At 65.1% G+C, this 55,063-nt stretch carries 56 protein-coding genes (2 of these 56 only partly in view); 33 read left to right on the forward strand and 23 right to left on the reverse strand.

Translation table 11 applies throughout. The features are described from left to right. On the reverse strand, window positions 1–88 hold the 5' end (the start) of the coding sequence (locus ACYVH8_RS10235; RefSeq protein WP_460488754.1) for an HD-GYP domain-containing protein. Its footprint begins 1,214 nt before the window's first position; only the first 88 of its 1,302 coding nucleotides appear in the window; it begins with the start codon at window positions 86–88; its stop codon lies beyond the left edge, outside the window. Between the two features lie 78 nt (window positions 89–166). Between ACYVH8_RS10235 and rlmD the strand changes: the two genes are divergently transcribed. Further along, entirely contained in the window at window positions 167–1,603 is a 1,437-nt protein-coding gene (gene rlmD, locus ACYVH8_RS10240; protein WP_460488755.1) for a 23S rRNA (uracil(1939)-C(5))-methyltransferase RlmD, read from the forward strand. 10 nt (window positions 1,604–1,613) lie between these two features. Here the strand turns inward: rlmD and ACYVH8_RS10245 are convergent, their stop codons facing one another. After that, entirely contained in the window at window positions 1,614–1,991 is a 378-nt protein-coding gene (locus tag ACYVH8_RS10245; RefSeq protein ID WP_460488756.1) for a hypothetical protein, read from the reverse strand. A 117-nt stretch (window positions 1,992–2,108) separates the two neighbouring features. After that, window positions 2,109–2,807 (reverse strand): Bax inhibitor-1/YccA family protein, encoded by a 699-nt coding sequence (locus ACYVH8_RS10250; RefSeq protein ID WP_460488757.1) that lies wholly within the window; start codon window positions 2,805–2,807, stop codon window positions 2,109–2,111. Window positions 2,808–2,996: 189 nt separating this feature from the next. Here ACYVH8_RS10250 and ACYVH8_RS10255 point away from each other — a divergent pair, with 189 nt between their 5' ends. Then, window positions 2,997–3,404: a GlcG/HbpS family heme-binding protein gene (locus ACYVH8_RS10255; RefSeq protein ID WP_460488758.1), complete on the forward strand. Its 408-nt coding sequence runs from the start codon at window positions 2,997–2,999 to the stop codon at window positions 3,402–3,404. A 43-nt stretch (window positions 3,405–3,447) separates the two neighbouring features. Here ACYVH8_RS10255 and hemP read toward each other — a convergent pair whose 3' ends face one another. The 12 genes from hemP to ppsR form a co-directional block, all read right to left on the reverse strand. Next, on the reverse strand, window positions 3,448–3,660 hold the full coding sequence (gene hemP / locus ACYVH8_RS10260) for a hemin uptake protein HemP (RefSeq protein ID WP_460488759.1): 213 nt from the start codon (window positions 3,658–3,660) through the stop codon (window positions 3,448–3,450). 14 nt (window positions 3,661–3,674) lie between these two features. Then, window positions 3,675–4,085 carry an ExbD/TolR family protein gene (locus ACYVH8_RS10265; RefSeq protein ID WP_460488760.1) on the reverse strand — a complete coding sequence of 137 codons (411 nt, stop codon included), beginning with the start codon at window positions 4,083–4,085 and terminating at the stop codon, window positions 3,675–3,677. A 4-nt stretch (window positions 4,086–4,089) separates the two neighbouring features. Further along, a complete protein-coding gene (locus ACYVH8_RS10270) occupies window positions 4,090–4,800 on the reverse strand; it encodes a MotA/TolQ/ExbB proton channel family protein (protein ID WP_460488761.1) in 711 nt (236 codons plus the stop codon). A 20-nt stretch (window positions 4,801–4,820) separates the two neighbouring features. Next, entirely contained in the window at window positions 4,821–5,492 is a 672-nt protein-coding gene (locus ACYVH8_RS10275; RefSeq protein ID WP_460488762.1) for an energy transducer TonB, read from the reverse strand. Between the two features lie 155 nt (window positions 5,493–5,647). Next, the gene (locus ACYVH8_RS10280; protein ID WP_460488763.1) at window positions 5,648–6,808 is read right to left on the reverse strand and encodes an alpha-hydroxy acid oxidase; all 1,161 of its coding nucleotides are present in this window, start codon (window positions 6,806–6,808) and stop codon (window positions 5,648–5,650) included. Next, a complete protein-coding gene (locus ACYVH8_RS10285) occupies window positions 6,805–7,488 on the reverse strand; it encodes a Fe2+-dependent dioxygenase (protein WP_460488764.1) in 684 nt (227 codons plus the stop codon). Before ACYVH8_RS10285 ends, ACYVH8_RS10280 begins: the two co-directional genes overlap by 4 nt. A 69-nt stretch (window positions 7,489–7,557) precedes the next feature. Beyond that, window positions 7,558–7,995 (reverse strand): TonB-dependent receptor domain-containing protein, encoded by a 438-nt coding sequence (locus ACYVH8_RS10290; protein ID WP_460488765.1) that lies wholly within the window; start codon window positions 7,993–7,995, stop codon window positions 7,558–7,560. After that, window positions 7,910–9,268, reverse strand: coding sequence for a TonB-dependent receptor (locus ACYVH8_RS10295; protein WP_460488766.1), 1,359 nt, complete (start codon window positions 9,266–9,268; stop codon window positions 7,910–7,912). The genes ACYVH8_RS10290 and ACYVH8_RS10295 overlap by 86 nt, the downstream gene beginning before the upstream one ends. A gap of 415 nt (window positions 9,269–9,683) precedes the next feature. Then, complete coding sequence (locus ACYVH8_RS10300; protein WP_460488767.1) at window positions 9,684–10,373, reverse strand: PepSY-associated TM helix domain-containing protein; 690 nt, start codon at window positions 10,371–10,373, stop codon at window positions 9,684–9,686. Between the two features lie 3 nt (window positions 10,374–10,376). Then, on the reverse strand, window positions 10,377–11,093 hold the full coding sequence (locus ACYVH8_RS10305) for a hypothetical protein (RefSeq protein ID WP_460488768.1): 717 nt from the start codon (window positions 11,091–11,093) through the stop codon (window positions 10,377–10,379). A gap of 10 nt (window positions 11,094–11,103) precedes the next feature. Further along, entirely contained in the window at window positions 11,104–13,224 is a 2,121-nt protein-coding gene (locus tag ACYVH8_RS10310; RefSeq protein ID WP_460488769.1) for a TonB-dependent receptor, read from the reverse strand. 281 nt (window positions 13,225–13,505) lie between these two features. Then, the gene (gene ppsR / locus ACYVH8_RS10315; RefSeq protein ID WP_460488770.1) at window positions 13,506–14,327 is read right to left on the reverse strand and encodes a posphoenolpyruvate synthetase regulatory kinase/phosphorylase PpsR; all 822 of its coding nucleotides are present in this window, start codon (window positions 14,325–14,327) and stop codon (window positions 13,506–13,508) included. A 214-nt stretch (window positions 14,328–14,541) separates the two neighbouring features. Between ppsR and ppsA the strand changes: the two genes are divergently transcribed. The 7 genes from ppsA to dnaB all read left to right on the forward strand — a co-directional run bounded on the left by ppsA (window position 14,542) and on the right by dnaB (window position 22,412). Continuing rightward, complete coding sequence (gene ppsA, locus ACYVH8_RS10320) at window positions 14,542–16,935, forward strand: phosphoenolpyruvate synthase (protein ID WP_460488771.1); 2,394 nt, start codon at window positions 14,542–14,544, stop codon at window positions 16,933–16,935. Between the two features lie 43 nt (window positions 16,936–16,978). Continuing rightward, entirely contained in the window at window positions 16,979–19,312 is a 2,334-nt protein-coding gene (locus tag ACYVH8_RS10325) for a VC_2705 family sodium/solute symporter (RefSeq protein WP_460488772.1), read from the forward strand. A gap of 67 nt (window positions 19,313–19,379) precedes the next feature. Continuing rightward, a complete protein-coding gene (rpsF, locus tag ACYVH8_RS10330; RefSeq protein ID WP_057675696.1) occupies window positions 19,380–19,745 on the forward strand; it encodes a 30S ribosomal protein S6 in 366 nt (121 codons plus the stop codon). Between the two features lie 12 nt (window positions 19,746–19,757). After that, on the forward strand, window positions 19,758–20,057 hold the full coding sequence (gene priB, locus ACYVH8_RS10335) for a primosomal replication protein N (protein WP_460488773.1): 300 nt from the start codon (window positions 19,758–19,760) through the stop codon (window positions 20,055–20,057). Between the two features lie 12 nt (window positions 20,058–20,069). Then, entirely contained in the window at window positions 20,070–20,351 is a 282-nt protein-coding gene (gene rpsR, locus ACYVH8_RS10340) for a 30S ribosomal protein S18 (RefSeq protein ID WP_298420805.1), read from the forward strand. Between the two features lie 11 nt (window positions 20,352–20,362). Then, on the forward strand, window positions 20,363–20,815 hold the full coding sequence (gene rplI, locus ACYVH8_RS10345; RefSeq protein WP_460488774.1) for a 50S ribosomal protein L9: 453 nt from the start codon (window positions 20,363–20,365) through the stop codon (window positions 20,813–20,815). A 184-nt stretch (window positions 20,816–20,999) separates the two neighbouring features. Further along, a complete protein-coding gene (gene dnaB / locus ACYVH8_RS10350; RefSeq protein WP_460488775.1) occupies window positions 21,000–22,412 on the forward strand; it encodes a replicative DNA helicase in 1,413 nt (470 codons plus the stop codon). A 64-nt stretch (window positions 22,413–22,476) separates the two neighbouring features. Here dnaB and ACYVH8_RS10355 read toward each other — a convergent pair whose 3' ends face one another. The 3 genes from ACYVH8_RS10355 to ACYVH8_RS10365 form a co-directional block, all read right to left on the reverse strand. Continuing rightward, a complete protein-coding gene (locus ACYVH8_RS10355; RefSeq protein ID WP_460488776.1) occupies window positions 22,477–24,159 on the reverse strand; it encodes a PhoH family protein in 1,683 nt (560 codons plus the stop codon). 183 nt (window positions 24,160–24,342) lie between these two features. Further along, a complete protein-coding gene (locus tag ACYVH8_RS10360) occupies window positions 24,343–24,834 on the reverse strand; it encodes a peroxiredoxin (protein WP_460488777.1) in 492 nt (163 codons plus the stop codon). A 128-nt stretch (window positions 24,835–24,962) separates the two neighbouring features. Further along, window positions 24,963–25,337 carry an Mth938-like domain-containing protein gene (locus tag ACYVH8_RS10365; RefSeq protein ID WP_460488778.1) on the reverse strand — a complete coding sequence of 125 codons (375 nt, stop codon included), beginning with the start codon at window positions 25,335–25,337 and terminating at the stop codon, window positions 24,963–24,965. A 114-nt stretch (window positions 25,338–25,451) separates the two neighbouring features. On the opposite strand from ACYVH8_RS10365, the gene ACYVH8_RS10370 reads away from it, so the two are divergent. From ACYVH8_RS10370 to ACYVH8_RS10430, 13 genes are all read left to right on the forward strand, one after another. Next, window positions 25,452–26,681 carry a pyridoxal phosphate-dependent aminotransferase gene (locus ACYVH8_RS10370; protein ID WP_460488779.1) on the forward strand — a complete coding sequence of 410 codons (1,230 nt, stop codon included), beginning with the start codon at window positions 25,452–25,454 and terminating at the stop codon, window positions 26,679–26,681. A 45-nt stretch (window positions 26,682–26,726) separates the two neighbouring features. Continuing rightward, window positions 26,727–28,052 carry a homoserine dehydrogenase gene (locus ACYVH8_RS10375; RefSeq protein ID WP_460488780.1) on the forward strand — a complete coding sequence of 442 codons (1,326 nt, stop codon included), beginning with the start codon at window positions 26,727–26,729 and terminating at the stop codon, window positions 28,050–28,052. Further along, window positions 28,049–29,551 carry a threonine synthase gene (locus ACYVH8_RS10380; protein WP_460488781.1) on the forward strand — a complete coding sequence of 501 codons (1,503 nt, stop codon included), beginning with the start codon at window positions 28,049–28,051 and terminating at the stop codon, window positions 29,549–29,551. The genes ACYVH8_RS10375 and ACYVH8_RS10380 overlap by 4 nt, the downstream gene beginning before the upstream one ends. A 147-nt stretch (window positions 29,552–29,698) precedes the next feature. Continuing rightward, a complete protein-coding gene (mobB, locus tag ACYVH8_RS10385; RefSeq protein WP_460488782.1) occupies window positions 29,699–30,235 on the forward strand; it encodes a molybdopterin-guanine dinucleotide biosynthesis protein B in 537 nt (178 codons plus the stop codon). Continuing rightward, a complete protein-coding gene (locus ACYVH8_RS10390; RefSeq protein ID WP_460488783.1) occupies window positions 30,232–31,479 on the forward strand; it encodes a molybdopterin molybdotransferase MoeA in 1,248 nt (415 codons plus the stop codon). The genes mobB and ACYVH8_RS10390 overlap by 4 nt, the downstream gene beginning before the upstream one ends. Beyond that, window positions 31,476–31,727 (forward strand): MoaD/ThiS family protein, encoded by a 252-nt coding sequence (locus tag ACYVH8_RS10395; RefSeq protein WP_460488784.1) that lies wholly within the window; start codon window positions 31,476–31,478, stop codon window positions 31,725–31,727. The genes ACYVH8_RS10390 and ACYVH8_RS10395 overlap by 4 nt, the downstream gene beginning before the upstream one ends. 1 nt (window position 31,728) lies before the next feature. Next, window positions 31,729–32,208 carry a molybdopterin synthase catalytic subunit MoaE gene (gene moaE, locus ACYVH8_RS10400; RefSeq protein WP_460488785.1) on the forward strand — a complete coding sequence of 160 codons (480 nt, stop codon included), beginning with the start codon at window positions 31,729–31,731 and terminating at the stop codon, window positions 32,206–32,208. Between the two features lie 114 nt (window positions 32,209–32,322). After that, window positions 32,323–33,396 (forward strand): amidohydrolase family protein, encoded by a 1,074-nt coding sequence (locus ACYVH8_RS10405; RefSeq protein ID WP_460488786.1) that lies wholly within the window; start codon window positions 32,323–32,325, stop codon window positions 33,394–33,396. A 33-nt stretch (window positions 33,397–33,429) separates the two neighbouring features. Beyond that, the gene (locus tag ACYVH8_RS10410; RefSeq protein WP_460488787.1) at window positions 33,430–34,389 is read left to right on the forward strand and encodes a tripartite tricarboxylate transporter substrate binding protein; all 960 of its coding nucleotides are present in this window, start codon (window positions 33,430–33,432) and stop codon (window positions 34,387–34,389) included. A 4-nt stretch (window positions 34,390–34,393) separates the two neighbouring features. After that, entirely contained in the window at window positions 34,394–35,647 is a 1,254-nt protein-coding gene (locus tag ACYVH8_RS10415; protein ID WP_460488788.1) for a flavin-dependent oxidoreductase, read from the forward strand. 129 nt (window positions 35,648–35,776) lie between these two features. Then, a complete protein-coding gene (clpB, locus tag ACYVH8_RS10420; protein WP_460488789.1) occupies window positions 35,777–38,371 on the forward strand; it encodes an ATP-dependent chaperone ClpB in 2,595 nt (864 codons plus the stop codon). A 184-nt stretch (window positions 38,372–38,555) separates the two neighbouring features. Beyond that, window positions 38,556–38,912, forward strand: a complete 357-nt coding sequence (locus ACYVH8_RS10425) for a hypothetical protein (protein WP_460488790.1) — start codon at window positions 38,556–38,558, stop codon at window positions 38,910–38,912. 47 nt (window positions 38,913–38,959) lie between these two features. Next, window positions 38,960–40,027, forward strand: a complete 1,068-nt coding sequence (locus ACYVH8_RS10430) for a flavodoxin family protein (protein WP_460488791.1) — start codon at window positions 38,960–38,962, stop codon at window positions 40,025–40,027. Between the two features lie 41 nt (window positions 40,028–40,068). On the opposite strand, the gene ACYVH8_RS10435 is transcribed toward ACYVH8_RS10430, so the two are convergent. Next, on the reverse strand, window positions 40,069–40,887 hold the full coding sequence (locus ACYVH8_RS10435; protein WP_460488792.1) for a response regulator: 819 nt from the start codon (window positions 40,885–40,887) through the stop codon (window positions 40,069–40,071). Further along, a complete protein-coding gene (locus ACYVH8_RS10440; protein ID WP_460488793.1) occupies window positions 40,884–42,593 on the reverse strand; it encodes a hybrid sensor histidine kinase/response regulator in 1,710 nt (569 codons plus the stop codon). The genes ACYVH8_RS10435 and ACYVH8_RS10440 overlap by 4 nt, the downstream gene beginning before the upstream one ends. 246 nt (window positions 42,594–42,839) lie before the next feature. Between ACYVH8_RS10440 and ACYVH8_RS10445 the strand changes: the two genes are divergently transcribed. The 3 genes from ACYVH8_RS10445 (at window position 42,840) to ACYVH8_RS10455 (ending at window position 44,742) form a co-directional block, all read left to right on the forward strand. Then, on the forward strand, window positions 42,840–43,064 hold the full coding sequence (locus ACYVH8_RS10445; protein ID WP_460488794.1) for a hypothetical protein: 225 nt from the start codon (window positions 42,840–42,842) through the stop codon (window positions 43,062–43,064). Window positions 43,065–43,411: 347 nt separating this feature from the next. Then, window positions 43,412–43,636 (forward strand): hypothetical protein, encoded by a 225-nt coding sequence (locus ACYVH8_RS10450; protein WP_460488795.1) that lies wholly within the window; start codon window positions 43,412–43,414, stop codon window positions 43,634–43,636. Between the two features lie 173 nt (window positions 43,637–43,809). Next, window positions 43,810–44,742: a histone deacetylase family protein gene (locus ACYVH8_RS10455; RefSeq protein ID WP_460488796.1), complete on the forward strand. Its 933-nt coding sequence runs from the start codon at window positions 43,810–43,812 to the stop codon at window positions 44,740–44,742. 172 nt (window positions 44,743–44,914) lie between these two features. Here ACYVH8_RS10455 and ACYVH8_RS10460 read toward each other — a convergent pair whose 3' ends face one another. The 3 genes from ACYVH8_RS10460 to ACYVH8_RS10470 form a co-directional block, all read right to left on the reverse strand. Further along, on the reverse strand, window positions 44,915–45,223 hold the full coding sequence (locus ACYVH8_RS10460; protein WP_460488812.1) for a TusE/DsrC/DsvC family sulfur relay protein: 309 nt from the start codon (window positions 45,221–45,223) through the stop codon (window positions 44,915–44,917). Window positions 45,224–45,394: 171 nt separating this feature from the next. Next, on the reverse strand, window positions 45,395–46,099 hold the full coding sequence (locus ACYVH8_RS10465; RefSeq protein WP_460488797.1) for a glutathione binding-like protein: 705 nt from the start codon (window positions 46,097–46,099) through the stop codon (window positions 45,395–45,397). Window positions 46,100–46,202: 103 nt separating this feature from the next. Continuing rightward, the gene (locus tag ACYVH8_RS10470) at window positions 46,203–46,880 is read right to left on the reverse strand and encodes a hypothetical protein (protein ID WP_460488798.1); all 678 of its coding nucleotides are present in this window, start codon (window positions 46,878–46,880) and stop codon (window positions 46,203–46,205) included. Window positions 46,881–47,137: 257 nt separating this feature from the next. Between ACYVH8_RS10470 and ACYVH8_RS10475 the strand changes: the two genes are divergently transcribed. The 8 genes from ACYVH8_RS10475 to ACYVH8_RS10510 all read left to right on the forward strand — a co-directional run. Continuing rightward, window positions 47,138–47,923, forward strand: coding sequence for a LytTR family DNA-binding domain-containing protein (locus ACYVH8_RS10475; RefSeq protein ID WP_460488799.1), 786 nt, complete (start codon window positions 47,138–47,140; stop codon window positions 47,921–47,923). Window positions 47,924–48,119: 196 nt separating this feature from the next. Then, entirely contained in the window at window positions 48,120–48,989 is an 870-nt protein-coding gene (locus ACYVH8_RS10480) for an FAD binding domain-containing protein (RefSeq protein WP_460488800.1), read from the forward strand. Between the two features lie 57 nt (window positions 48,990–49,046). Beyond that, complete coding sequence (locus tag ACYVH8_RS10485; RefSeq protein ID WP_460488801.1) at window positions 49,047–49,535, forward strand: (2Fe-2S)-binding protein; 489 nt, start codon at window positions 49,047–49,049, stop codon at window positions 49,533–49,535. Window positions 49,536–49,591: 56 nt separating this feature from the next. Beyond that, complete coding sequence (locus ACYVH8_RS10490; RefSeq protein ID WP_460488802.1) at window positions 49,592–52,006, forward strand: aerobic carbon-monoxide dehydrogenase large subunit; 2,415 nt, start codon at window positions 49,592–49,594, stop codon at window positions 52,004–52,006. A 158-nt stretch (window positions 52,007–52,164) separates the two neighbouring features. Further along, window positions 52,165–52,776: an SRPBCC family protein gene (locus tag ACYVH8_RS10495; RefSeq protein WP_460488803.1), complete on the forward strand. Its 612-nt coding sequence runs from the start codon at window positions 52,165–52,167 to the stop codon at window positions 52,774–52,776. After that, entirely contained in the window at window positions 52,773–53,666 is an 894-nt protein-coding gene (locus tag ACYVH8_RS10500; protein ID WP_460488804.1) for an AAA family ATPase, read from the forward strand. Before ACYVH8_RS10495 ends, ACYVH8_RS10500 begins: the two co-directional genes overlap by 4 nt. Beyond that, window positions 53,660–54,799, forward strand: coding sequence for a vWA domain-containing protein (locus ACYVH8_RS10505; RefSeq protein ID WP_460488805.1), 1,140 nt, complete (start codon window positions 53,660–53,662; stop codon window positions 54,797–54,799). The genes ACYVH8_RS10500 and ACYVH8_RS10505 overlap by 7 nt, the downstream gene beginning before the upstream one ends. Before the next feature lie 38 nt (window positions 54,800–54,837). Then, window positions 54,838–55,063: the start of a nucleotidyltransferase family protein gene (locus tag ACYVH8_RS10510; RefSeq protein WP_460488806.1), read on the forward strand. 476 nt of this gene lie beyond the right edge of the window; only the first 226 of its 702 coding nucleotides appear in the window; its start codon is at window positions 54,838–54,840; the stop codon falls past the right edge of the window.

Below are 55,063 nucleotides of genomic sequence, written 5' to 3' on the forward strand. Positions count from 1 at the left end.
AGATGGGTTGCGTGGTCAAGACTTGCCGCACGCTGCCGAATTCGGTGACAGCCTGGGTGAAGTACTGGGTGTCGGTAGCAGTCTGCACGAGGGATTTCCGGGAGATGTATGTACATGGTAGCGCCGGAACGGGGGAGCTTCTGCCGGGCTCGTGGACAATACGCACATGCCTGATGAAATCGCGAAAAATTCACCACTTCCCCCGGACCACCTGCTGATCGAGTCCCTCGACATCGAAGCCCAGGGCATCGCCCACCGGGCCGACGGCAAGGTCGTGTTCGTCGAGGGCGCGCTGCCCTTCGAGGTCGTCAGCGCCAGCGTCAACCGCAAGAAGAACAATTGGGAACAGGCCACCGTCACGGCCATCCATCAGGAGTCCTCGCAGCGTGTGCGTCCGGGCTGCCCGCATTTCGGTCTGCACGCCGGGGCCTGCGGCGGCTGCAAGATGCAGCACCTGCACCCCGCGGCTCAGGTGGCCGTCAAGCAGCGCGTGCTGGAGGACAACCTCTGGCACCTGGGCAAGGTGCGGGCCGAGACCGTGCTGCGTCCCATCGAAGGCCCGGCCTGGGGCTACCGCTACCGCGCCCGCCTGTCGGTGCGCCACGTGCGCAAAAAGGGCACGGTGCTGGTGGGTTTTCACGAGCGCAAGAGCCGCTACGTGGCCGACATGGCGGTGTGCCCCGTGCTGCCCCCGCACGTGAGCGCCATGCTGATGCCGCTGCGCGCCCTGGTCGGCTCGCTCGATGCCATCGAGACCTGTCCGCAGATCGAACTGGCCTGCGGCGATGCGGTCACGGCCCTGGTGCTGCGGCACCTGGAGCCCCTGAGTGCAGGGGATCTCGAAAAATTACGCGCTTTTGCGACCCTGAACCCGGGTGTGCAATGGTGGCTGCAGCCCAAGGGGCCGGACACCGTGCACCTCCTGGACGACACGCCGGATGCTCTGCCGCTGAGCTACGCCCTGCCCGAATTCGGCATCACCATGCCCTTCAAACCCACCGATTTCACCCAGGTCAATCCGCACATCAACCGCGTGCTGGTCGCGCGCGCGCTGCGCCTGCTGGAGGTGCAGAAAAACGAGCGGGTGATCGACTGGTTCTGCGGCCTGGGCAACTTCACCCTGCCCATTGCCACGCAGGCGCGTGAGGTGCTGGGCATCGAGGGCAGCGAGACCCTGGTGGCGCGCTCGCGTGAGAACTTGCGGCTGAATCAGACGACTCGTCCCGAGGGTCAGGCCCTGGCGGCGACGGATTTCGTGGCGCGCAACCTCTTCGAGATGACACCCGAGCTGCTGATCCAGGATGGTGTGGCCGAGAAGTGGCTGGTGGATCCGCCGCGCGAGGGGGCCTTTGCCCTGGCCAAGACGCTGGCCGACCTGCACCAGCAGCAGGTGGATCCCGCCAACCATCCGGCCACGCCTGGGGCGCAGGGCTGGACGCCGCCGCGGCGCATCGTCTACGTGAGCTGCAACCCGGCCACGTTGGCGCGCGATGCCGGCCTGCTGGTGCACCAGGCGGGTTACCGCTGCACGGCGGCGGGGGTGGTGAATATGTTCCCGCACACCGCGCACGTCGAGAGCATGGCGGTGTTCGAGCTGGCCTGATCGGTCGGGATCAGGAGGGTTTCTTGTCCGCCACGGCGGGCTTGACGGTCGTGGCCGGCTTTTCCGGCCTCTTCTCGGCGCTGGCAGCGGGCTTCTGCTCTTCGGCCGCTTCCTTGCTTTCGGCGGTGGGGGTGAGCTGGCCTTCGATCTTGTTGTCCCGCATGTACTGGTCCATCTCGCGCCAGCCGTCGAAGACAGCCGTCTTCAGGGCCTTGGGATTGAGCAGGTAGCACTCCTCGATACCGCGCAGGGCGTAGCGGCAAGCGCCGCCGATGGCCTTGGCCTCGGCTTCGCGCATGGCGATGCGCGGGTCCGGGCCCATGCCGGGGATGTCGCATGCGGCCAGTAGCAGGGCCAGGGCGGTGATGAGCAGGAGGCGCGGCGTCATGGGTTTGCGGGAGGGTGTTACTGAGCTTATCGGCAGTTGGGGCTGTGAGTTGAGTGTGGCATACCCCGGGGCATGAAAAAAAGGCCCCGCAGGGCCTTTTTTGTCAGGGCAGGTGGCTTATTCGCGCTCACCGCCGAAGATGCCCAGCAGGGCCAGCAGGCTCTGGAACACGTTGACGATGTCCAGGTACAGGGCCAGGGTGGCGCTGATGTAGTTGGTCTCGCCGCCGTCGATGATCTGCTTGATGTCGTACAGCATGTACGCGCTGAAGATGCCGATGGCCAGCATGGAGATCACGATCATGCCGGTGCTGGAGCCGACAAAGACGTTGATGATGCCGCCCACCATCAGCACGATGGCGCCGACGAAGAGCCACTTGCCCATGCCCGAGAGGTCACGCTTGATGACCGTGGCCAGGCTGGCCATGACGAAGAACACGCCGGCCGTGCCCGCGAAGGCGGTCATGACCAGGTCGGCGCCGTTCTTGAAACCCAGCACCATGGCGATCAGGCGCGAGAGCATCAGGCCCATGAAGAAGGTGAAGCCCAGCAGCACCGGCACGCCGGCAGCCGAGTTCTTGGTCTTCTCGATGGCGTAGATGAAGCCGAAGGCGCCGCCCAGGAAGACGATCAGGCCGAGGAAGCCGGTCAGGGAGGCGGTGATGCCTGTGGCCACGCCGAGCCAGGCACCGGCGACGGTGGGCAGCAGGCTCAGGGCCAGCAGCCAGTAGGTGTTGCGCAGCACCTTGTTGCGTTCCGTGGCGGAGAGCACCTGGCCGTAGCCGGTCTGTCCGTAGGTTTGAACTTGTTCGCTCATGTCGTCTCTCCTTGTAAGCCTCGCAAGAGGCATTGCACAGTTGCGGCCATTCTAGGCGGATTCAAGGCGCCGGCCGTAATCCACCACGTACCCTGTGTATTTGTCAGGGCTGTTTTGCGACACGGTGCTGCCGAAACCCCGGCATCTGGGGCTATGCTTGCAGCTGTCATTCTTTTGCCCTTTTCCGCCATGCAAACCAAATCCATCCTCCAGCTCGCCGACATCAAGGCCATCGCCGCCGCCGCCGAGGCCGAGGCGCTCAAGAACAACTGGGCTGTCAGCATTTCCATCGTTGACGATGGGGGTCACCTGCTGTGGCTGCAACGTCTGGACGGCGCCGCCCCGATTTCCTCGCAGATCGCGCCGGCCAAGGCGCGCACTTCGGCCCTGGGCCGGCGCGAGAGCCGCATCTACGAAGAGATGATCAACGGCGGTCGTGTTTCTTTTCTCAGCGCCCCGGGCCTGGACGGGCTGCTCGAGGGCGGCGTGCCCATCATGAAGGACGGCCAGTGCCTGGGCGCCGTGGGTGTCAGTGGCGTGAAGTCGGTGGAAGACGCGCAGATCGCGCGCGCCGGTATCGCTGCCATCGGCCTGTAAGTTGCCGCCTTGGCCATGAACAAGGGGCCCGTCAGGCCCCCCTTCATTTGGTCAGGATCAGCTTGCCTTGGCGTGTGGCCTGCAGGCGGTAGACCTCGCCGTTGTGGCGGATCGTGACCGCCTTGCCACCTTGCAGCAGGGCGGCGCTGTCCAGCGGCGGGGCGGCCGGTGCCCGTGCAGCGGCGGCCGTGCAGCCGGGCTGCGCCGCGGCGGTGAGCGCCGGGCTGTGCGGGGAGGCGTTCATCGCTGTCGTCATGCTGCCACCCGTCTTCAGCGCCTGGGCTCGGACACAAAGCCGATCTTGCGCAAACCGGCCTGGTGGGCCATGGCCATGGCCTGGGCCACGCGCTCGTAGCGCACGGCCTTGTCGCCGTTGATGTGCAGGTCGGGCTGGGGCGTGCGCGCGCCTTCGGCCTGCAGCAGGCCCGGTAGGTCGGTATCACTGACCTGGTTGCCGTTGAGGTAGTAGGTGCCGGCGGCGTCGATCGACAGGCGCAGCGTCTCAGGCCTGATCTCCTCGCGCTGGCTCGTGGCCTGGGGCAGGTCCACGTTGACGGCGTGTTTCATCACCGGCACGGTGATGATGAAGATGATGAGCAGCACCAGCATGACATCGACCAGCGGCGTCATGTTGATCTCGTTCATCACCTCGTCGGTGTCGTCCTGGGTTCCGAAGGCCATGGCATCAGGCTTTCTTCATGGGCACGACCTTGGCGTCGCCGCCGCCGACGCGCGCGCCGGTGACGAAGTAGGCGTGCAGGTCATGGGCGAAGCTGTTGAGCTTGCCCAGGATGGACTTGTTGCCCCGCACCAGGGCGTTGTAACCCAGCACGGCGGGGATGGCCACGGCCAGGCCGAGGGCCGTCATGATCAGCGCCTCGCCGATCGGGCCGGCCACCTTGTCGATGGTGGCCTGGCCGGCCACGCCGATGCTCAGCAGGGCGTGGTAGATGCCCCAGACCGTGCCGAACAGGCCGACGAAGGGGGCGGTGGAGCCCACCGAGGCCAGCACGGCCAGGCCGGACTGCAGGCGGGCCGTGGCGTTGTCGATGCTGTTGCGCAGGCAGCGCGTGACCCAGTCGCTGATGTCCAGGCTGTCGTGCAGATGGGCCTTGGTGTTGCGGTGGTGCGCCGCGGCCTCGCGGCCTTCTTCGGCGAGGTTGCGGAAGGGGTTGTCCTCCTGCGAGCCGAGCTTGGCCAGGCCCTCGGCGAAATCGGCGCTGTGCCAGAAGCCCTCGGCCTGGTCGGCCAGCTTCTTGTAACGCACGATGTCGATGGCCTTCAGGAGGATCACCATCCACGACGCCAGCGACATGCCCAGCAGCAGCAGGGCGACACCGCGCGTGACCCAGTCACCCTGGGCCCAGACGTTGAACAGACCGAATTGCGATTCCATAAAAAACTCCGGATAAGAAATTATTCGAGCAGGTAGATGATGGGCACCTCGAACCACATGGCCTCGGGGATGCCGTTGCGTTTGCCCGGTATGTAGCGCCAGCTGCGCACGGTGGCCAGGGCGGACTGGTCCAGCCGGTCATAACCGCTGGAGCGACGGATCTCGACCTGTTCGGCCTTGCCGTCGATGCCGATCAGCACGCGCACCACGACCTTGCCCTGTTCGCCCAGACGGCGGCTCAGGGCCGGGTAGGCCGGTCTGGGATTGTTCAAGTAGGCCGCGTCGCTGGAGGGCAGCTCGATGCGCGCCGGCGCCGGCGGTGCGGCGGGCGTGGCGGCCACGGTGCTGGCCTCGATGGCGGCCGGCGCAGCGGCGGCCGGCGCCGCCGGCGCCACGAGGGGGGAGGGCTCCGGGGGGGCGGTCTGCTGCGCTTGTACCGGCTGCGCCTGCGGCTTGGGCGGCTGCGGCTCGAGCTTGCGCGGCGGGGTCGGCGCCTGTGACTGACGGGTCTGCTGCGGCGCAGGCGGGCTGATGATGTCGCTCAGGATTTCACCCGGGATGATGACCTCCACCGCGCGGCGCATCAGTCCGGACTGCAAGGCCCACAGCACGAATACGTGCAGCACCACCACGCTGGCGGCGATGAGCATGCGACGGTTCATGAGGGGTGGTTTGGCTGCGGTGAGTTTCATATTGTCGGGTGTCGGCCGCTGAGGCCGCAGGATGTCGCTATTTCCTGAAGATCCAGCAGGAGGCCAGCGCAACAAGCGCCAGACTGCCGAGGAGGATCAGGGCCGACATGATGTGAGAATTATAAATGAGAATTATTCTTATTTATTGAGTCGTCTCAAACTTCTTGCCCGGGTGTTGCGCCATTCACGGCCTTGAGGCCTGGTGTGGCGAGCAGGGCCGGTGTCACTTCCTGCAGCGTGCGGCAGCCACACAGAGCCATGGCAATTTCAAGTTCATCACGCAGCAGGCGCAGCACATGCGCCACGCCTACCGCACCGGCATTGGCCAGGCCGTAGACGTAGGGCCGGCCCAGCAGCACGGCGCTGGCGCCCAGGGCCATGGCCTTGAGCACGTCGGTGCCGCGGCGTATGCCGCCATCGACCAGCAGGGGCAGGGCGCCGCCCAGCGCGTCGGCGATGCGCGGCAGCACGGTGGCCGTGGCCGGCACGGTGTCCAGCGTGCGTCCGCCGTGGTTGGAGACCACCAGGCCGGCGATCTTCAAGGCCGTCGCCTGGCGCGCATCATCGGGATGCAACACGCCCTTGAGCAGCACCGGCAGGCGGGTCTGGGCCTGCAGCCAGGCCACGTCGTCCCAGGTGGGTGCATGGCGCAGCAGGCCGTCGAAAAGCGCACTCTGGCCGGCGTCGAGTCTGGGCGGCGGCGGCAATGGCATGCCGTCCAGGTTGACGGCCCTGATGCCTGATGGAAGATGAAAGCCGGCCCGGCGTTCGCGGTCACGCGCACCGCTTGTGGGCGCGTCCACGGTCAGCACCAGGGCCTCATAACCGGCGGCCTCGGCACGTTGCACCAGTTCGCGGGTGTAGCCCCGGTCCGGCTGGAGATAAAGCTGGAACCAGAGGGGGCCGCGATCCGGCTCGTTCAGCAGGGCACGGGCGACTTCTTCCAATGAAACACTGGCCTGGGTGCTGAGCACCAGGCCAGCGCCCAGGACGGCGGCGGCGTGGGCCGTGGCCAGTTCGCCATCGGGGTGGGCCAGCTTCTGGTAGGCCACGGGGGCCAGCAGGATGGGGTGGGCCAGGGTATGGCCCAGCAGCTCTACGCGGGTGTGGCCACCGGCCAGGGGTTGCAGCACGCGTGGCAGCAATGTCAGCTGGTCCCAGGCGCTGCGGTTGGCGCGCAGGGTGAGTTCGTCGGCGGCGCCGCCGCTGAAATAGGCCCAGGCGTTCGCGTCGAGCCGCGTGCGCGCCTGGCTTTCGTGGTCGGCCAGCGTGACCACGCCCTCGGGCACGCGTGCCAGCACGGGGGGCGTGCTCATGTGTCGGCCCACATGCGCAGCAGGTTGTGGTACGTGCCGGTGAGCGCCGTGGTCTCGGCGTTTTCGCCGTGTTGCTGACGCAGCTTGAGCAGGTTCATGTCCAGCTCGTAGAGCAGACGGCGCTGTTCGTCGCTGCGCACCATGCTTTCGACCCAGAAAAAACTGGCCAATCGGTGGCCTCGGGTCACGGGCAGCACTTCATGCAGGCTGGAGCTCGGGTAGAGCACCATGTCTCCCGCCGGGAGCTTGACCTTCTGGGCGCCAAATGTATCGTGGATGGTGATCTCACCGCCTTCGTATTCTTCCGGATCCGCCAGAAAGAGTGTGCAGCTCACATCGGAACGCACGCACTGGCTGGGGGTGCGCGAGTGCATGACCGCTGCATCAACGTGCTGGCCGTAATACCCCGTTTTCCCGCCGTAACGGTTGAAGAGCGGATTGAAGATCTTCTTCGGGAGCGTGGCCGAGAAGAAAGTGGGGTGCCGCTTGAGGGCCTGCCGTACCAGCGTCTGCAAACGCTGCGATTCGGGACTGTCCTGAGGAAGCTGTTCGTTGTTCTTGACCTGCAGGGCTTGGGAGCCCGCAGTCGCTCGACCATCCCGCCAGGACGCACGCGCAAGCTCTGCGCGAGCCTGCTGGAGCTCATCGGCCGTCAGGACATTGGGGACATGTATCAGCATGGCGGGGTTTGAAAAAAGACCTGGGACCTTGCGGGTCCCAGGTCTGGAGCTCGTTTCCTTCGATCCAGTTTATTCGAATTGCAGCTTGAGGGTCAGCTGCGCCGAGCGGGCGGCGCCAGGGGTGTAGAAGCTGCTGTACAGACCATCGGCATAACGCTCATCGGTGGCGTTGTTGATGTTCAGCCGTACCGAGGTCGATCCGTCGATGGTGTATTCCGCCATCAAGTCCAGCGTGGTGAACTCCTTGGCGTTCAGGTTCTTGTTCGTCAAGGGTGTCTGACGACCGCGGTAGTTCACACCCGCGCCCAGACGGAATTGCGAGCTGATCTTGTAGGTGTTCCAGAGGCTGCCGCTGTGCACGGGGGTCAGACCCGGGCGATCCCCGGCCTGTGGCGTGTTCACGTTGGTGGTGTAGACGGCCTCATCGACCTCGGCATTCGGGATCCAGGTCCAGGACAGGAAGGTTGCCCGGGCCGAGGTGATTCGACCGGCGACATTCAGATCCACCGCCCGCGGCGTGGCGTTTGCCGGAGAGCAGTTCCTGGGTGGCGGCAGTGTCCGGATCGGTGTTGCGCTCATTGTATTTCTCGGAGTAGAAAAGCGAGGTCGACAGCATGAGCTTTTTCTCGAACAGATCGAACTTGCTGCCGAATTCGATATTCCGACTTTGCTCGGGCGCGGTGTTGGCCACGCGAGACGTGGGCGAGCCGACGGCGTATTGGTAGGTGTCGCCGGACACGTTGTAGGACGTGCCGTAGGAGGTGTAGTAGGACGACCAGTCGTTGGGTTGGTACATCGCCCCCAGACGCGGGCTCCACAAGGAATCGGCGCGGTTGTTGCTGTCGCCGGTGGCGGTGTAGTAGCTTGCCGTGAACTGGTCGTTGCGCAGACCCCCGATCAGTTTGAGGGTCGGCGTCAACTCCAGCGTGTCTTGCGCATAGACACCGATGTTGCGGGCATTGAACTTGTTCATCGGCGCATCGCCGTGCGGGTCGGTACGGAATTCGCCGTCATTCGGGGTGCCGACGGCAGTGGTCAGTGCGGCGCCCGTTGCATTGCCTCCGGGGTAGTTGTTGTTGCGCAGGGCGTTTTCGTTCGACAGGTCGATGCCGGTGATGATCTGGTGCTTCAAGCCCCACACCTTGAGGGTGTCGCTGTAGTCGCTTTGCAGGTTGCTGATCGTGCTGTAGCCGATGCGGCCTTTTTGCCCGCGGGTGATGGAGGTGCTGTCGTCGACGGCACTGGGCGAGGTGGGCGCCGTGGTGAATCGGAGGGCGCTGGCCCAGAGGTCGCGGTAGTACTGGCCGTGGCGCAGGGTGGTTTTCAGTTCGCTGCGATCGTCAAAGCGATGGGTGTGGCTCAGCGTGCCGTAGGTGGCCGAACCGCGGTTGTAGTCGCTGGCCAGTCCGTAATAGTTTTTGGAGTCCAGAACCGTCTGGATTTCGCCGCCGCTGGCCAGCCAAGGCAGGCCATAGACAGCACGGTTGTTGTATGCCAAGTGATAGAGACTGACCAGGAATTCATCCCGGGCGCCGATGCCCCAGCGGTAGCCCGGAGCAATGCCTGTTTTGCTGATTTTGGCGCCGTAGTTTTCGGCTTCGTGGGTCATCACATTGAGGCGGAAAGCGGCATCGTCGTCGGTCTTGAAATTGAAATCGCCGGTCATCCGGCGCTCATGGCCCGTACCGATGGTCGTGTTCACCTCGTGCGAGGTCATCAGGAAAGGGACTTTGTTGACCTGGTTGACCACCCCCCCGGTGGAGCCGCGGCCGAACAGCATCGATGCCGAGCCCTTGAGCACTTCGACGCGGTCGTAACCACGGGGCCCAGTGTTTTTTCCCTTGTTTCGTCGGGGCTCTGGGCCAGCGCGCTCATGGAGCCGGCCAGCAGCATGGCGCCCAGGGGTAGCAGCGCGGTCGATGCGCGGGGCTGGGTGGCCGTGGTCTGTTTGATGTCGGAGGGGGTGGATTTCTTCCTGTTGTGTTGCCGTTTTGACATGATTGGTTGTAGTGCCTGGATTTGAAATGACGATGGCCGGCTACAACCGTCGTGAGCCCGTGGGATTCAGCGGCGTGGCTTGCTGTTGCGGATGGGGCCGGACGCGCGTCGGCGTACAGTGGAAAAACGACGTCAGTACATTGGATGAGAACGGTTTTTTTCTGAGTGGGCGCTTTGTCTGGACTCGGACGCAAGGCTCATACCAACGAGGACAGGGCGGTCAACAGCCCGATCATCAGCGCGCCCAGGCTGGTGAAGATGGCCAGCGTGCGCACCGTGTGCAACTGGGTCCAGAGCAGCAGGCCGGTGATCGAGAGCAGGATCAAGGCGCCCGCTATGGTGTCGGTCAGCAGCACCCAGAAGGTGTTAACGCCCACTGACATGTGCAGGCGGGTCAGCGTGCCGATGAAGGTGGCGTCGATGTGATCCAGGCGCACAAAGCTGTTGCCGACGAAGTATTCGGCGTTGACGCCGCGCTGCGGACTGTGCAGGCTCACGTTCCAGCGCTCGGGCTGGGAGAGTTCGCGATCGCCCCAGACTACCGTGCGGGTCGGCTGGGATTTGACCTGGGTGATCTGCGCGGGCTGGAAGCGCAGTTCCTGCTGCAGCCAGGCCGCCAGTTCCTGCGCAGAGCCGGGGCGCTGCGTGGGCAGCGTGAGTTGTACGCTCGTCAACACGGATTTTTGCACCGGAATCGCCAGAATGGCGCGGTGGTTCATCAGAAAGCCGGTGGCACCGAAGAACAAGCCCAGCAGCGCGCCCCACAGCCCGAGGTAGAGGTGGGTTTTGCGCAGCCAGGTCAGGGCGATGGCGCGTCGGCTGCGCCGCTGCGGTGCCGCCGCCGCCGGCGTATCGGTCTCGGTGCGCGATGATGCGTCGGTGTACATCGCTCAGTCCTTTTTTTGCTGCGCAGGAATGGCCGGACCCGCATCGGGGCCAGCCGTCCGGACGAAGCTGTAGGTGTAGTGCTGGCGCAGATTGTCGTAGCGTTGGCCCGCGAATTCGCCCGGGGTCTTGTCGACGTGCAGCACATGCAGCACGTACAGGCCGCGCCAGGGAGTGTTGATGCGCACGCGTCCCCGGGCGTCGGTCTGGTGTTCCTGCACCCAGGTGTTGGGCGCGATCACCTCGAGTTTGGCGTGCGCCAGGGGCCGGCCGCGGTAGACCACGGTCCATGTGTCGGGTGTTTGGCCCTGCACATCCAGCGTCAGCTGGGACGCTCCGGTGGCGGGCGCGCCATGGCGCGCGTAGTAGTTGATCTTGACCTGCCCCAGGCCGTTGGCGGCGAGGTCGCGCACGGGCAGTGATTCTTCCTGGACCAGCAGGCTCGCGGCCTGGACCGGCGCGGCCAGCGCGAGGTGTCCGGGTGTGCGGCGCAGCGCGACGGCGCGGGTGGCCGCGTCGCTGGCAGACATCGCAAAAGCCCGCACGCCCTGGATGCTGTCGAGCCGGCCGGGGCTGCCTTCCTTCAGCGCGGCCTCGGCCTCGCCGTAGAAGAGCCGCGCGCCGTCCTCGGCGGGCTCGATCCAGAGGTAATGGGCCTGCGCGATGCCGGCTGCGAGCAGAAGACCGGATGCGACGAGGCGCGACAGCAGGCGCGAAGGCATGCGGGTCTCCTCAGAAGGAATAGCGGGTGGTCAGCTGCCATGCGCGCGGCGCGCCGGGCAGGTTCAGGTTGCCGTTGCTGCCATGGCCGGCGATGATGTAGGCGCGGTCGAACAGATTGGTCAGGTTCAACTGCACGTCGAATCGCTTGACCCGATAGTAGGCCATGAGGTCTGCCGTGGTGTAGCCCGGCAGGGTGATGGTGTTGCCCGCGTTGGCGTAGCGGTTTCCGACTGCGTTCACGCCGCCGCCGGCACCGAAGCCGCCGCCCAGGGTCTTGGTCAGCCACAGATTGGCGCTGTGCATGGGCGTGAGCGTGGCGCGCTTGCCCTCCACGGGCTGGCCCGAATCGACCGCGGCCGAGGACGTCATGCGCGAGTCCAGGTAGGCGTAGCCGGACCAGACCTGCCAGCCCTTCGGCAGATCGCCGCTGAAGGTCAGTTCCAGGCCGTTGGTGGCTTGCACGCCGATCGGCACGAGCTGGTTGGTGGCCGGATCGGTGGTCTTGATATTGGTCCGCTCGATCTGGAAGACCGCTATGCCGGCGTTGGCCGCGCCTTCGAAGAAGCCGATCTTGGAGCCGACTTCACGGATGGTGGTCTGCTCCGGCTCCATGGCCGCGTTGTTGGCGGCCAGCGGGAAGGCTTCGGCCGAGGGCTGGAAGGAACGGCTGACCGAGACGTAGTAGGAGGTGTTCAGCGTGGGCTGGTAGACCAGGCCGGCGCGCGGGCTCCAGGCGCGGTCAGTGCGGCTGAGGTTGGGCTGGCCCGCGCGCCGTTCTTCGGTCGACTGTTCGAAGATGTCGTAGCGTATGCCGGCCAGTGCCCTCCAACGGTCTGACAGGGTGATCATGTCCTGCGTGTAGGCGCTGGCGACCGTGAGGATTCCAAGGTTGTCGGTCGAGGGGGCGGCCGTGACGTTGAGGGGCAGGACGGGCAGCACGGGATTGAACAGCGAGACGGTGGCGACGTTGGTCTGGGTGCGGAACACCTGGTCCTTGTTCTGCCGACCGATCTCCACTCCGTAGAGCAACTGATGCGACATGCCCGCCAGCGCGGTCTTCTGGGTCAGTTCGGTCTGGTTGAAGAAACCGTTTTCCTGCCGGCGCACGTTGCTGCGGTTCAGCGAGACCGTTTGCGCCGCCTCGTTGACCGAGCCCACCAGAGTGTTGTTGCGGTCGAGCGAGTAGGTGTACTGCCGGAAGGCGTTGCGCGCGGACCATGCGCCGTCGATGCGGTGGTCGAGCGTGAAGCCCGTGGAGGTGACGGTGGACTGCGAGTAGTCGACGTCGCGCGCGTTGGCCGCGCCGTAATAGGTGCCGGCGGGCACGTTGACCGGTGCGCCCTGGTAGGCGGGGATGCCGAAGTCGGTCACTCGGCGGTCCGACAGCGTCTCGGCCTGGATCAGCAGGCGTGTGTCGGGGCTGAGCTTGAGCAGGAGCGAAGGCGCCACGGCCTGGCGCTTGAGGAACTGCTGGCTGCGGTAGCTGTCGGCGTTTTCGGCCGCGCCCGTGATGCGGAACGCCATCCCGCTGTCATCGTCCTTGCGGGCCAGGTCGAATTCGCCGCGCACCTGGTTCCAGCTGCCGATCTGCAGGCCGACCTCGCTCTTGTCGATGCCGGGCTTCTTGGTGATGCGGTTGATCAGCCCGCCCGAGGAACCCCGGCCGTAGAGCACCGAGGCAGGGCCCTTGATGACTTCGACCTGCTCGATGTTGGAGAGGTCGCGGAAGTACAGCGCGTCGTCGCGCAGGCCGTCGACGAACTGGTCGGCGATGGCGGTGAAGCCGCGAATCGTGACCTGGTCGCGCTGACCGTCGCCTGTGGACAGACCGACGCCCGGAACGCTCTTGAGCACGTCCTGCATGGAGTGGGCGGCCTGGTCGCGCAGGATGGCCTGGGGCACCACGTTCACAGTCTGCGGGATGTCGCGCAGGGGGGCTTCGATTTTGGTGGCGCTGACAGCGGTCAGGGGGTTGTACGTGGGCGCCGATTCGCGGCTGTCGCTGATCCGGATTTCGCCCAGGCTGCCGACCGAGGCGGCAGGGGTTTCGCTTTGCGCCTGCGCGGAGTGGAAGGATTGCTGAAGGCCCAGCGCGATCAGCAGCGCGAGCCGGCTCTTGTTCATGGCCATGGTGTCACCTGAAAGTTTGAAAACGGTGGCTGGCTTAAGTCGGTCGCAAGCGGGGCGCCCAGAATTTGGCTGGCTGAAGGAGGAGGAAATCAGGCATTACTTTATCATAATAGTAATCATTATTATTATCATTAATATTAAAATAGATGCTGACCCTCTCCGGTCCGATTGGGTCGGAGAGGGGTTCTGTTCTGTATAGGAGAGGCGGGCTATCGAGGTCCGGGCCACGTTGGGCCCGGGACGAGCCCGACCGGAGAGAGGGCGGCGATGCCGTGAGGACTTCAGTAACTCAGCCGCTCGGGCCGGATCTCCTGCAGGATGGTGGTGGCGATCTCCTCGATCGATTTGGTCGTCGTCGAGAGCCAACGGATGCCGGCGCGCCGCATCATGGACTCGGCCGCTGCCACTTCCATGCGGCAGTTCTCCAGTGAAGCGTATTTCGAGTTGGGGCGCCGTTCGTTGCGTATTTCGCTCAGGCGATCCGGGTTGATGGTCAGGCCGAAGATCTTGGCCTTGTGGGGTGCCAGGGCCGGCGGCAGGTGCTGGCGCTCGAAGTCTTCGGGGATGAGTGGGTAGTTGGACGCCTTCAGGCCGTACTGCATGGCCAGGTAGAGCGAGGTGGGTGTCTTGCCGCTGCGGCTCACGCCCACCAGGATCACATCCGAACTTTCCAGATCCTTGTTGGACTGGCCGTCATCGTGCGCCAGCGAAAAATTGATGGCCTCGATGCGGTCATGGTAGGCCTGGCTCTTGCTCACGTCGCTGAAACGGCCGATGCGGTGATTGGACTTGATGCCCAGTTCGTCCTCCAGCGGGTTCACGAAGGTGCCGAACATGTCCAGCATCATGCCCTGGCAGCCCTCGTTGATGATCTGGTGCACCTCCTCGTTGGCCAGGGTGGTGAACACGATGGGCTTTTTACCCTCCACCTCGGCCGTGTGGTTGATCTGGCGCACCGCCTGATGTGCCTTGTCCATGGTGTCGATGAAAGGCAGGCGCACATGGCGGAACTGGACTTCGAACTGGGCCAGGATGGCGTTGCCGAAGGTCTCGGCCGTGATGCCGGTGCCATCGGATATGAAGAAAACGGTGCGGTTGGGCATGGTGGACGGGCTCGCGCCAGGAAATTGTTATCGAGTTACATGCAAAAACAGCATGGTTTCCGCTGGGGGGGAATAAAATTGCGGATTCACCCATAGATTCTTCCATGCCCCGCACCGCCCCACCAGAAAAAGAGCAAAGGCTGGCCGTCGGCATGGGCGCAAGCGGCATCGCGCCGGCTTGTGCACCCCGGTTTTTAAACTCTGGAGCTCTCCCATGTCTGCACTTTTCAGCCCGACCGCCCTGGTCGTACCGTTTGAAAACCTGAGGATGACCGACGTCGAGGCGGTAGGCGGCAAGAACGCCAGCCTCGGCGAAATGATCTCGCAGCTGCCCCAGGGCGTGCGCGTGCCCACGGGCTTCGCGACCACGGCCCACGCCTTCCGCGAGTTCCTGAAGCACGGCGGCCTGGCCGACCGTATCAACGCCAAGCTCGACGTCCTGGACACCGAGGACGTGCGCGCCCTGGCCACGGTGGGTGCCGAGATCCGCGCCATGGTCGAGGCTCAGCCCTTTCCGGCCGACCTGGAAAAGGCCATCCGCGAAGACTACGCCAAGCTGTCCGCCGGCAATCCCCAGGCCTCCTTTGCCGTGCGCTCCTCCGCCACCGCCGAAGACCTGCCCGACGCATCGTTCGCCGGCCAGCAGGAAACCTTCCTGAACGTGGTGGGCGCCGACGAGGTGCTGCACAAGATGAAGGAGGTCTTCGCCTCCCTCTACAACGACCGCGCCATCAGCTACCGCGTGCACAAGGGCTTCGCCCACGCCGATGTGGCCCTGTCGGCCGGCGTGCAGCGCATGGTGCGCTCGGACCTGGGCGCGGCCGGCGTGATGTTCACCATCGACACCGAGTCCGGCTTCGAGGACGTGGTCTTCATCACCTCCAGCTACGGCCTGGGCGAGACAGTGGTGCAGGGCGCGGTGAACCCCGACGAGTTCTACGTGCACAAGCCCATGCTCAAGGCCGGCAAGCGCGCCGTGGTGCGCCGTAACCTGGGCTCCAAGCTGATCCAGATGATCTTCTCCACCCCCGAGGAAAAGAAGGCCGGTGGCAAGCTGGTCAAGACCATCGATGTGCCGACCGAGCAGCGCAACCGTTATTCGCTGAGCGACGCCGACGTCGAGCAGCTGGCCAAATATGCCTTGGTGATCGAGCAGCACTACGGCCGCCCCATGGACATCGAGTGGGGCAAGGACGGCACCGACGGCCTGCTCTACATCCTGCAGGCCCGCCCCGAGACCGTGAAGAGCCAGGCCGCCGGCACCGCCGAGATGCGCTACAAGCTCAAGGGCCAGAGCGCCGTGCTGGCCGAAGGCCGTGCCATCGGCCAGAAGATCGGCACCGGCCCGGTGCGCCTGGTGCACAACATCAGCGAGATGGACAAGGTGCAGCCCGGTGATGTGCTGGTCACCGACATGACCGACCCGAACTGGGAACCCGTGATGAAGCGCGCCAGCGCCATCGTCACCAACCGCGGCGGCCGCACCTGCCACGCGGCCATCATCGCGCGCGAACTGGGCATCCCGGCCGTGGTCGGTTGCGGTGATGCCACCGAGAAGCTCAAGGACGGCACGCTGGTGACGGTGAGCTGCGCCGAAGGCGACACCGGTCACATCTACGACGGCCTGCTCGAGATGGAGGTGACCGAAGTCCAGCGCGGCGCCATGCCCGAGATCGACGTCAAGATCACGATGAACATCGGCAACCCGCAGCTGGCCTTCGACTTCGCCCAGCTGCCGAATGAAGGTGTGGGCCTGGCGCGCCTGGAGTTCATCATCAACAACAACATCGGCGTGCACCCCAAGGCCATCCTGGAGTACCCGAACATCGACGCCGACCTGAAGAAGGCGGTCGAGTCCGTGGCCCGCGGCCACGCCTCGCCGCGTGCCTTCTACGTGGACAAGGTGGCCGAGGGTGTGGCCACCATTGCCGCAGCCTTCTGGCCCAAGCCGGTCATCGTTCGCCTGTCGGACTTCAAGAGCAACGAGTACCGCAAGCTCATCGGCGGCAGCCGCTACGAGCCCGAGGAAGAGAACCCCATGCTGGGTTTCCGCGGCGCCGCGCGCTACCTGAGCGTCGACTTTGCCGGGGCCTTCGCCATGGAGTGCGAAGCCATGAAGCGTGTGCGCGAGGAGATGGGTTTGACCAACGTCGAGCTCATGGTGCCCTTTGTGCGAACCCTGGGCCAGGCCAGGAAGGTCATCGACCTGCTGGGCAAGCATGGCCTCAAGCGCGGCGAGAACGGACTGAAGATCATCATGATGTGCGAGGTGCCGAGCAACGCCATCCTGGCCGACGAGTTCCTCGAGTACTTCGACGGCTTCTCGATCGGCTCCAACGACCTGACCCAGCTCACCCTGGGCCTGGACCGCGATTCCGGCATGGAGCTGCTGGCGGCCGACTTCGACGAGCGCGACCCTGCCGTGGAAGCCATGGTGGCGCGCGCCATCGCGGCCTGCCGCAAGCAGAACAAGTACGTCGGCATCTGCGGCCAGGGCCCCAGCGACCACCCGGACTTCGCCAAATGGCTGGTGGAGCAGGGCATCACCTCGCTTTCGCTGAACCCGGACTCGGTGGTCGAGACCTGGCAGAAACTGGCCAGCAAGTGAGATTCGGCATGGCGGCTGGCATCAACGAACTGATGACGGCGCCATGCTGAACCGGGCGCCGGACGGGGTGGGAACAGGGCGGTCAGGATGGCCGTCCCTGCGCAGCGCGCTGTTGCTGCTCTGGTTCCTGACCTCCTTCGGCCTCCTCTTTTTTGCGCGCGACCTGCAGCAGGTCGTGTTCGGCTGGCCTCTGAGCTACTGGTTTGCGGCCCAGGGCGCGGTGATGGTCTTTGTCGTGATCACCGCTGTTTTTGCCCGGGTGACGAACCGCCGTGACCCCCAAGGCGTGGCGTCCATGGACGCGCAGGCCTACGCCGCCTACAAAAAGCGCCTGCACCGCCTGTTCGCGATCTACGTGCTGGGCCTGCTGCTTTTCCTGGGCCTGCTCTCCCTGGCGGAGTTCTGGGGATTGTCGCGAAACTGGATCGGCGCGGTCTTTCTGTTCGTGACGGTGGCGCTGTATGCCGCGATCGGCATCTACAGCCGCACCACCGTGGCCTCTGAATACTATGTCGCCGGGCGCCGGATTCCAGCGGTCTACAACGGCATGGCAACGGCGGCCGACTGGATGAGCGCAGCCTCTTTCATCAGCCTGGCCGGCGGGCTCTACCTGCAGGGCTTCTCGGGCACCGAATCGCAATCCGGCGGTCTGGCCTATGTGCTGGGCTGGACGGGCGGCTTCTGCCTGGTGGCCCTGCTGGTCGCCCCCCATTTGCGGGAACGGGGGCTTTACACGATTCCGGATTTCTTCGAGCAACGTTTCGGTGGGGCCTGGCCGCGCAGGATCGCCGCGCTGGCCGCTGTGCTGTGCTCCTTCACCTATGTCGTGGCGCAGATCTACGGGGTGGGTCTGATCACGTCGCGCCTGACCGGGGTGCACTTCGAGATCGGCATCATGCTGGGACTGGGCGGGGTGCTCGTGTGTTCCTTTCTGGGGGGCATGCGGGCCGTGACCTGGACCCAGGTCACCCAGTACGTGGTCCTGATCCTGGCCTTCCTGATCCCGGTGTCCTGGCTGGCCTACAAGCAGTTGGGCAATCCCCTGGCGCCACTGGTCTACCAGCAGCAGCTGGCGAAGATTGCCGCCATGGAGCAAAAGCTGATCGAATCGCCGGCCGAGCAGGAGGTCATCCAGGAGTACCTGCGCCGGGCGCGTGATTACGAGCGAAAGTTGCGCAATGTGGACGAGGCCTTGCAGGCCGAACGGGCCCAGCTCAAGGAGAAGCAGCGTCTGCTGAGCGAGTCGCGCGCCGACTACGATTCGATGGTGGCGCTGCGGCGCGAGCAGGCCCAGTTGCCCAAGGATGCCAACGCCGCGCGTGAATTGTGGACACGCGCCATGCAGGAGAACCTGAGCCGGGCCAAGCCGCTGGCGGGCATGCCGCCGCATGCGCGACCCTTTGCCGGTGATCCCGAGGGGACGGCCCAGGAGCGTGCGGCCTTTGACAGCTCACGCCTCAATTTCCTGGCGCTGATGTTCTGTCTCATGGTGGGAACGGCCGGCATGCCGCATCTGCTGACCCGCTACTACACCACGCCTTCGGTGGCCGAGACCCGCAGTTCGGTGGGCTGGTCCCTGTTCTTCATTTCGCTGCTGTACGTGGCGGCGCCGGCCCTGGCCGTGCTGGTCAAGTTCGAGGTCATGAGCCATCTGGTGGGGCAGAACTTCGATGCCTTGCCGACCTGGATCGTCCAGTGGGCCCGGGTCGACAGCTCCCTGCTGTCGATCAGCGACGTCAATCACGACAACCGGCTGCAATTCTCCGAACTCAAGCTGGGGGCGGACATCGTGATGCTGGCGACGCCGGAGATCGGTGGCCTGCCTTATGTGATTTCTGGTCTGGTCGCGGCCGGCGGCCTGGCGGCCGCCCTGTCCACGGCCGACGGACTGCTGCTGACCATAGGCAATGCCCTCTCTCACGATCTGTACCGCAAGATGGGCAAGGATGCCCAGGCGAGCGAGATGCGGCGCGTGATCATGTCCAAGTTCACCCTGCTGGTCGTGGCGCTGGTGGCGGCCTATGTCGCCGCGCTCAAGCCGGGCGATATCCTTTTTCTGGTGTCGGCCTCCTTTTCGCTGGCGGGCAGCGCCTTTGTGCCGGTCATGGTGCTGGGCATCTTCTGGCGCCGGACTTCCCGCCTGGCAGCCGTGGCGGGCATGCTGTCCGGGGTGGGGGTCACCGGCTACTACATGCTGATCAATTCCCCACCTGTCCAGGCGGCGCTGGGGCTGGCCGGCAACAGCCTGTGGTTCGGCATTCAGCCGATCTCCGCCGGTGTCTTTGGCATTGCGACAGGCGTGGTGGTGACCGTGCTGCTCAGCCTGCTGGCGCCCTCCGGCCGGCCGCTCACTGAATCGGGGGCAAATCAGCTATAATGCTCGGTTCCCACCTTGCTGCACCCCAGTCGACGCCGGGGGCGGCTTCCATCCACAAGGAGCATCAATGCGTCATTACGAAATCATCCTCATGATCCATCCGGATCAGAGCGAGCAGGTTCCCGCCATGCTCGAGCGCTACAAGGGCATGATCACCACCGGCGGTGGCAAGATCCACCGCGTTGAAGACTGGGGCCGTCGTCAGATGGTCTACATGATCAACAAGCTGGCCAAGGCCCATTACCTGTGTCTGAACATCGAGGCCGACCAGGCCGTGATGGCTGAACTGGAGCACGCCTTCAAGTTCAACGACGCCGTGCTGCGTCACCTGACGGTTCTGAAGAAGAAGGCCGACACCGGCCCGTCTTCCATGATGAAGACCGTCGAGCGTGAAGACGCCCGCAAGGCCCAGCAGGCTGAATTCCAGGCCTGATCGTTAAAAGGAGTGAACCCCGGCGCCAACCAGCTGGACCTGAATGCTTCGATCGCAGAGTTGAGTGCCATGCGATACACCCCGGCCGGCGTGCCGGCCTTGGACCTGAGGCTCGAACACGAGTCGATGCGCCAGGAAGCAGGACAGGAACGGCAGGTGAAAGCCAGCGCCAAGGCGGTTGCCTTTGGCGCCCTGGCCGAGCGGCTTGCGAAGCAGGCGGTCGGCAGCAGCTGGAGGTTCCAAGGCTTCGTCGCCACTCCCCGTAACGGCAAGAACCTGGTGTTCCACATCCAAGATTTCAGTCAAGATTAAACAGGAGGCCCCATGGCCACGTTCAAGAAGTTCAACAAAGACAAGCGTCCCAAGCGCAACACCCAGTCGCTGCTGTTCAAGCGTAAGCGCTTCTGCCGCTTCACCGTCGCTGGCGTCGAGGAAATCGACTACAAGGACATCGACACGCTGCGTGATTTCGTCGCCGAAAACGGCAAGATCATCCCGGCTCGCCTGACCGGCACCCGCGCGATCTACCAGCGCCAGCTCAACACCGCCATCAAGCGCGCGCGTTTCCTCGCGCTGCTGCCCTACAGCGACCAGCACAAGATCTAAGGAGTAGAACCATGCAAATCATTCTGCTCGACAAGGTCGTGAACCTCGGCAACCTCGGCGAAATCGTCAAGGTCAAGGACGGCTACGCCCGCAACTTCCTGATCCCCTCGGGCCGCGCCCGTCGCGCCACCGAAGCCGCCAAGAAGGACTTCGAAGCCCGCCGCGCCGAACTGGAAAAGGCCGCTGCCGCCAAGCTGGCTGAATCCCAGGCACTGGGCGAGAAGCTGGCCGGCACCACCCTCAAGCTGACCCAGAAGGCCGGCGTGGACGGTCGCCTGTTCGGCTCCGTCACCAACTTCGACATCGCCGAAGAACTGGTCAAGACCGGCTACCAGGTGAGCAAGGCCCAGGTGCGCATGCCCAACGGCCCGATCAAGATGGTCGGCGACAGCACCGTCAGCGTGGCCCTGCACACGGACGTGGTCGTCGAGATCAACGTCTCGGTGTACGGCGAAACCGCCTGATCCGGTTGATCCCCTGAAAGCCGCCGGGCCCTGGCCCAGGCGGCTTTTTTCATGGCGACGCGGAAAAACTTATCCTCGCAAGTACACAGCCTGCCCACAGTTATTCGGAGGGTTGTCCACAGCATTTCACTCGACGCTTGGCGCGCTGCGTCGTAGGATAGAAAACCACAAGGAACACCACCGAATGTCAGCTGTTTTGACCGCCGTAGACGATGGCTACGGCCCGGATCGCCAGATCGCGCAACTGCGCGTGCCGCCGCACTCCATCGAGGCCGAGTCCAGTGTGCTGGGCGGCCTCTTGCTCGACAACGCCGCCTGGGACCGCGTCAGCGACCTGCTGGGTGATGGCGACTTCTACCGCTACGAACACCGCCTGATCTACGCCGCCATGGCCACGCTGATCAACGCCAGCCGCCCGGCTGACGTGATCACTGTTTTCGAGCAATTGCAAAGCCAGGGCAAGGCCGAGGAAACCGGGGGGCTGGCCTACCTGAACGCCCTGGCCCAGTACGTGCCCAGCGCCGGCAATATCCGCCGTTACGCCGAGATCGTGCGCGAGCGGGCCATCCTGCGCAAGCTGGTGGCCGCCAGCGACGAGATCGCCACCAGCGCCTTCAACCCCCAGGGCCGGCCGGTGGCCACCATCCTGGACGAGTCCGAGCAGAAGATCTTCAACATCGGCGAGGAAGGCTCGCGCATGAAGCGCGGTTTCCAGTCCATGGACACCCTGGTGGTGGACCTGCTGGACCGGGTGCAGGAGATGGCGGACAATCCCAACGACATCACGGGTGTGCCCACCGGCTTTTACGACCTGGACCGCATGACCTCCGGCCTGCAGCCGGGCGACATGATCGTGCTGGCCGCAAGGCCCAGTATGGGTAAAACCGCCTTCGCCATCAACATCGCCGAGCACGTGGCGCTCAACGAGCAGCTGCCGGTGGCGGTGTTCTCCATGGAAATGGGCGCGGCCCAGCTGGCGGTGCGTATCGTGGGTTCCATCGGCCGCATCGACCAGGGCCACCTGCGCACCGGCAAGCTGACGGATGAAGAGTGGCCGCGCCTGACCGAGGCCATCGAGAAGCTGCGCACCATCTCCCTGCACATCGACGAGACCGCCGGCCTGACCGCCAGCGAGCTGCGCGCCAACGCACGCCGACTGGCACGCCAGTGCGGTGGGAAGCTAGGGCTGATCGTGGTGGACTACCTGCAGCTCATGAGCGGCTCATCCGGCAACGACGAGAACCGCGCCACCGAACTCGGCGAAATCTCGCGCGGCATGAAGATGCTGGCCAAGGAGCTGGGCTGCCCGCTGATCGCGCTCTCGCAGCTCAACCGCAGCGTGGAAACCCGCCCCGACAAGCGCCCCATGATGAGCGATCTGCGCGAGTCCGGCGCCATCGAGCAGGACGCCGACATCATCATGTTCATCTACCGCGACGAGTACTACACCAAGGACGCCTGCAAGGAGCCCGGTGTGGCCGAGATCATCATCGCCAAGCAGCGTAACGGTCCGACCGGTGTGGTCAAGCTGGCCTTCCTCAAGAACCTGACGCGTTTCGAGAGCCTGGCCGGCGGCTACGGCAGCGGCGACTTCTGAGATCGCGCGGGCAAGAAAAAAGGGGCTGTTCAGCCCCTTTTTGACGTGCACGACGCTACTTATTTCATAGCACTTCACTGGCGAAATCCGCCAGCCGCGAGCGTTCGCCACGCGCCAGCGTGATGTGGCCGCCGTGCGGCCAGCCCTTGAATTTGTCGACCGCGAAGGTCAGGCCCGAGGAGCCTTCGGTCAGGTAGGGCGTGTCGATCTGCGCCAGGTTGCCCATGCAGATGATCTTGGTGCCCGGGCCGGCGCGCGTGATCAGGGTCTTCATCTGCTTGGGTGTGAGGTTCTGCGCCTCGTCGATGATGACGTACTTGCTCATGAAGGTGCGCCCGCGCATGAAGTTCATGCTCTTGATCTTGATGCGGCTGCGGATCAGCTCGGACGTGGCCGCGCGCCCCCATTCACCGGCGCCGGTGTCGGTCTTGGACAGCACCTCGAGGTTGTCGTCCAGGGCGCCCATCCATGGGCCCATTTTCTCCTCTTCGGTGCCGGGCAGGAAACCGATGTCCTCGCCCACGCTCACGGTGGCGCGGGTCACGATGATCTCGGTGTAACGACGCTCGTCCAGCACCTGGGTCAGGCCGGCGGCCAGGGCCATCAGTGTCTTGCCGGTGCCGGCCGTGCCGGTCAGGGTGACGAAGTCCACCTCCGGGTCCATCAGCAGGTTCATGGCGAAGTTCTGCTCGCGGTTGCGCGTGGCGATGCCCCAGACGGCATGCTTGAGGTGGGTGTAGTCCTTGAGCGTCTTGAGCACGGCGCTTTTGCCCCGGATTTCGGTGACGCGCGCGTAGAAATTGGGCTCACCCGGCGCCTCGAAGTAGACGAACTGGTTGATCAGCAGGCTGGGCACGACGGGCCCGGTGATGCGGTAGTAGGTGTGCGGGCCCTGTTGCCAGCTCTCCACGCTCTGGCCCTCGGTGGTCCAGAAGTCGGGCGGCAGCGCCAGCGAGCCGGAGTAGAGCAGGTCGCCGTCTTCCAGCGTCTTGTCGTTCTGGTAGTCGTCGGTGGCCAGGCTCAGGGCGCGCGCCTTGACGCGCATATTGATGTCCTTGGACACCAGCACCACCTCGCGCGGCGCGTACTGCACCCGCAGCGCCTCCACCACGCCCAGGATCTGGTTGTCGGCCTTGCCCTGGGGCAGGCTGGTGGGCAGGGTGTAGTCCAGCGGCTGGGTCTGGAAGAAGAGCTTGCCACCGGCCTCGCGGTGGCCCGTGCTGTCGAGCTTCAGCCCGGTGGTGATGTCGGCGCCCTGGGCACCGGCCAGCGCATCCAGCGTGCGGCTGGTCTGGCGGGCGTTGCGCGCCACTTCCGTCATGCCCTTTTTATGGCCGTCGAGTTCCTCCAGCACGATCATGGGCAGGAAGATGTCGTGTTCCTCGAAGCGGAACAGGCACATGGGGTCGTGCAGCAGTACATTGGTGTCGAGCACGAAGAGCTTGCTCGGGCCTGTGGGCGTGATCCGTTTGGGGCGGGCCTTGGCCTGCGGCTGGTTGATCACTGCGGCCGGGCGGGCCGGCTGGCGCAGGCTCACCACGGGCGCGGCGGGTGGGGCCAGGGCTTCAGCCCCCAGGCCACCACCGTGTTCGAACATATCGCGGGCTTGCGTTTTGTCTGCGGGTTCCGGGCCGTCGAAGGACGCCGAAGTTTTGCGGCCGCTGCGTGGTTTGCCACGGGCCGGGGCTTCGAAGGCTTCAGGAGAGAGGAGGGCGGCGCGTTTGGTGGGAGCGGGGGGCAGGGGCATGTGGGTATGGGCAGGAGGAGTGTGGGACAGATGCCGTGCGGAAAACAAAAAAGCCGCCCGGTAAACCTGGGCGGCTTTGTTTGGCGTGAGCGGTTGCAAACCTCAACGGCATGAATTCATTATGCATGAGCCGTCTGAAAGTAAACCCTGCTGTTGCTCAAAAGCATCAGCAGGGCCGGACGCTCACGCGGCAGCTGCGGCAGCGGCCTTCTTCAGGGCTTTGACGACCTTGAGCACTTCGTCCACGTGGCCGGGAACCTTGAGGCCGCGCCATTCCTGCTTGAGGATGCCGTCGGCGCCGATCAGGAAGGTGCTGCGCTCGATGCCCTTGACCTTCTTGCCGTACATGATCTTGTTCTTGACCACGCCGAACATGTGGCACATCTTTTCTTCGGTGTCGGCGATCAGCTCGAAGGGCAGTTCCAGCTTGGACTTGAACTCGTCGTGCGACTTCATGTTGTCGCGCGAGACACCAAAGACGATGGCGCCGGCCTTGACGAAGTCCTTGTACTTGTCGCGGAACTGCATGGCTTCCGTCGTGCAGCCCGGCGTGTTGTCCTTGGGATAGAAATACAGGACCAGTGTCTGTCCGAGATGGGTGGTGTTGGAAACCTTGATGCCACTGGTGGCGTTGGCTTCGAATTCCGGGATCGGTTTGTTGACAACAATCGCCATATGACTCAAATCTTGTGTGACAGCAGCTGTCGAGTAAGGGTCGGGATGCTTGCCGTGACAGCGGGGCTCGGGGCCCGACTCAATCCGCCAATTTTACCCTGAAAACCATGCCCCGGCCCCTGGCAGGGCTAGGGAGTTTCCAGCAGTAGTGCGGCCACCACATGCCGGCCCTCACCGGCAAGGATGTTGTAGGTTCGGCAGGCAGCGGCCGTGTCCATGGTCTCGAGGCCCACGCCCAGGGCCACCAGGGCCTGCAGCCATTCGGGGCGGGGGAAGCGCAGGCGTGCGCCGCTGCCGAAGAGCACCAGCTCCGGGCGCAGTTCGGCCAGCGGAGCGAAGTGGCGGGAGCTGAGTTCTTCGTAGCGGGAGCAATCCCAGACCTGGCGCTCGCCGTGCGAACCGAGCACGAGGCTGGTGCTGAATTTTTCAGCATCCACCGCAATCCAGCCCGGGCCATAGCCCCGGATGGTCTGGACGGGTGATTTGTCGGGCTGGAGTTTCATCGGGGTCAGGGTGCTGCTGGAAGATTCCGGGCTGGAACTGTGGTCAAATTATAGGTTTCGCCTCGCAACAAGGATGGACTCTTGCACGCCATCCTGCCGTACCCCGGAGGGATTTTGAAAACCATACGCAAATCGGACAAGCTGGCCAACGTCTGCTACGACATCCGCGGCCCCATCATGGAGCGCGCCAAGCAGATGGAGGAAGAGGGCCACAGCATCATCAAGCTCAACATCGGCAATCTGGCCGTGTTCGGCTTCGATTCGCCCGAGGAAATCCGCCAGGACATGATCCGCAACCTGCCCAATGCGGCAGCGTATTCCGACAGCAAGGGCATCTTCGTCGCGCGCAAGGCGGTGATGCAGTACACCCAGGAGCAGGGCATCAAGGGCGTGGCGCTGGACGACATCTATCTGGGCAACGGCGCCAGCGAACTGATCGTCATGGCCACCAACGGCCTGCTCAACGACGGCGACGAGATGCTGCTGCCGGCCCCCGACTACCCCCTGTGGACGGCCGCGGTCAGCCTGTCGGGCGGCAAGCCCGTGCACTACCTGTGCGATGAGGCCAACGGCTGGATGCCCAATCTGGCCGACATCCGCAGCAAGATCACCCCGCGCACCAAAGGCATCGTGGTCATCAACCCGAACAACCCGACCGGCGCGCTGTACTCCGACGAGCTGCTCTTGGGGCTGGTCGAGATTGCCCGCGAGCACAACCTGGTCATCATGGCCGACGAGGTCTATGACAAGGTGCTGTACGACGGTGTCAGGCACACCGCACTGGGCAGCCTGTCGGACGACGTGCTCACGCTGACCTTCAACTCCCTGTCCAAGAGCTACCGTTCCTGCGGTTACCGTGCCGGCTGGCTGGTGGTCTCGGGCGACAAGAAGCCCGCCAGGGACTACATCGAGGGGCTCAACATGCTGTCCTCGATGCGCCTGTGCGCCAACGTGCCGGGGCAGTCCGCCATCCAGACTGCGCTGGGCGGCTACCAGACCATCAACGACCTGGTGCACGAGGGCGGCCGCCTGCGCCGCCAGCGCGACATCGCCTACGAGCTGATCACCGCCATTCCCGGTGTCTCCTGCGTCAAGCCGCAGGCTGCCCTGTACATGTTCCCCCGGCTCGATCCCAAGATCTACCCGATCGAGGACGACAAGCAGTTCATCCTGGAACTGCTGGAGGAGACACGTGTGCTGCTGGTGCAGGGTTCGGGCTTCAACTACCCGGACAACCAGCATTTCCGCATCGTCTTCCTGCCGCACGAGGACGATCTGCGCGAGGCCATAGGCCGTGTCGCCAGGTTCCTCGAAAGCTACCGCAAGCGCCAAGCGCACGCCTGAAATTTGCAAGAAGGCGCCCGTACGGCGCCATGGACTGAGTCAAAGATGAAAGCTATACAAGTAGGCCTGCTGGGCATCGGCACCGTCGGCTCGGGCACGTACGAGGTGCTCCGGCGCAACCAGGAAGAGATCAAGCGCCGCGCCGGCCGCGGCATCGAGATCACCATGGTGGCCGACCTCGACGTGGCGCGGGCCCAGTCCGTGGTGGGGCCGGGCGTCAAGGTCGTCAACGACGCGCGCGCCGTGATCGCCAACCCCGAGATTGACATCGTGGTCGAGCTCATCGGCGGCTACGGCATCGCCAAGCAGCTGGTGCTGGAAGCCATCGCGGCCGGCAAGCACGTGGTCACGGCCAACAAGGCCCTGCTGGCCGTCCATGGCACCGAGATCTTCGCGGCGGCCTCCGCCAAGGGCGTGATGGTGGCTTTCGAAGCCGCCGTGGCCGGTGGCATCCCCATCATCAAGGCGCTGCGCGAGGGCCTCACGGCCAACCGCATCCAGTGGATCGCCGGCATCATCAACGGCACCACCAACTTCATCCTGTCCGAGATGCGCGACAAGGGCCTGGACTTCGACGTGGTGCTCAAGGAGGCGCAGCGCCTGGGTTACGCCGAGGCCGATCCCACCTTCGATATCGAAGGCGTGGACGCCGGCCACAAGGTCACCCTCATGTCTGCCATCGCCTACGGCATTCCCGTGCAGTTCGACAAGGCCCATGTGGAAGGCATCACCAAACTGGGCGCGCAGGACATCCGCTACGCCGAACAGCTGGGCTACCGCATCAAGCTGCTGGGCATCACCAAGCGCACGGCCAAGGGCATCGAGCTGCGTGTGCACCCCAGCCTGGTGCCCGGCAAGCGCCTGCTGGCCAATGTGGAAGGCGCCATGAACGCCGTGGTGGTCAACGGCGACGCCGTGGGCACCACGCTTTATTACGGCAAGGGCGCGGGCTCCGAGCCCACGGCCAGCGCCGTGATCGCCGACCTGGTGGACATCGCCCGCCTGCACACCGCCGATCCGCTGCACCGCGTGCCGCACCTGGCCTTCCAGCCGAATGCCATGAGCAATCTGGTGGTGCTGCCCATGAGCGAGGTGGTGACCAGTTATTACCTGCGCCTGCGTGTGGCCGACCAGGCCGGCGTGCTGGCCAAGGTCACCGGCATCCTGGCAGAGTCCGGCATCAGCATCGACGCCGTGCTGCAGCGCGAGGCCGACGAGGTGGGCGGCGAAGGCTCCACCCAGACCGATGTGATCATCCTCACGCACGACGCGCGCGAGGGCACGATGAACGAGGCTCTGACCAAGCTGCAGGCCCTGCCCACCGTGCTGGCGCCCATCGTGCGCATCCGCAAGGAAGAACTGGCCGGATGAAATATCTCAGCACCCGCGGCCACGCCGACCGCAAGCGTTTCTGCGAAATCCTGCTCGAAGGCCTGGCGCCCGATGGCGGCCTCTACCTGCCCGAGTCGTATCCGAAAGTCGACGAAGCCACCCTCGCCAGGTGGCGCACCTTGCCCTACGCCGACCTGGCTTTCGAGATCCTCTCGCTCTACATCGACGACATCCCGGCCGACGATCTGCGCGTCCTCTGCCGCAAGACCTACACCGAAGCGGTGTTCGGCACGAAGGAAATCGTGCCGCTGAAGAAGCTGGAGAACGGCGTCCATCTCGAAGCCCTGTCCAACGGCCCCACGCTGGCCTTCAAAGACATGGCCATGCAGCTGCTGGGTAACCTGTTCGAGTACGAGCTGGGCCGCCGCGGCGAGCAGCTCAACATCCTGGGCGCCACCAGCGGCGACACCGGCAGCGCGGCCGAGTACGCCATGCGCGGCAAGCAGGGCGTGCGCGTCTTCATGACCAGCCCGCACGGCCGCATGAGCCCCTTCCAGCAGGCGCAGATGTTCAGCCTGCAGGACGCCAACATCCACAACCTGGCCGTGCAGGGCGTGTTCGATGACTGCCAGGACATCGTCAAAGCCGTGTCCAACGACCTGGACTTCAAACGCCAGTACAAGATCGGCACGGTCAATTCCATCAACTGGGCCCGTCTCGTGGCTCAGGTGGTCTACTACTTCGCTGGTTATTTCCAGGCGACGAATATTGCCCCCACGCTTGCGACTTCGTCTGCTGCGCTGCCCCCCGTGGGGGCCAATTTTCCTAGGGGCGGCCCGTCGGAAAATTCTCCTGCCGTGTCGGGCAAGGTCAGTTTCACCGTGCCCTCGGGCAACTTCGGCAACGTCTGCGCCGGCCACGTGGCCCGCATGATGGGCCTGCCGATCGAACGCCTGGTGGTGGCCACCAACGAGAACGATGTGCTCGACGAGTTCTTCCGTACCGGCGTCTACCGCGTGCGCGGCAGTGCCGACACGCACGAGACCTCCAGCCCGTCCATGGACATCTCCAAGGCGTCGAACTTCGAGCGTTTTGTCTTCGACCTGCTGGGCCGTGACGGCGCCAGGGTCAAGTCCCTGTTTGGCGAGCAGCTCTCCAGGGCCGGCAAGTTTGACCTGAGCGCCGATCCGGCGTTCGCGCAGGCCCGCAGCCGTTATGGTTTTGTCAGCGGCAAGAGCACGCATGCCGACCGCCTGGCTACCATCCGTGACACCTGGGAGCGTTTCGGGGTGATGATCGACACGCACACCGCCGACGGCGTCAAGGTAGCGCGCGAGCAATTGCAGCCGGGTGTGCCCATGATCGTGCTGGAGACCGCGCTGCCCATCAAGTTCGCGGCGACCATCGTCGAGGCGCTGGGGCGCGAGCCGCAGCGGCCGGCCAAGTTCGAAGGCATTGAAGCCTTGCCCAAGCGCGTGGCGGTGATCGGCGCCGATGTGCAGGTGGTCAAGGACTACATCGTCAAGGTTTGTGGCTAACCCCCAGGCGACACGCACTGCGTGTCGCTACGCCACCCCCCCCTTGCAGGGGCAACGCCAGTGGCCCGGCAAAGCCGGTTCCACGGCGTTCTGCGAATGGGGAAGGCAAGGGAAATTGGCTGGCTTACGAAGATAGGAACAGTTGAAATGAAAGTGGTGGGTTTCGCCGGCTATTCCGGCTCAGGCAAGACCATGCTGGTCGAGCGCCTGATTCCGGCGCTCAAGCTGCGCGGCCTGCGTGTGTCCGTGGTCAAACACGCGCACCACAGGTTCGACATCGACCACCCGGGCAAGGACAGCCACCGCCACCGCGAGGCCGGTGCCTTCGAGGTGGTCATCGCCTCCAGTCGCCGCCTGGCCCTGATGCGTGAATTCGAGCAGGCGCACGAGCCCAAGGTGCACGAACTGATCGCCGAGCTTTACGAGGGCGTGGACTGGGTGCTGGTCGAAGGCTTCAAGAGCAGTGACCTGCTCAAGGTCGAAGTCTGGCGCGCCGCCAACGGCAAACCCGTGCGTTACCCGGACGATGACTTCATCGCCGCCGTTGCCACCGATGATGCCGGCCAGCTGCCTGTGCCCACGGGCCTGGACGTTCTGGACCTCAATGTCCCCGACGCCGTGGCCGAGTGGCTGGTGACCCATGGCGAGCGCTTCGAATACAAGCCCGAGATGTACATCGCATGAACGCGCCCCGTACTCCCTTGAAGTCCCTGGACCAGGCGCTGGCCGAGCTGCTGGCCCAGGCCCTGCCGCTGGCGGACACGGAAACAGTCAGCACCTTTGACGCCGACGGCCGCGTGCTGGCCCAGGACCTGGTTTCGGCCCTGCATGTGCCGCCGCAGGACAACAGCTCCATGGACGGTTACGCCCTGCGTTGCGCCGACGTGCCCGCAGCCGGCACCGTGCTGCGTGTCACGCAGCGCATCCCGGCCGGCCAGCACGGCCAGCCGCTCAAGATCGGAGAAGCCGCACGCATCTTCACCGGCGCGCCCGTGCCCGCGGGCGCCGACGCCATCGTCATGCAGGAAGACTGCGAGGTGGTGGAGGAGGGTCGCGTGCGCGTGAACAGCGTGCCGGACAGCGGCCAGTGGATCCGCCGTGCCGGCGAGGATGTCACACGCGGTGCCGTGGTGCTCGCGCGTGGCCAACGCCTCAACCCCGCCGCGCTGGGCATGGCCGCCGGCATCGGCCAGTCCCAGCTGACCGTGGCGCGCCGCCCGCGTGTGGCCCTGTTCTCCACCGGCGACGAACTCGTCATGCCCGGTGATGTGCCGCCCGAGCAAATGCCGCCCGGCGCCATCTACAACTCCAACCGTTTTTTCCTGCGCGCCCTGCTGCAGCGCCTGGGTTGCGAAGTCACCGACTTCGGCATCGTGCCGGACCAGCGTGCCGCCACCCTGAGCGCGCTGCGCGGCGCCGCCCAGGGCCACGATCTGGTGCTGACCAGCGGTGGTGTGTCCGTGGGCGAGGAAGACCACATCAAGCCGGCTGTCGAGCAACTGGGTGAGCTCGATCTCTGGCAGATCTCGATGAAACCCGGCAAGCCCTTTGCTTACGGCAAGCTGTATCGCAGCGGCCCGCAGGACGCCTGCCACTTTGCCGGCCTGCCGGGCAACCCGGTGTCCAGCTACGTCACCTTCATGCTGCTGGTACGACCCTTCCTGCTCAAGCTGCAAGGTGTCACGCAGCTCGAACCCGTGCGCATGGCCCTGCCGGCGCACTTCGAGTTGAAGCGCGGTGACAAGCGCCGCGAGTTCCTGCGTGTGCGCCGCAACGCGGCCGGTGGCCTGGACCTCTTCCCCAACCAGAGCTCGGGCGTGCTGACTTCGGCGGTCTGGGGCGATGGCCTGGTGGACAACCCGGCCGGGCAGACCATCGCCAAAGGCGATGCCGTGCAGTTCCTGGCCTTTGCAGAGTTGATGGCATGAAAGTCCACGTCAAATATTTCGCCTCGATCCGCGAGAACCTGGGCACGGGTGGTGAAGCGCTGGAGACCCAGGCCGGCAACCTGGGTGCGCTGCGCGACGAACTGATCGCGCGTGGCGGCGCCCATGCCCAGAGCCTGGCACGCGGCCGCGCCGTGCGCGTGGCACTGAACCAGGTCATGAGCGGCGAGGATGCGGCCTTGAGCGAGGACTGCGAGGTCGCCTTCTTCCCGCCCGTCACCGGAGGCTGAGATGGCCGCCCGCGTCATCATCCAGACCCAGGACTTCGACGTCAGCGCCGAGATCGCCGCCTTGCGCGCGCAGGACAAGCGCGTGGGCGCTGTTTGCAGCTTCGTTGGTACCGTGCGTGATCGCAATGATGGCAACGCCGTCAGCACCATGGAGCTTGAGCACTATCCGGGCATGACCGAGAAGTCCATCGAGGACATGATCGACGCAGCCTTCCATCGCTTCGACATCTATGCCGCCCGTGTCATCCACCGCGTGGGCCCCTTGTTGCCGCTGGACCAGATCGTGCTGGTGGTGGTCACCTCGGCGCACCGCGGCGAGAGCTTCCAGGCCTGCGAGTTCCTGATGGACTACCTCAAGACCCAGGCGCCGTTCTGGAAGAAGGAGCAGACGCCCGAGGGCGCACGCTGGGTCGACGCCCGTGTCAGCGACGACCAGGCCCTGGCCAAATGGGGCATCACCTCGGGCAATTCCACCGCCTGATCCCCGGGCCTGCCTCCCGGTTCCCGGGTCAGCATCAGTAGAAACCTCAGTGTCGGTGGGGCGGTCCAGACCTTAGGATGGTAAGAGTTCTTATCAATACCCAGGATCGACGGCATGGAGATCAAGCTCCCCAATCTGGCCAAGCCGGCCCCCCCGCAAAAGGCACCCTACCTGCGCATCGCCACCGAAGAGGCGTTCGCCACGCAGGAGATGCTCGACATCTACAAGAAGATCCTGGACCGCGGTGACGCCGACGCGGGCTTTCGCGGCCTCATGGGTTTCTACATGAGCAGCCCCAGCGAGCGGGCGCAGCACATCATGCGCGGCCTGCTGGACCTGGACCAGCTGCGCCTGCAGCACATGGACGCGGCGGGCGTGGACATGGCCGTGCTCGCGCTGACTTCGCCGGGTGCACAGGTGATGGACAAAGGCACGGCCGTGTCCTTCGTGCAGTCCGCCAACGATCAGCTGGCCGAAGCCGTGCGCCGCCACCCCACGCGTTTTGTCGGCATGATCGCCGTGGCCCCGCAGGACCCGGCGGCGGCGGCCAGGGAGATCGAGCGCGGCGTGAACAAGCTGGGCATGCACTCGGTCATCATCAACTCCCACACCCAGGGCGAGTACCTGTCCGATCCCAAGTTCTGGGACATCTTCGCCGCCGCCGAGGCCTGTGATGCACCCATCTACCTGCACCCCAATGCGCTGCCGCCCGGCATGCTGCAGCCTTTCCAGGAATGCGGCCTGGACGGCGCCATCTACGGCTTCGGCGTCGAGACCGGCCTGCATGCCATGCGCATCATCACCGCCGGCGTCTTCGACCGCTTCCCCAAGCTGCGCATGATCCTGGGCCACATGGGCGAGGCGCTGCCCTTCTGGGCCTACCGCCTGGACTACATGCACCAGGCCACGGTGAACTCCAAGCGCTACCCGAGCATCCAGCCGATCCGGAAGCGCCCCAGCGAGTACCTGCGCGAGCATTTCTACATCACCAACAGCGGCGTGGCCTGGGAGCAGGCCATCAAGTTCACGCAGGATTTCATGGGCACGGACCGTGTCATGTACGCCATGGACTATCCCTACCAGTACGCGCCCGATGAGGTGAACCTGCTGGACGCCATGGACATGCCGCTGGCGCACAAGCGCCAGTTCTTCCAGACCAATGCCGAAGCGGTGTTCAAGCTGCGCTGAAGCTCGCCACAAACACAAACCGAGGAGACCGAGATGAAGACCATCAAGCATCTGTTCGCAGGGCTGCTCCTGCTGGCCGGCACGGCCATGGCCCAGCCCTGGCCCGCCCAGCCCGTGCGCATCATCGTACCCTTCACGCCTGGCACGGGCATGGACACCATCGCCCGCACTGTGGCGCCCAGGCTGTCCGAGCGCCTGGGTCAGCCCGTGGTGGTGGCCAATGTGCCCGGTGCCAGCGGCAACATCGGCGCCGACCAGGTGGCCAAGAGCAACGCGGATGGTTACACCCTGCTCATGGGCGCCAACACCATGCTCATGGCCGCGCAGCTCTACAAGAACGTGCCCTTCGACCCGGTGAAGGATTTCGCCCCGGTTTCCATGGCGGCCTGGGGCACGCTGATGCTGGTGGCGAATCCGAAGACCGGCATCAAGTCCCTGCAGGACCTGCTGGCCCAGGCCCGCGCCAAACCCGGCAGCATCAGCTACGGCTCGCCCGGTGTCGGCACGCCGCACCACATGGCCATGGAACTCTTCAAGGCGCAGACCCAGACCTTCATGCTGCACGTGCCTTACCGCGGCACGGCGGGCTACACCACCGACCTGCTCGCGGGTGAACTCAACGTGGGTTTCCTGCCCGTGCACGTGGCCCAGGGTTTCGTCAACAGTGGCAAGCTCAACGCCCTGGCCGTGGGCAGCCCCAAGCGCCACCCGGTGGCGCCCCATGTGGCCACCTTCGAGGAGCTGGGCGCCAAGGGTGTGGACGTGGACCTCTGGTACGCCTTCTTCGTGCCGGGCAAAACGCCCCCGGCCGTGCAGCAGCGCCTCAATGGCGAGATCGCCGCCATCCTCAAGCTGCCCGAGGTGCGCGAGGTGCTGGGCAAGGCCGGCCTGGACGCGGCTTCGTCCACGCCGAATGAGCTCATGACCATCGTGAACAAGGACTACCCGCGCTGGGGCGCGGTGATCCGGCGCAACGGCATCAAGGCGGAGTAGGCCCATGGGCGAGTTGCATCAGGGTACCCGCATCGCTGTCGTGGGCGGGGGCGTCGCCGGCCTGGGTCTGGCCCTGTCCCTGCACCAGCGCGGCATCGCCTGTGACGTCTACGAGGCCGTGCCCGAGGTCAAGGAACTGGGCGTGGGCATCACCCTGCTGCCGCACGCCATGCGCGAGCTGGCTGCGCTGGGCGTGCAAAGCAAGCTGGAGGCCGCGGGCATCGAGAACCTGGAGAGCGTGTTCTTCAACCGCTACGGCCAGTACATCTACAGGGAGCCGCGCGGGCGGCACGCCGGTTATCCCGTCCCGGAGGTCGGCATCCACCGCGGCAAGCTGCACCGCATCCTGTACGAGGAGGCACTGGCCCGCATCGGCCCGCAGCGCATTCACACCGACCACCGCTGCACGGGGGTGGAGCAGGATGTGCTGGGTGCCACCGTGCACTTCGTCGACGCCCAGGGGAGCAAGCGCCCCAGCGTGAGGGCCGACATCGTCATCGCCTGCGACGGCGTCAACTCCACCATCCGCCGCCAGTTCTACCCGGACGAGAAGGTGGCCTTCGCCGGCATCAACACCTGGCGCGGTGTCACCGTGCACAAGCCCATCCTCACCGGCAAGAGTTATATGCGCGTGGGCTCCATCCACACCGGCAAGATGGTGATCTACCCCATCGTCGACAACGTGGACGGCCAGGGCAACCAGCTCATCAACTGGATGGCCGAGATCCAGCACGAGGGCGAGTCCATGAACGACTGGAACCGCCCCGGCAACAAGGCCGACTTCGAGGCCATCTACGCCGACTGGAAGTTCGACTGGCTGGACGTGCCCGCTCTCATCGCCAACGCCCAGCACATCCTCGAGTACCCCATGGTGGACAAGGACCCGGTGCCGCGCTGGACCTTTGATCGCGTGACCTTCATGGGCGATGCTGCCCACCCCATGTACCCGCGCGGCTCCAACGGCGCCGCCCAGGGCCTGATCGACGCGCGCACGCTGGCCGAACTGCTGGCGGTCACGCCCGACCCGCAGTCCGCCCTGCAGATCTACGACCAGGCCCGCGTGGAGCCCACCGCGCGTGTGGTGCGCACCAACCGCAGCACCCCGCCGGACTTCATCAACATCAAGGTCGATGAACTCAGCGGCGGCAAGCCCTTCCGCCATATCGACGACCTGATCAGCCAGGAAGAGCTGCGCCAGATTTCGGAGAACTACAAGCGCGTGGCCGGTTTCTCGCAGGATGCTGTGAAGCTCACCTGAATCGCGGGCCGCTTGACGGTCAGGCCGACCCTGAATGCCCCGGCTTTGATATCCGTCAAAATGATTCCCGATCCCAGCCCTTGAAATTCAGCTTGCGCACCCAAAGCTGGGCTGCAATCGGAGAATTTCATGCGGATCGACAAACTCACCACCAAATTCCAGGAAGCCCTGGGCGAAGCGCAGACGCTGGCCCTGGGCAATGACCACGCCTACATCGAGCCGGCCCACCTGCTGGTGGCCATGCTGCGCCAGCAGGACGGCCCCAAGGCCCTGCTGCAGCGCGCGGGTGTCAATGTGGTGGGGCTGCTGGCCGGCGCCGAGGCTGCCGTCAAGAAGCTGCCGCAGGTGGAAGGCCAGGAACAGGTGCAGGTCGGGCGTGACCTGGTGTCCCTGCTGCAGGCTGCTGAAAAAGAATCCATCAAGCGGGGTGACCAGTACGTCGCCAGCGAACTTTTCTTTCTGGCCCTGGCCGACAGCAAGGGCGATATCGGCCAGCTGGCCAAGGCCAACGGCCTGACTTGCAAATCGCTGGAAGCCGCCATCGAAGCCGTGCGCGGTGGCCAGGCCGTGGACAACCCCGAAGCCGAAGGCCAGCGCGAAGCCCTCAGGAAATACACCCTGGACCTGACCGAACGCGCCCGCTCCGGCAAGCTGGACCCGGTGATCGGCCGCGACGACGAGATCCGCCGCGCCATCCAGGTGCTGCAGCGCCGCAGCAAGAACAACCCCGTGCTGATCGGTGAGCCCGGCGTGGGCAAGACCGCCATCGTCGAAGGCCTGGCCCAGCGCATCGTCAACGGCGAAGTGCCCGAGAGCCTGCGCGACAAGCGTGTGCTGGTGCTGGACATGGCGGGCCTGCTGGCCGGCGCCAAGTACCGGGGCGAGTTCGAGGAGCGCCTGAAAGCCGTGCTCAAGGAAGTCTCGCAGGACGAAGGCCGCATCATCCTCTTCATCGACGAGCTGCACACCATGGTGGGCGCGGGCAAGGCCGAAGGCGCCATCGACGCCGGCAATATGCTCAAGCCGGCGCTGGCGCGCGGTGAGCTGCACTGCATCGGCGCCACCACGCTGGACGAATACCGCAAGTACATCGAGAAGGACGCCGCGCTGGAGCGCCGTTTCCAGAAGGTGCTGGTGGGTGAGCCCACCGTGGAGCAGACCATCGCCATCCTGCGCGGCCTGCAGGAGAAATACGAGGTGCACCACGGCGTGGACATCACCGACCCGGCCATCGTGGCCGCGGCCGAGCTGAGCCACCGCTACATCACCGACCGTTTCCTGCCCGACAAGGCCATCGACCTGATCGATGAGGCCGCCGCCAAGATCAAGATCGAGATCGATTCCAAGCCCGAGGTCATGGACAAGCTCGACCGCCGGCTGATCCAGCTGCAGATCGAGCGCGAGGCCATGAAAAAGGAAAAGGACGATGCCTCGCAAAAACGCCTGGAACTGATCCAGGAGGAAATCGCCAAGCTGCAGAAGGAGATTGCCGACTACGACGAAATCTGGAAGGCCGAGAAGGCTCAGGCCCAGGGCAGCCAGCACGTACGCGAAGACATCGAGAAGCTCAAGACGCAGATCGCCGAGCTGACCCGCAAGGGCGATTTCGCCAAGGTCTCCGAGCTGCAGTACGGCAAGCTGCCCGAGCTGGAAAAACTGCTCAAGGAAGCCCAGGCCCGCGAACAGGCCCAGGGCGAGGGCAGTGCGCCGCGCCTGCTGCGCACGCAGGTGGGCGCCGAGGAAATCGCCGAGGTGGTCAGCCGCGCCACCGGCATTCCTGTGGCCAAGATGATGCAGGGCGAGAAGGACAAGCTGCTGCAGATGGAAACCAAGCTGCACGAGCGCGTGGTGGGCCAGGACGAAGCCATCTCGGCCGTGGCCAACGCCATCCGCCGCTCGCGCTCAGGCCTGAGCGACCCGAACCGTCCGACGGGCTCCTTCCTGTTCCTCGGCCCCACCGGCGTGGGCAAGACCGAGCTGTGCAAGGCGCTGGCCGGTTTCCTCTTCGACAGCGTGGACCATCTGGTGCGCATCGACATGAGCGAGTTCATGGAGAAACACTCCGTGGCCCGCCTGATCGGCGCGCCGCCGGGCTACGTGGGTTACGAGGAGGGCGGTTACTTGACCGAAGCCGTGCGCCGCAAGCCCTACAGCGTGCTGCTGCTCGACGAGGTGGAGAAGGCCCATCCCGATGTGTTCAACGTGCTGCTGCAGGTGCTGGACGACGGCCGCCTGACCGACGGCCAGGGCCGCACCGTGGACTTCAAGAACACGGTCATCGTGATGACCAGCAACATCGGCTCGCACCTGATCCAGAGCATGGTGGGCGAGCCCTATGAAGACGTGAAGGACGCGGTCTGGGGTGAGCTCAAGAACCACTTCCGCCCCGAGTTCCTGAACCGCATCGACGAGACCGTGGTCTTCCACGCGCTGGACGCCGCGCACATCACCCGCATTGCCGGCATCCAGCTGCAGGCCCTGCAGGACCGCCTGGGCAAGATGGAACTGGCACTCCAGGTGTCCGACAAGGCCCTGGCCGAACTGGCCAAGGTGGGCTTCGACCCCGTGTTCGGCGCCCGGCCCCTGAAGCGCGCCATCCAGCAGCGCATCGAGAACCCGCTCTCCAAGCTGCTGCTCGAAGGCCGCTTCGTGGCCAAGGACGTGATCGCCGTGGACGTGGACCCGGTCAGGAACCCGGGGCAGTTCAGCTTCGAGAAGGCCTGAGAGATCTGCTGACGCGCTGATCGGCAAATCGAAACCCGCCTCCTGCGCATGCAGCGGCGGGTTTTTCTTTTCCGCCTCCCCGGTTCCTGTGCCGCAATGTTGTCTACCGCACAAACAAGAGCTCGCAGCACCCGTACATTGATTTCAAACAGCCCGCACCCACGGGCTGACACGAGAGCTGCCGATGGACCATCATTTTCCAATCTCCACACGCTTCAACGCCAAGACCAGCAGTGCCGTACCGCACCTGCACGATCTGCTCAGGGATGAGCGCCATCACTTGCCCGATCAACGTCGATCACCCGGTTGGCTCTTGATCGGCGCCATCCTTGCCCTGCTGGCCATGCTGCTGGTCTTCCATTACGTCGTGCGCGGCTCTCTGCGGCAAAGCGAGTTGCGGCATAAGGCCGTGGCTGTCCATGCCCAGGCCATCTGGCGCTGCAACAACCTGCAGGGCCGGGAAGTCAGCGGAGCCTGCCTTCTGCAGGCCAGTGCCGAGGCACGCAGGGTGGCGCTCTTGCACTTTCGTGATGTCCCCTAGCGTTTGAAGCAGACGCAGGGCGTGGAGCACATGCAAGGACGGGCACGATGGACATCCGCAAAGGCCAGATTCCGGTTCCTATCGCGCGGGCGGAGTTCGGCCTGCGCTTCCGTATCGCCTACACCGACCCGGCCTTCCGCGCCGAGGAGGCATCCATCGCGCGGCTGGAAGACATCGCCTGGGCCGCTTACAGCGAGGGCCGGAAAGCGCCTTTCACGCAGAAGGCCGGCCCGGGTTTTGCCGACCCGGATTACCGGCTGTCTGTCGAATGGGTCACCGCCAGTCGGCATATCCAGGAAGCCCAGCACCGCTGGGCTGACCCGGCCAGCCCCTCACGCGTGCTGCTCATCTGCGGTTCGGCTCGTAATGACGGCACCTGCCCCGGCGAAATGTCCAAGACCTTCCGCTTGCTGCAGATCGCCCGTGAAACGCTGGAAACCAGCGGTGTCGAGACCGATGTGCTGGACCTGAGCCTGCTCTCCTCCGACTACGGCCGCAACATCCACCCCTGCAAGGGCTGTGCGTCCACGGCCATGCCCCTGTGCCACTGGCCTTGCAGCTGCTACCCGAACCATGCAATGAATCAATCCAATGACTGGATGGCCGAGATCTATGAACGCTGGGCTGCGGCCCACGGCGTGATCATCGTCACTCCGGTGTACTGGTACCAGAGTCCCAGCCCCCTCAAACTCATGATGGACCGCTTGGTCTGCGCCGATGGCGGTAATCCGGATCCCACCGCCACCTTGGGCAAACAGGCAGCCAAGGCCAAGGAACTTGAGTTGGTCGGCTGGGACTACCCCCAACACCTGGCGGGTCGTACGTATGGACTCGTCGTGCACGGCGACGTGGCGGGTGTCGACGACACGCGCCGTGCGCTGTCCGACTGGCTGGACTGGATGGGTTTCATCGATGCCGGTGCGCAGGCGCGCCTGGGACGTTACATCGGCTATTACGAACCCTACGCCAGCAGCCACGAGGCGCTGGACCGCGATCTGGACGTGCAGGAAGAAACGCGAAATGTGGCGCGGGCCGTGCGCAAGGCCGTGGTCGAACTGCGTGCGGGGCGACTGGAAGCGGTGCAGGCGAACCTGCAGCGTCCGCGGCCTAAATAGTCCGTCGCGCCGGCGTCGTACCGGTCGGATTCATTTCGTCCCTAAGGCCGGACCTCAACGCCTATGCCCCGGTAGCCGATCAAGTCGCAGCGACTGTTGAACATGGGGGTGCCGCTGACACGAAACGCCTGGCGGCTTCCATCGGGGCGGATGCGCTCCAGCAGGAAATCGACAAAGGGCATGCGCGATGCGATGCGATCCTGCAGCGACTGGCGACAGTCTTCGTTCCAACCTTCGTCCAGCGACGGTGGCGTCTTGCCCTCCAGGGTCGACACGCGCAAGCCCAGCATCTCAAGTACCGGCCCTGACACCTTGGTGAAGCATCCCTCGGCGTCCTGCTCCCAGTACCAGTCCGTGGCCAGTTCGGTCAATGCACGGTAGCGCGCTTCGCTTTCCTGCAGCTCCGCCGTGCGGGCCTGAACCTGCCGCTCCAGTTCCAGGTTATGCAGCTTCAGTTGCCCATAGAGCAGCCGGATCTCGATGAGGTTGTGGATCCGGGCCTTGACTTCGACCATGTCAAAAGGCTTGCTCACAAAGTCCTTGGCACCTGCATGCAAGGCGCGCAGTTTGTGCCCGGGCTGGGCGGTGATGACGAGCACGGGCAAATAGCTGTCCGTGCCGCTGGCCTTGAGGCCCTCCATCACCTGAAAGCCATCCATGCCGGGCAATTGCAGGTCCAGCAGGATCAGATCGAAAGGCGTATCCCGGTGCATGCCGCACACGACCTTGGGGTCCAGCGTGGTGAAGACCTGTGTGTACCCGGCGGACGTCAGCATTTCTGCCAGAAGGCTCACATTGACCTCCTGATCGTCCACAACCAGGATGCGAGCGTTGAGGATTTCCTTCGTTGTAATAGTCAATGTGTTTCCTGGGGTGGGGGATGTAATGTGGTGGTGTCGGTCTGGATCAGCGCCGAATCAAGAATCTTCATCAGTTCAGGCACTCGGATCGGCTTGGTGATGTAGGCGAAAAACCCGGCCTGCAAGCCCTTCTGGATGTCACGCGGCACCGCGTTGGCACTGAGCGCAATGATGGGAATGTGGGCCGTGGTCGGATCTGCATGAAGCACCCGCATCGCCTCGATGCCGCTGATACCCGGCAGATTGATGTCCATCAGGATTACCCGCGGCAGATAGGCTCGGGCAAATTCGATGCCGGTGCTGCCGTCTGCGGCACTCAGCAGGCGCAGGTTGGGGCAGCGATCGATGATCTGTTCGACAAGCTCCAGATTGGCGGGGTTGTCCTCAACATAGAGCACGGTCTGCACGGCCTGGCCTTGACGGGCAAGAGCCTCTTTGGCGGGAATCCAGTTGGTGCCGCCGTGGTCCGTGCGGGGTGCGGCGGACCGGGCCAGGTTCACCCAGAACATGCTGCCGACCCCCGGTGTGCTTTCCGCCCCGATCTGGCCCCCCATCAGATGCACCAGCTTTTGCGTGACCACCAGACCTATCCCCGTTCCCTCCTCGATGCCGGCCTCACGCCCGAGACGGTTGAAAGGCTGGAACAGACTCCCGAGCTGTTCAGCGGACAGGCCGTGCCCGGTGTCGCACACAGTGATGCGGATGGCATCTGGAGAAAGAACCGAGCAGACCACATCCACACGGCCTGGCTTGCGGTTGTATTTGACCGCGTTGTAAAGCAGGTTCACCAGAACCTGTTTGAGCCGCGTCCGGTCCCCCCTCACATGCAGCGGCGTGTCCATGGGTTCGAAGTTCAGGGTCACCTCACGCTGCAAGGCCTGGGATTCGACCAGGGCGCGGCACTCGTTGAGCAGCTCACCCAGCGCCACAGGTTCCTCCGACATGATGAGCTTGCCGGATTCGACGAGCGCCAGATCGAGGATCTCGTTGATCAATTCCAGCAGGTACCAGCCCGCCTTGAGGATCTGGTCGATGCTGCGTTGCTGGGGCACCGTTGGCACCGGCGTGCCCGACGCCAGAAGCTGCGCAAACCCCAGAATGGCATTGAGCGGCGTGCGCAGCTCATGGCTCATGCTGGAGATGAACTCGGTCTTGGCCAGATTAGCGTTTTCTGCGGCAATGACTGCTTCCTTGAGATGCTGTTGCGCGCGCTTGCGCGCCGAGTTGTCGCTGCCGATCAAAAGGTAACCGATCAGCGTGCCAATGTCGTCACGCAATGCGGTGATCGACACGATAGCCGGGAATGAAGTGCCGTTCTTGCACAGGTAGGTCAGCTCGTAGACGTCTTCAATGCCCCGTGAGGCCTTGAAGGAAAGGGCTTCGAACCCGGCGGCGATGTGGGTGCCCAGCTCTGCGCTCAGCGCCTCAGCCCTGGCACGAACCTCTTGCGGATCGTGCATGTCACTGGGACTCACGCGGTTGACAACCTCCTGCGCCTGGTAACCCAGCATGCGCTCGGCCCCCACGTTGAACAGCTGAATGATGCCCTTGTCATCGGTGGCAATGAGCGAGAAATTGACGCTGTTGAAGATGGCGTTTTGAAGTGCACCGGCGGCAAGCAATGCACTGGGCCCCCTTGAAGACTTGACAGCATCAGGCAAGTCTTTGGCCGATCGAATCGGCGACTTGGTCTTTTTTTCGGACATCTCACATCTTTGTCATACCCGGACACGGCGCGACCAGGGTAATGAAAACTAGCGGCTTGAGTGCCGGCCGTATGTGCGGTAGCCAACATAAGGAGTCATTCCGGCCTGAGTGGCGCCCAGCTAAGGCTGAGCGGCTTCTCTGGCGGGAGGAGCAAGGGAAAACCCGCCTTATGCGTGAGGAGGGCAAGGCAGCTGTACATTCGGCTCAAACGGTTCGTGCTGCGCGGGCTGACATGAGAGTTGCCCATGGATCCCCATTTCTCCGATGCCACAGCGTCGAGCTTCAGACTCGCCGGTGCAGCTGCGCTGCGGCGCGAACTGCAGCAGGAGGCCGAGGAAGACCGTTTGTCCGTCAAGGGCAGAGCACGGGTCTGGCCCATGGTGGTGGCCTTCCTGGCGCTGGTGGCTGTGCTGCCGGTTTTTTTACCATGTTGTGCGCGGGTCCATGCAGCAAAGCGAGTCGCGGCATAAGGCGGAGGCCCAGCACGCCCAAGCCCTCTGGCGCTGCAACAAGCTGCAGGGCCGGGCCGTGACAACAGTTGCCACTTGCAGGTCAACGCCGAAGCGCGCCGGGTGGCCCGTTTGAAGTTCCCGGACTTTCCTTGAGACGACAGGGCTCTGGCCCTGATTCGGCGACCGAGGTGGGGTTTTGATGCATCCAGGCGTAACGCCCACGTGTCAGCGCCATGACAGGCGATAGGCAATTCGTCTCAGGATTTACATCTTGATGAGAAGTTTTGAGGCCTTGCAAATACGCTGGTAAAAGGCTCGTGAGACGCTACCTTTCTCAGGAATGAACCCAGCAAGGAGAGGCGCTTATGGATCCCTTGGCCTACAAGATCGAAAGCACAGCCCCCATCGTGGCATCGCTGCCAGGCACGAACGTTCGTGATGGTTACAGGCTGGCGAACCGCGAGCTGGCCGTGTCCCTGGCCGCCAAGAGCATCACGGACCCGCCGGGTGGCGTTGTTCGTGTGGTTCATGTCCCGACTGGCGAGGTGCTGTTCAGTAAGGTCAGTGGGTGGGGTGACCTGGAGGAATGAGGGGAGACAACCTCGATGCTGGTGGTGGAAGCCTGACGTCCCGGGATGTGATCACCGTGGACTTCGCTGGCGCGCCCAATCCGCTAAAGTTCTGATCTGCTGGGTGAGGGGGATGCCATCCCCGGCACGGCCCAGTTGATGGTTCCAGCATGACATAGCGATTGATACGAGACATGAACACCCTGATCTACACCCACGAAGCCTGTTTCAACCACCAACCCGGCCCGCACCACCCCGAGTCCCCCGAGCGCCTGGAAGCCGTGCTGACCGCCCTGAAAACCCCGGAGTTCGCCAACGCCGTCTGGCGCGACGCACCCCTGGGCACGTTCGAGCAGGTGCTGCACATTCACACGCCCGACTATGTGGAGGCCGTCAAGGAGATGTCACCCGAGCAGGGCTACCGCGCCCTGGATGCGGGCGACACCATCATGTCCTCCGGCACGCTGGAGGCCGTGATGCGCTGCGTGGGCGCGGCCTGCGCGGGGGTGGACGATGTGGTGGCCAAGCGGGCCAAGAATGTCTTCTGCGCCACGCGCCCCTGCGGCCACCATGCGGAGGCGGACCACGCCATGGGTTTCTGCGTGTTCAACCAGGCGGCCATAGCCGCGCTGCACGCGCGCGAACAGCATGGCCTGAAACGCGTGGCGGTGGTGGACTTCGACGTGCACCACGGCAACGGCACGCAGAACTCTTTCTACGACGACCCGGACCTGTTCTACGGCTCTTGCCACCAGGGGCAGTTCTACCCGGGCACGGGCGCGAAGAACGAGACGGGCGTGGCCCACAACATCGTCAACGTGCCTTTCCCGCGGGGCACGGGCTCGGCCGCTTTCCGAGCGGCCATGACGGACGTGCTGCTGCCGGCCCTGCGCGAGTTCGCGCCCGAGCTGCTCATCATCTCGGCCGGTTTCGACGCCCATCACCTGGACCCGCTGGGCGGCCTGAAGTTCACCGACCAGGACTACCACTGGATCACGCGCGAACTGATGAAGGTGGCCGACGAGACGGCCCAGGGCCGCGTGGTCTCCGTGCTCGAAGGCGGCTACAGCCTGGAAGGCCTGGCCAGCGGCACGGCCGCGCACGTGCAGGCGCTGATGGGGCGTTAAGGCTAGGAATAAGTCCGTTCGCGTTGAGCCTGGCCTGTCCTGAGCCTGACGAAGGGTCGAAACGCGCTCTTTGCCAATCAACAACTTGCAGAGGACTTCGCCCGTTCGTCAAGCTCAGGACAGGCCAAGCTCAGTCCGAACGGCGGGACTTGTTCAGCGTTGCCCCTAATGATCACACGCAGCCGGTGGGCTTGGGCAGGCCGCCGTACTTGGTGATCGGTTTCATCGGTCCGGTCATCCAGCGTTTGAAGATGTCGTTCTGATCCTCGCCCAGGTAGTTGGCGAACTTGCGGGTCGGGGGCACGCTGCCGAATTCATCGTAATACTCGCGGGCCTTCAGGATCTGGGTCCATTTGGTGTCGCCGAGTTCGTAGCCGTCGACTTCGGCCATGGCCAGGCCGATTTCCTGGGTCCAGGCGTTCATGTCGGTCAGATAGCCATCGCGCTCGGGAATATCCGTCTCGCGACTCCTTTCTGGAATTGAGTTGAAGCAGGGTCACGCGGGCAGCAGCGCTGCCCGGCGTGACGGTCTGGAGGCGAGGTCACTTTAATGGGGATTGCGCCCCTGGCCCCAAAAAAGCGCAATGTCCCTGGTCGCAGCAGCGTTGTTGCTGCCGGCGCCGATGGCAGCGGGCCGGCCAGGCCGATCCGCTCAGTCACGCTTGGGAATATGCAGGCCCCGGGCCACCGCCGGCCGCGCCATGAAGGCCGCCAGCACGCGCGTGACTTCCGGAAAATCCTCGATGAAGACAAGCTCGCCGGCCTTGTAGCGCACGAGCAGGTTACGGACCCAGGGGAACACGGCGATGTCGGCGATCGAGTACTCGTTGCCCATGATCCATTTGCGGCCCTTGAGGCGCTGGTCCAGCACGCTCAGCAGGCGGCGCGATTCGGCCACGTAGCGGTCGCGCGGGCGCTTGTCCTCGTAGTCCTTGCCGGCAAAGATCGTGAAGAAGCCGACCTGGCCGAACATGGGGCCCACGCCACCCATCTGCCACATGAGCCATTGCAGGGTTTCGTACTTGGCCGCGTCGTCTTTCGGCAGCAGTTGGCCGGTCTTCCCGGCGAGATACACCAGGATGGCGCCGGACTCGGCCAGCGCCAGCGGCTTGCCGCCGGGGCCGTCGGGATCCAGGATGGCCGGGATCTTGTTGTTGGGGTTCAGACTCAGGAACTCGGGCGAGAACTGGTCGTTCTTCTCGAAATCCACGAGATGCACTTCGTAGGGCAGGCCGGTCTCTTCCAGCACGATGGACACCTTCACGCCATTGGGCGTGGGCAGGGAATAGAGCTGCAGGCGCTCCGGATGCCGGGCAGGCCATTGTCGGGTGATGGGGAAGTCGGCGAGTGTGTTCATGGCGGTTGGGTGGGTGACTGGGGAGCGACGCCCACTGTAGCCCAAGCCGCCTGTGCGAGCAGGCGCTGCGTTTCGACAGGCTCAACGCGAACGGTTGTTTCCTTCAGGCACGGCTGCGCCAGGCAAAGAACCCGCGGTACAGCGCCACGCTGAGCACCATGCCCCAGGTCATGCCCACGAACATGCCGCCCAGCATGCCGCTGAGCGTGCTGGTGCTGCTGCCCAGCTGCCAGCGCGCCAGCCAGACGGCGCCGGCCGTCATGCCGATCAGCATCCAGCCCGAGCACAGGAGGTTCTGCGCGAACAGCGAGCACAGGTAACGGCCGCAGTGCGGGCGCAGCACGCGCAGGCTGGGGATGGCCAGCAGGCCGCCGGCCAGCATGCCGGCGTGCATGCCGGGCAGGAACTCGATGTGCAGCCGCAGGCTGTCGACAAAACCCAGCGCGGCCGACTGGCTGCACAGGTTTTCCAGCCGGGCGGGGCCGGACTGCAGCACGTCCCACAGCAGGCCCAGCAGCATGCCGCCGAAACCCAGGGAGAGCATGACGTGCGGCGGCGAGAGGCCGGCGCGCTGCGGGCGCACCCAAGCCAGCGCGATACAGCCGGCGGCCACGGCCAGCAGGGTCAGCGCGATCAGCCATGTCTGTGTGCTGCTCCACAGGGCGGCGTCGCGGCCCAGTGCCCACAGCGTGAAACCCACCAGGACCACCAGCAGGGCGGGCGTGAGGGTGGCCGAGCCGATGCTGCGGGCCAGCCAGTGGGGGTGCGGGGACAGGTTCATCGGAATTGGGTTACCGGATTCTTAGTTGAAATCTATCGGGCACGCGGGTTAACACCATGTTCACTGCGCGCACGCTGGAAGACACTCGGCCGCAACACGGCGTATTTACTCTAGTGCGTACGGGAGGAACACGCCGGCTTCGTGAATGAAACGCAGCTGCGTTGCATGAGCGCCCGCCAGCTGGCACGAGCACGCCGGCCACGACAGGCCTGCCGGGCTGCCCCCTGAGGAATGCTGCAACCATGAAAAGCTGTCCCATGTCGGCTGCTCCCGCGGCCAACCCGAATTCCTGGCTCTACCTGCTGGAGCGCTTCGACGTGGGCGTGATCCACCTGGACAAGACCCTGCACGTGGTGGGCATGAACGACTTCGCTCGCCGCAGCCTGCCGGTGGAGGACAAGCTGCCCTTCGACAAGTACGTGCTGGACTTCCACCCCGACGCCGCCAAGAACAAGGTGAAATTCCTGCTGGACCAGGCCGAGTGCCCGGTGAACAACGCGCCGCCCATGGCGATGATGATCAACATCCCCGACCGCATGCTGCTGATCAAGGTGTCCAAGATCGGCGACATGCAGGGCATGACCACCGGCTACACCCTGGTGTTCTATGACATCACCGACGTGGTGAGCCCCGAGGCCGAGGGGGCGGCCCGCGGGCGCGACAGCGGCGAGCTTGCCGAGCGCCGCCTGCTGCGCAAGATTCCCACCATCAAGCAGAACCGCGTGCTGCTGGTGGACGTGCCCTCGGTGTCCTTCATCCGCTCGGAAGGCCACTATACCTGGGTGCACACGGGGCAGGGCAGCCAGTTCTGCAACCTCAACATCGGCGACCTGGAGGGGCGGCTGGACCCGCAGCTTTTCCTGCGCGTGCACCGCAGCTACATCGTCAACCTCTCGCACGTGGACGAGATCGTGCGCGACGACGGCCGCATGACGCTGCGCATGATGGGGCCGACCCCCGTCGAAATCCCGGTCTCGCGCTCCAGCGCCCCCACGCTGCTGGAACATCTCGGCCTGGTCGATCCGGCGCCGGTCCGCAACTGAGCCTGGGCTGAAGGCGGCGGGCCACCGGCATCAGCCGCGGCTTATGTAGGCGTGTGCGTTTGCGGCGCACGTTCGTGCGCGTCGGCTGCCGTTCGTGCAAGCGGGACGACGGTTGATTGTATGGGCGCCAAAACCGGATGCGTGGGCGCTAGATTCGCTCTCCTGGAGGTTTTGAGACCCAACCAAGGAGACCAACGTGATCACCGTCCCATTCGATTACCACAGCCCCCGCACGGTGCCGGAGGCGCTCAAGCTGCTGTCCACCCTGGGCGACGATGCCAAGCTGCTGGCCGGCGGCCACAGCCTGCTGCCCATGATGAAGCTGCGTTTCGCGCAGCCCGCGCACCTGATCGATCTGGGCAGGATCACGGACCTGCGCGGCATCGCGCAGGTGGGCAACGAGATCCGCATCGGTGCCATGACCACCGAATACGACCTGCTCAACTCGAAGCTGCTGGCCGAGAAGGTGCCGCTGCTGGTCGAGGGCGCCGGGCTGATCGCCGACCCGCAGGTGCGCTACAAGGGCACGATCGGCGGTGACATCTCGCACGGCGACCCGGGCAACGACCACCCGGCCCTGATGCTGGCGCTGGACGCCTCCTTCGTGCTGCAGGGGCCCAAGGGCGAGCGCGTGCTCAAGGCCGACGGTTATTTCCTCGGCATGTATGCCACGCTGCTGGAGCCGGGTGAGATCCTGACCCAGATCCGGGTGCCGGTGCCGGCCGCCGGCAGCGGCTACGCCTACCAGAAGCTCAAGCGCAAGACCGGCGACTTCGCCACTGCCGCCACCGCCGTGATGCTGCAGATGAAGGGCAACACCGTGGCCAAAGTCAGCATTGCGCTGACCAACGTCGGCGCCACGCCGCTCAAGGCCACGGCTGCCGAAGCGGCCCTGGCGGGCAAGGCCATCAACGATGCCAGCCTGAACGAGGCGACCCGCCTGGCCATGAGCATCTGCGACCCGGCGCCCGACCAGCGCGGCGACGCCGACTACAAACGGGCGATGTGCGGCGAGATGACCCGGCGCGCGCTGCAGAAGGCGCACGAGCGCGCTGCCAAGGCTTGAGCGGCCATGGGCAATTTGCTCTCAGCCTCTGACCCACAAGAACACAGGAGACAAGACATGGCGAAAACACAAACGGTGTCGTTCCAGCTCAACGGCAAGAAGATCGAAACGGCGGTGGAGCCGCGCGAGCTGCTGATCCATACCCTGCGCGAGCGGCTGCTGCACACCGGCCCGCACATCGGCTGCGAGACCTCGCACTGCGGCGCCTGCACGGTGGACGTGGACGGCATGTCGCTCAAGTCCTGCACCGTGCTGTCGGTGCAGTGCGAGGGCGCCGACATGCTGACGGTCGAGGGCCTGGAGCAGGGCGGCGTGCTGCACGCCATCCAGCAGGCCTTCCATGAGGAACACGGCCTGCAATGCGGTTTCTGCACGCCCGGCATGATGACGCGTGCCTACCGGCTGCTCAAGGAGAACCCGAATCCGAGCGAGCAGGACATCCGCTACGGCATCGCCGGCAACCTGTGCCGCTGCACGGGCTACCAGAACATCGTCAAGGCGGTGCAGTCCGCCGCGAAGAAGCTGGCGGCCCCCGCGACCGCCTGAGGCGCTTCCCCGCTGTCACACACAAAGAAAACGCACCGAACACACCGGAGATTCACATGGGCAATATGTCTGATCTGAAGGAACGCGAAGACAAGCTGCAGGGCATGGGCACCTCGCTGCTGCGCAAGGAAGACGCCAAGTTCATCCGCGGCCAGGGCACCTACGTCGACGATATCAAGCTGCCGGGCATGCTGTTCGGCGCCATCGTGCGCAGCCCCTATGCGCACGCCCGCATCAAGGGCATCGACAAGAGCAAGGCGCTGGCCTGCCCGGGCGTGGTGGCGGTGCTGACCGCCGACGACCTCAAGCCGGTCAACCTGCACTGGATGCCCACCATCGGCGGCGACGTGCAGGCCGTGCTGGCCGACAAGAAGGTCTGCTTCCAGATGCAGGAAGTGGCCATGGTGCTGGCCACCGACCGCTACGCGGCCGCCGACGGCGCCAACCTGGTGGAGGTGGACTACGAGGAACTGCCGGCCATCGTGGACCCCAGGAAGTCCATGGACCAGGACGCGCCCATCATCCGCGAGGACATCGTCGACAAGAAGGATCTGAGCCACGGCCCGCGCACCCATCCCAACCACATCTTCACCTGGGAGGCCGGCGACAAGGCGGCCGCCGACACGGCCTTCAAGAACGCCGAGATCGTGGTGCGCGAGGAGATCCTCAACCCGCGCGTGCACCCCTGCCCGCTGGAGACCTGCGGCTGCGTGGCCTCCTTCAACAAGGCCACGGGCTACCTGACGGTCTACATGACCACGCAGGCCCCGCACCTGGTGCGCACGGTGCTGGCCATGCTCTCGGGCGTGGCGGAAAGCAAGATCCGCGTGGTCGGGGGCGACATCGGCGGCGGTTTCGGCAACAAGGTGCCGATCTACCCGGGTTATGTGGTCGCCATCGTGGCGTCCATCGTGACGGGCGTGCCGATCAAGTGGATCGAGTCGCGCATCGACAACATCTCCACCACCGGTTTTGCGCGCGACTACCACGGCGTGGGTGAGCTGGCGGCCGACAAGAACGGCCGCATCAAGGGCCTGCGTTTCACGGCCCTGGCCGACCACGGCGCCTTCAACTCGCATGTCTCGGCCACCAAGCTGCCGGCGGGCCTGTTCTCGATCTGCACCGGCTCCTACGACATCCCCAATGCCTACTGCCGTGTGGACGCGGTCTTCACCAACAAGGCGCCCGGCGGCGTGGCCTACCGCTGCTCGCTGCGCGTGACCGAGGCGGTCTACCTGATCGAGCGCATGATCGACGTGCTGGCGCAGAAGCTGGGCATCGACAAGGCCGAGATCCGGCGCCGCAATTTCGTCAAGTCCGAGCAGTTCCCCTACACCACCTCGCTGGGCTGGACGCTGGACAGCGGGGCCTACCACCCGGCGCTGGAGAAAGTGCTGGAGGCGGTGGACTACAAGGGCCTGCGCGCCGAGCAGGCTGCGATGCGCGCCGATCCGAACAGCCCGACCCTGATGGGCATCGGCCTGGCCACCTTCACCGAGATCGTCGGCGCCGGGCCGACCAAGGTCTGCGACATCCTGGGCATCGGCCTGTTCGACAGCTGCGAGATCCGTGTGCATCCCACGGGCGGCGTGATCGCCCGCCTGGGCACCATGACGCAGGGCCAGGGCCACGCGACCACCTACGCGCAGATCATCGCCACCGAGCTGGGCCTGCCCGCCAGCGACATCGTGGTGGAGGAGGGCGACACCGACAAGTCACCCTACGGCGCGGGCACCTGGGGTTCGCGTTCCACGCCGGTCTCGGGCGCGGCCACCGCGCAGGCCGCGCGCAAGATCAAGGACAAGGCCAGGAAGATCGCGGCCCACCTGCTCGAAGTGGCCGAGGGCGACCTGGAGTGGGAGATCGACCGATTCACGGTCAAGGGCAACCCCGGCCAGCACAAGACCATGAAGGAGATCTGCCTGGTCTCGCACACCGGCAACCTGCCGGCCGGCATGGAGCAGGGCCTCAACGCCGTGTCCTACTACGACCCGCCGAACCTGACCTACCCCTTCGGCACCTACCTGTGCGTGGTGGACATCGACAAGTACACCGGCGAGTCCAAGGTGCGCCGTTTCTACGCGCTGGACGACTGCGGCACCCGCATCAACCCCATGATCATCGAAGGCCAGATCCACGGCGGGCTGACCGAGGCCTTCGCGGTGGCTTTCGGGCAGCAGATCCCCTTCGACGACAAGGGCAACCACCTGGGCAACAGCCTGATGGACTACTTCCTGCCCACCGCCATGGAGACGCCGCACTGGGAGACCGACCACACGGTGACGCCGTGCCCGCACCACCCCATCGGCGCCAAGGGCGTGGCCGAATCGCCGCACGTGGGCGGCATCCCCTGCTTCAGCAATGCAGTGATCGACGCCTTTGCCCACCTGGGTGTCACCCACATGGACATGCCGCACAGCGCCTACCGCGTCTGGCAGCAGTGCAATGCGCTGGGCATCAATAAACGGTGACGTGAAACACCCCCAGGCTGCGCGCACTGCGTGTCGCTACGCCACCCCCCATGCAGGGGGCAACGCCAGTGGCCCGGCAGAGCCGGTTCCACGGCGTTCCCCGGTTTGGTCATTTGGTGCGCCGCGGCGCCGGTTTCTGTTTTGAGAGTGAAAGAGAAATGAACGTCACACTGGAAAAAACCTTTCCCATGCCCGGCTCGGCGCAGACGGCCTGGACGCTGCTGCAGGACATCGAGGGCGTGGCCAGCTGCATGCCCGGCGCGCGCATCACCGAGCGCACCGACGATCAGCACTACAAGGGCACGGTGGCAGTGAAGTTCGGGCCGGCCAGCATGTCGTTTCGCGGCGGGGTGGAGGTCAAGGCCATCGACGCAGCCAGCCGCACCCTGCGCCTGATCGGCAAGGGGACGGACTCCACCGGCAGCTCGGGCGCGTCCATGGACCTGACGGCGCGCATCGAGGCGGTGAGCGACACGGCCTGCAACCTGGTGGGCAACAGCGAGGTGTCGATGAGCGGCAAGGCCGCCGCCTTTGGCGGGCGCATGATGAACTCGGTGGCCGACCAGGTGCTCAAGCAGTTCGCCGACAACTTCGCGGCCAAGGTGCAGGTCCTGCAGGCGAACGGGCCCGGCGGGCCGCTCGCAGCAGGGGGCACGGCTGGCGCTGCGTCCACGCCCCCGGCGCAGCCGTCGCAGTTGAATGCCCTGGCCTTGGCCTGGGCCGTGATCAAGGACTGGTTCAAGTCGCTGTTCTCGGCGAAGAAGGCATGAGCGTCTCGCGTGCGCAGGAACTGGCTGCCTGGCAGCAGGACCTGGCACACGCCGGCTACATCGCCGAACCGGGCCTGGTGGCGGCGCTGATGCTGATGCAGGACCTGGAGCGGCCCCTGCTGCTCGAAGGCGACGCCGGCGTCGGCAAGACCGAGGTGGCCAAGGTGCTGGCGACCCTGCGCCACACGCGCCTGATCCGCCTGCAGTGTTACGAAGGCCTGGACGCCCACGCGGCCATGTACGAATGGAACTACCAGCGCCAGCTGCTGGCCATCAAGCTGCTCGAACACGACGACAGAGGTATTGCCCAGAAAGAGCAGGACATCTTTTCCGAGCGCTACCTGCTCAAGCGTCCGCTGCTGGAGGCCATCAGCTGCGAACAGCCGCCAGTGCTGCTGATCGACGAGGTGGACCGTGCCGACGAGGCCTTCGAGGCCTATCTGCTGGAGCTGCTCTCGGACTTCCAGCTTTCCATCCCCGAGCTGGGCACGGTGCGCGCCATCAGCCGGCCCCTGGTGGTGATCACCTCCAACGGCACCCGCGAGCTGTCGGACGCCCTGCGCCGGCGCTGCCTCTACCAGTACATCGACTACCCGGACTACGACAAGGAACTCGCCATCGTGCACGCGAAAGCGCCCGGGGTGCCGGCGGCGCTTGCCGCACAGGTGGTGGCCTTCGTGCAGAGCGTGCGCCGCATGGAGCTGCAGAAGAAGCCGGGCATCGCCGAGACGCTGGACTGGGCCGCCGCCCTGCTGCGGTTGGACATCACGGCGATCGAGAAGGACGGCGCCGAGCGCATCCTGCAGACCCTGGGCGCCCTGATCAAGACGCGCGATGACCGCGTGGCCTTCACGCGCGAGGTCGTCGCCCGGCTGGCGGCCGCATGCTGAGCACGGCCGTGTCGCCGCTGGAGGCGCGGGCCAGCACCCGCCTGGCGGGCTTTCCCGGTTTTCTGCGCGCCAATGGTTTTGCAGTGGGCGGGGGTGACGGCGTCGAAGTGCTGCGCACGGCCGAACGCGTGGGCCTGCTGGAACCGAACATGCTGCGCTGGAGCCTGCGGGCGCTGCTGTGCGGTCGGGCCGAGGAGTGGCGGCGTTTCGACACGCTGTTCGATGCCTGGTTCCTGCCCGCCAACAAGTGGCAACGCCCGGAGCGGCGCGACAGTGGTTTTCTCAGCGGCCACCAGCCGCAGGGCCCGGCCAGCGACCGCGCGCCCACCGACGACAGCGAGGACATCCGGCCGCGCCAGACCGCCAGCCGGCAGGAGGTGCTGAATTCGACCGATTTCCGTGCGCTGACCGAACGCGAGCATGCGCTGGACATCGAGGCGCTGATGCGGCAGTTCGCCCGCCAGTTGAAGCACATCCGCCTGCGCCGCGAGGCCCGCGCGCGCCACGGCCGCCGCCTGGACCTGCCCGCCACCATCAGGCGCAGCGTGGCCAGCGGCGGCACGCCTTTTCACCTGCAGTGGAAAGACCGCCGGCGCGTGCGCCCGCGCCTGGTGCTGCTGATCGACGTGAGCCGCTCCATGGTGCTCTACAGTTTTTTCTACCTGCGGCTGGCGCGTGCGCTCAGCGCTGAATGGAGTGACGTGCACAGCTTCATCTTCCACACGCGCGTGACCGGGGTCTCGCAGGCGCTGCACGACCCCGACCCCTGGCACGCGCAGGAGCGGCTGCACCTGCTGGCGCAGGGCTGGGCCGGCGGCACGCGCATCGGCGAGAGCCTGGCGCAGTTCAACCGCGAGCATGCGGCGCGCATCGTGAATTCCCGTACCGCTGTCATCATCCTCAGCGACGGCTACGATACGGGTGAACCGGCGGCGCTGTCGGGCGCCCTGGCGCAGCTGCGGCGCCGTGCGCGGCGGGTGGTCTGGCTCAACCCCCTGGTCAAGCAGCCGGGTTATGCGCCCATCAGCCAGGGCATGCTGGCCGCCTTGCCGCACCTGGATCTGCTGGCGCCGGCCGGCGACCTGGCCAGCCTCAAGGCGGTGTTGCCCCGGCTGATCGAGGCGCTGGGATGAGCGGCGGCGTGATCGCACCACATTGAAGGAGTTCGGGTATGGGATGCATGTTCAAAGCCAACGGCCTCTACAGCCGCATGACGGTGGGCGCCGTCTTGCTGGCCGCGGGCGCCGGCTCGCGCCTGGGGGGCAAACCGAAGTCGCTGCTCGAACTCGGGGGCGTGCCGCTGATCATGCGGCAGCTGGTGGCCCTGTCGGGTGCCGGTGTCGATGAGGTCGTCGTCGTGCTGGGCCACCATGCCCAGGCCATCGAAGCCGCCATCC

This window comes from Curvibacter fontanus, from assembly GCF_054780335.1.

Bases quoted from the DNA above. Each gene is read 5' to 3' on its own strand.
- rlmD (WP_460488755.1), top strand. From the start codon at position 167: ATGCCTGATGAAATCGCGAAAAATTCACCACTTCCCCCGGACCACCTG.
- ACYVH8_RS10245 (WP_460488756.1), bottom strand. From the start codon at position 1,991: ATGACGCCGCGCCTCCTGCTCATCACCGCCCTGGCCCTGCTACTGGCC.
- ACYVH8_RS10250 (WP_460488757.1), bottom strand. From the start codon at position 2,807: ATGAGCGAACAAGTTCAAACCTACGGACAGACCGGCTACGGCCAGGTG.
- ACYVH8_RS10255 (WP_460488758.1), top strand. From the start codon at position 2,997: ATGCAAACCAAATCCATCCTCCAGCTCGCCGACATCAAGGCCATCGCC.
- hemP (WP_460488759.1), bottom strand. From the start codon at position 3,660: ATGACGACAGCGATGAACGCCTCCCCGCACAGCCCGGCGCTCACCGCC.
- ACYVH8_RS10265 (WP_460488760.1), bottom strand. From the start codon at position 4,085: ATGGCCTTCGGAACCCAGGACGACACCGACGAGGTGATGAACGAGATC.
- ACYVH8_RS10270 (WP_460488761.1), bottom strand. From the start codon at position 4,800: ATGGAATCGCAATTCGGTCTGTTCAACGTCTGGGCCCAGGGTGACTGG.
- ACYVH8_RS10275 (WP_460488762.1), bottom strand. From the start codon at position 5,492: ATGAAACTCACCGCAGCCAAACCACCCCTCATGAACCGTCGCATGCTC.
- ACYVH8_RS10280 (WP_460488763.1), bottom strand. From the start codon at position 6,808: ATGAGCACGCCCCCCGTGCTGGCACGCGTGCCCGAGGGCGTGGTCACG.
- ACYVH8_RS10285 (WP_460488764.1), bottom strand. From the start codon at position 7,488: ATGCTGATACATGTCCCCAATGTCCTGACGGCCGATGAGCTCCAGCAG.
- ACYVH8_RS10295 (WP_460488766.1), bottom strand. From the start codon at position 9,268: ATGCTGTTCGGCCGCGGCTCCACCGGGGGGGTGGTCAACCAGGTCAAC.
- ACYVH8_RS10300 (WP_460488767.1), bottom strand. From the start codon at position 10,373: ATGTACACCGACGCATCATCGCGCACCGAGACCGATACGCCGGCGGCG.
- ACYVH8_RS10305 (WP_460488768.1), bottom strand. From the start codon at position 11,093: ATGCCTTCGCGCCTGCTGTCGCGCCTCGTCGCATCCGGTCTTCTGCTC.
- ACYVH8_RS10310 (WP_460488769.1), bottom strand. From the start codon at position 13,224: ATGGCCATGAACAAGAGCCGGCTCGCGCTGCTGATCGCGCTGGGCCTT.
- ppsR (WP_460488770.1), bottom strand. From the start codon at position 14,327: ATGCCCAACCGCACCGTTTTCTTCATATCCGATGGCACCGGCATCACG.
- ppsA (WP_460488771.1), top strand. From the start codon at position 14,542: ATGTCTGCACTTTTCAGCCCGACCGCCCTGGTCGTACCGTTTGAAAAC.
- ACYVH8_RS10325 (WP_460488772.1), top strand. From the start codon at position 16,979: ATGCTGAACCGGGCGCCGGACGGGGTGGGAACAGGGCGGTCAGGATGG.
- rpsF (WP_057675696.1), top strand. From the start codon at position 19,380: ATGCGTCATTACGAAATCATCCTCATGATCCATCCGGATCAGAGCGAG.
- rpsR (WP_298420805.1), top strand. From the start codon at position 20,070: ATGGCCACGTTCAAGAAGTTCAACAAAGACAAGCGTCCCAAGCGCAAC.
- rplI (WP_460488774.1), top strand. From the start codon at position 20,363: ATGCAAATCATTCTGCTCGACAAGGTCGTGAACCTCGGCAACCTCGGC.
- dnaB (WP_460488775.1), top strand. From the start codon at position 21,000: ATGTCAGCTGTTTTGACCGCCGTAGACGATGGCTACGGCCCGGATCGC.
- ACYVH8_RS10355 (WP_460488776.1), bottom strand. From the start codon at position 24,159: ATGCCCCTGCCCCCCGCTCCCACCAAACGCGCCGCCCTCCTCTCTCCT.
- ACYVH8_RS10360 (WP_460488777.1), bottom strand. From the start codon at position 24,834: ATGGCGATTGTTGTCAACAAACCGATCCCGGAATTCGAAGCCAACGCC.
- ACYVH8_RS10365 (WP_460488778.1), bottom strand. From the start codon at position 25,337: ATGAAACTCCAGCCCGACAAATCACCCGTCCAGACCATCCGGGGCTAT.
- ACYVH8_RS10375 (WP_460488780.1), top strand. From the start codon at position 26,727: ATGAAAGCTATACAAGTAGGCCTGCTGGGCATCGGCACCGTCGGCTCG.
- ACYVH8_RS10380 (WP_460488781.1), top strand. From the start codon at position 28,049: ATGAAATATCTCAGCACCCGCGGCCACGCCGACCGCAAGCGTTTCTGC.
- mobB (WP_460488782.1), top strand. From the start codon at position 29,699: ATGAAAGTGGTGGGTTTCGCCGGCTATTCCGGCTCAGGCAAGACCATG.
- ACYVH8_RS10390 (WP_460488783.1), top strand. From the start codon at position 30,232: ATGAACGCGCCCCGTACTCCCTTGAAGTCCCTGGACCAGGCGCTGGCC.
- ACYVH8_RS10395 (WP_460488784.1), top strand. From the start codon at position 31,476: ATGAAAGTCCACGTCAAATATTTCGCCTCGATCCGCGAGAACCTGGGC.
- moaE (WP_460488785.1), top strand. From the start codon at position 31,729: ATGGCCGCCCGCGTCATCATCCAGACCCAGGACTTCGACGTCAGCGCC.
- ACYVH8_RS10405 (WP_460488786.1), top strand. From the start codon at position 32,323: ATGGAGATCAAGCTCCCCAATCTGGCCAAGCCGGCCCCCCCGCAAAAG.
- ACYVH8_RS10410 (WP_460488787.1), top strand. From the start codon at position 33,430: ATGAAGACCATCAAGCATCTGTTCGCAGGGCTGCTCCTGCTGGCCGGC.
- ACYVH8_RS10415 (WP_460488788.1), top strand. From the start codon at position 34,394: ATGGGCGAGTTGCATCAGGGTACCCGCATCGCTGTCGTGGGCGGGGGC.
- clpB (WP_460488789.1), top strand. From the start codon at position 35,777: ATGCGGATCGACAAACTCACCACCAAATTCCAGGAAGCCCTGGGCGAA.
- ACYVH8_RS10425 (WP_460488790.1), top strand. From the start codon at position 38,556: ATGGACCATCATTTTCCAATCTCCACACGCTTCAACGCCAAGACCAGC.
- ACYVH8_RS10430 (WP_460488791.1), top strand. From the start codon at position 38,960: ATGGACATCCGCAAAGGCCAGATTCCGGTTCCTATCGCGCGGGCGGAG.
- ACYVH8_RS10440 (WP_460488793.1), bottom strand. From the start codon at position 42,593: ATGTCCGAAAAAAAGACCAAGTCGCCGATTCGATCGGCCAAAGACTTG.
- ACYVH8_RS10445 (WP_460488794.1), top strand. From the start codon at position 42,840: ATGGATCCCCATTTCTCCGATGCCACAGCGTCGAGCTTCAGACTCGCC.
- ACYVH8_RS10450 (WP_460488795.1), top strand. From the start codon at position 43,412: ATGGATCCCTTGGCCTACAAGATCGAAAGCACAGCCCCCATCGTGGCA.
- ACYVH8_RS10455 (WP_460488796.1), top strand. From the start codon at position 43,810: ATGAACACCCTGATCTACACCCACGAAGCCTGTTTCAACCACCAACCC.
- ACYVH8_RS10465 (WP_460488797.1), bottom strand. From the start codon at position 46,099: ATGAACACACTCGCCGACTTCCCCATCACCCGACAATGGCCTGCCCGG.
- ACYVH8_RS10470 (WP_460488798.1), bottom strand. From the start codon at position 46,880: ATGAACCTGTCCCCGCACCCCCACTGGCTGGCCCGCAGCATCGGCTCG.
- ACYVH8_RS10475 (WP_460488799.1), top strand. From the start codon at position 47,138: ATGTCGGCTGCTCCCGCGGCCAACCCGAATTCCTGGCTCTACCTGCTG.
- ACYVH8_RS10485 (WP_460488801.1), top strand. From the start codon at position 49,047: ATGGCGAAAACACAAACGGTGTCGTTCCAGCTCAACGGCAAGAAGATC.
- ACYVH8_RS10490 (WP_460488802.1), top strand. From the start codon at position 49,592: ATGGGCAATATGTCTGATCTGAAGGAACGCGAAGACAAGCTGCAGGGC.
- ACYVH8_RS10495 (WP_460488803.1), top strand. From the start codon at position 52,165: ATGAACGTCACACTGGAAAAAACCTTTCCCATGCCCGGCTCGGCGCAG.
- ACYVH8_RS10500 (WP_460488804.1), top strand. From the start codon at position 52,773: ATGAGCGTCTCGCGTGCGCAGGAACTGGCTGCCTGGCAGCAGGACCTG.
- ACYVH8_RS10505 (WP_460488805.1), top strand. From the start codon at position 53,660: ATGCTGAGCACGGCCGTGTCGCCGCTGGAGGCGCGGGCCAGCACCCGC.